At 55.7% G+C, this 57,671-nt stretch carries 51 protein-coding genes and 2 pseudogenes (1 of these 53 running past the window's edge); 37 read left to right on the top strand and 16 right to left on the bottom strand.

Annotated elements, in window-relative coordinates; all coding sequences use genetic code 11:
* A protein-coding gene (locus HBO23_RS28815) for a SulP family inorganic anion transporter (RefSeq protein ID WP_170040608.1) crosses the window boundary here: on the top strand, positions 1-1,182 show its 3' portion. Its footprint begins 387 nt before the window's first position; the window shows 1,182 of its 1,569 coding nt (coding positions 388-1,569); its start codon lies beyond the left edge, outside the window; its stop codon occupies positions 1,180-1,182.
* A 126-nt stretch (positions 1,183-1,308) separates the two neighbouring features.
* Here HBO23_RS28815 and aroE read toward each other — a convergent pair whose 3' ends face one another.
* Both aroE and hemF read right to left on the bottom strand, forming a co-directional pair.
* Positions 1,309-2,133, bottom strand: coding sequence for a shikimate dehydrogenase (aroE, locus tag HBO23_RS28810; RefSeq protein ID WP_170040607.1), 825 nt, complete (start codon positions 2,131-2,133; stop codon positions 1,309-1,311).
* Positions 2,133-3,065, bottom strand: a complete 933-nt coding sequence (gene hemF, locus HBO23_RS28805) for an oxygen-dependent coproporphyrinogen oxidase (protein ID WP_017135151.1) — start codon at positions 3,063-3,065, stop codon at positions 2,133-2,135. Before hemF ends, aroE begins: the two co-directional genes overlap by 1 nt.
* 159 nt (positions 3,066-3,224) lie before the next feature.
* Here hemF and HBO23_RS28800 point away from each other — a divergent pair, with 159 nt between their 5' ends.
* Positions 3,225-4,202 carry an NADPH:quinone reductase gene (locus HBO23_RS28800; protein WP_170040606.1) on the top strand — a complete coding sequence of 326 codons (978 nt, stop codon included), beginning with the start codon at positions 3,225-3,227 and terminating at the stop codon, positions 4,200-4,202.
* A gap of 114 nt (positions 4,203-4,316) precedes the next feature.
* Here the strand turns inward: HBO23_RS28800 and HBO23_RS28795 are convergent, their stop codons facing one another.
* Together HBO23_RS28795 and HBO23_RS28790 are read right to left on the bottom strand one after the other, a co-directional pair.
* Positions 4,317-4,874 (bottom strand): L-threonylcarbamoyladenylate synthase, encoded by a 558-nt coding sequence (locus HBO23_RS28795; protein WP_017135149.1) that lies wholly within the window; start codon positions 4,872-4,874, stop codon positions 4,317-4,319.
* 58 nt (positions 4,875-4,932) lie between these two features.
* Positions 4,933-5,355: pseudogene (locus HBO23_RS28790) on the bottom strand (DNA-processing protein DprA); the annotation flags it as partial.
* Between the two features lie 42 nt (positions 5,356-5,397).
* Here HBO23_RS28790 and HBO23_RS28785 point away from each other — a divergent pair.
* The 3 genes from HBO23_RS28785 to HBO23_RS28775 all read left to right on the top strand — a co-directional run bounded on the left by HBO23_RS28785 (position 5,398) and on the right by HBO23_RS28775 (position 9,680).
* Positions 5,398-7,068, top strand: a complete 1,671-nt coding sequence (locus HBO23_RS28785; protein WP_170040605.1) for a recombinase family protein — start codon at positions 5,398-5,400, stop codon at positions 7,066-7,068.
* Positions 7,069-7,398: 330 nt separating this feature from the next.
* Positions 7,399-8,145 carry a hypothetical protein gene (locus HBO23_RS28780; protein ID WP_170040604.1) on the top strand — a complete coding sequence of 249 codons (747 nt, stop codon included), beginning with the start codon at positions 7,399-7,401 and terminating at the stop codon, positions 8,143-8,145.
* Complete coding sequence (locus HBO23_RS28775) at positions 8,145-9,680, top strand: relaxase/mobilization nuclease domain-containing protein (protein WP_170040603.1); 1,536 nt, start codon at positions 8,145-8,147, stop codon at positions 9,678-9,680. Before HBO23_RS28780 ends, HBO23_RS28775 begins: the two co-directional genes overlap by 1 nt.
* Before the next feature lie 3 nt (positions 9,681-9,683).
* Here HBO23_RS28775 and HBO23_RS28770 read toward each other — a convergent pair whose 3' ends face one another.
* Positions 9,684-11,132 (bottom strand): replication endonuclease, encoded by a 1,449-nt coding sequence (locus HBO23_RS28770; RefSeq protein ID WP_170040602.1) that lies wholly within the window; start codon positions 11,130-11,132, stop codon positions 9,684-9,686.
* A 718-nt stretch (positions 11,133-11,850) separates the two neighbouring features.
* Here HBO23_RS28770 and HBO23_RS28765 point away from each other — a divergent pair.
* Entirely contained in the window at positions 11,851-12,429 is a 579-nt protein-coding gene (locus tag HBO23_RS28765; RefSeq protein ID WP_082118776.1) for a 3'-5' exonuclease, read from the top strand.
* A 20-nt stretch (positions 12,430-12,449) separates the two neighbouring features.
* Here the strand turns inward: HBO23_RS28765 and HBO23_RS28760 are convergent, their stop codons facing one another.
* From HBO23_RS28760 to HBO23_RS28750, 3 genes and pseudogenes are all read right to left on the bottom strand, one after another.
* Positions 12,450-12,839, bottom strand: coding sequence for a hypothetical protein (locus tag HBO23_RS28760; RefSeq protein ID WP_170040601.1), 390 nt, complete (start codon positions 12,837-12,839; stop codon positions 12,450-12,452).
* Positions 12,840-13,097: 258 nt separating this feature from the next.
* Positions 13,098-13,784: pseudogene (locus tag HBO23_RS28755) on the bottom strand (DNA-processing protein DprA); the annotation flags it as partial.
* Between the two features lie 63 nt (positions 13,785-13,847).
* Entirely contained in the window at positions 13,848-14,615 is a 768-nt protein-coding gene (locus tag HBO23_RS28750; protein ID WP_099550190.1) for a peptidoglycan-binding protein, read from the bottom strand.
* Between the two features lie 135 nt (positions 14,616-14,750).
* On the opposite strand from HBO23_RS28750, the gene def reads away from it, so the two are divergent.
* The 5 genes from def to HBO23_RS28725 all read left to right on the top strand — a co-directional run bounded on the left by def (position 14,751) and on the right by HBO23_RS28725 (position 19,435).
* Entirely contained in the window at positions 14,751-15,257 is a 507-nt protein-coding gene (gene def, locus HBO23_RS28745) for a peptide deformylase (protein WP_017135146.1), read from the top strand.
* Between the two features lie 69 nt (positions 15,258-15,326).
* Entirely contained in the window at positions 15,327-16,280 is a 954-nt protein-coding gene (gene fmt / locus HBO23_RS28740) for a methionyl-tRNA formyltransferase (RefSeq protein WP_017135145.1), read from the top strand.
* Complete coding sequence (gene rsmB, locus HBO23_RS28735; protein WP_169987931.1) at positions 16,277-17,587, top strand: 16S rRNA (cytosine(967)-C(5))-methyltransferase RsmB; 1,311 nt, start codon at positions 16,277-16,279, stop codon at positions 17,585-17,587. The genes fmt and rsmB overlap by 4 nt, the downstream gene beginning before the upstream one ends.
* A gap of 21 nt (positions 17,588-17,608) precedes the next feature.
* Positions 17,609-18,982 (top strand): Trk system potassium transporter TrkA, encoded by a 1,374-nt coding sequence (trkA, locus tag HBO23_RS28730; protein ID WP_017135143.1) that lies wholly within the window; start codon positions 17,609-17,611, stop codon positions 18,980-18,982.
* A gap of 141 nt (positions 18,983-19,123) precedes the next feature.
* On the top strand, positions 19,124-19,435 hold the full coding sequence (locus HBO23_RS28725) for a hypothetical protein (protein ID WP_017135142.1): 312 nt from the start codon (positions 19,124-19,126) through the stop codon (positions 19,433-19,435).
* 197 nt (positions 19,436-19,632) lie between these two features.
* Here HBO23_RS28725 and HBO23_RS28720 read toward each other — a convergent pair whose 3' ends face one another.
* Positions 19,633-20,520 (bottom strand): lysophospholipid acyltransferase, encoded by an 888-nt coding sequence (locus HBO23_RS28720; RefSeq protein ID WP_017135141.1) that lies wholly within the window; start codon positions 20,518-20,520, stop codon positions 19,633-19,635.
* Positions 20,521-20,560: 40 nt separating this feature from the next.
* The gene (gene tag, locus HBO23_RS28715; protein ID WP_017135140.1) at positions 20,561-21,118 is read right to left on the bottom strand and encodes a DNA-3-methyladenine glycosylase I; all 558 of its coding nucleotides are present in this window, start codon (positions 21,116-21,118) and stop codon (positions 20,561-20,563) included.
* 81 nt (positions 21,119-21,199) lie between these two features.
* Here tag and glyQ point away from each other — a divergent pair, with 81 nt between their 5' ends.
* The 4 genes from glyQ (at position 21,200) to HBO23_RS28695 (ending at position 25,596) form a co-directional block, all read left to right on the top strand.
* Positions 21,200-22,153 (top strand): glycine--tRNA ligase subunit alpha, encoded by a 954-nt coding sequence (glyQ, locus tag HBO23_RS28710; protein ID WP_003187265.1) that lies wholly within the window; start codon positions 21,200-21,202, stop codon positions 22,151-22,153.
* Positions 22,150-24,204, top strand: coding sequence for a glycine--tRNA ligase subunit beta (gene glyS, locus HBO23_RS28705; RefSeq protein ID WP_017135139.1), 2,055 nt, complete (start codon positions 22,150-22,152; stop codon positions 24,202-24,204). Before glyQ ends, glyS begins: the two co-directional genes overlap by 4 nt.
* Before the next feature lie 2 nt (positions 24,205-24,206).
* The gene (gene gmhB / locus HBO23_RS28700) at positions 24,207-24,743 is read left to right on the top strand and encodes a D-glycero-beta-D-manno-heptose 1,7-bisphosphate 7-phosphatase (RefSeq protein ID WP_017135138.1); all 537 of its coding nucleotides are present in this window, start codon (positions 24,207-24,209) and stop codon (positions 24,741-24,743) included.
* 82 nt (positions 24,744-24,825) lie between these two features.
* Positions 24,826-25,596 carry a lysophospholipid acyltransferase family protein gene (locus HBO23_RS28695; protein ID WP_017135137.1) on the top strand — a complete coding sequence of 257 codons (771 nt, stop codon included), beginning with the start codon at positions 24,826-24,828 and terminating at the stop codon, positions 25,594-25,596.
* A 181-nt stretch (positions 25,597-25,777) separates the two neighbouring features.
* On the opposite strand, the gene HBO23_RS28690 is transcribed toward HBO23_RS28695, so the two are convergent.
* Together HBO23_RS28690 and HBO23_RS28685 are read right to left on the bottom strand one after the other, a co-directional pair.
* Positions 25,778-28,057, bottom strand: coding sequence for a CHASE2 domain-containing protein (locus tag HBO23_RS28690; RefSeq protein WP_170040600.1), 2,280 nt, complete (start codon positions 28,055-28,057; stop codon positions 25,778-25,780).
* Positions 28,058-28,060: 3 nt separating this feature from the next.
* Positions 28,061-28,990: a FecR domain-containing protein gene (locus HBO23_RS28685; RefSeq protein WP_170040599.1), complete on the bottom strand. Its 930-nt coding sequence runs from the start codon at positions 28,988-28,990 to the stop codon at positions 28,061-28,063.
* A gap of 293 nt (positions 28,991-29,283) precedes the next feature.
* Between HBO23_RS28685 and HBO23_RS28680 the strand changes: the two genes are divergently transcribed.
* Positions 29,284-30,003: a response regulator transcription factor gene (locus tag HBO23_RS28680; protein ID WP_017135134.1), complete on the top strand. Its 720-nt coding sequence runs from the start codon at positions 29,284-29,286 to the stop codon at positions 30,001-30,003.
* Between the two features lie 104 nt (positions 30,004-30,107).
* Here the strand turns inward: HBO23_RS28680 and gyrB are convergent, their stop codons facing one another.
* The 4 genes from gyrB to dnaA are packed head-to-tail and all read right to left on the bottom strand — an operon-like array spanning position 30,108 to position 36,316.
* On the bottom strand, positions 30,108-32,525 hold the full coding sequence (gyrB, locus tag HBO23_RS28675; protein ID WP_017135133.1) for a DNA topoisomerase (ATP-hydrolyzing) subunit B: 2,418 nt from the start codon (positions 32,523-32,525) through the stop codon (positions 30,108-30,110).
* Positions 32,526-32,529: 4 nt separating this feature from the next.
* Positions 32,530-33,633: a DNA replication/repair protein RecF gene (gene recF / locus HBO23_RS28670; RefSeq protein ID WP_099488159.1), complete on the bottom strand. Its 1,104-nt coding sequence runs from the start codon at positions 33,631-33,633 to the stop codon at positions 32,530-32,532.
* Between the two features lie 20 nt (positions 33,634-33,653).
* Positions 33,654-34,757, bottom strand: coding sequence for a DNA polymerase III subunit beta (dnaN, locus tag HBO23_RS28665; RefSeq protein WP_017135131.1), 1,104 nt, complete (start codon positions 34,755-34,757; stop codon positions 33,654-33,656).
* 38 nt (positions 34,758-34,795) lie between these two features.
* Positions 34,796-36,316 carry a chromosomal replication initiator protein DnaA gene (gene dnaA / locus HBO23_RS28660; RefSeq protein WP_017135130.1) on the bottom strand — a complete coding sequence of 507 codons (1,521 nt, stop codon included), beginning with the start codon at positions 36,314-36,316 and terminating at the stop codon, positions 34,796-34,798.
* Between the two features lie 586 nt (positions 36,317-36,902).
* Between dnaA and rpmH the strand changes: the two genes are divergently transcribed.
* From rpmH to glmS, 21 genes are all read left to right on the top strand, one after another.
* The gene (gene rpmH / locus HBO23_RS28655; RefSeq protein WP_003213577.1) at positions 36,903-37,037 is read left to right on the top strand and encodes a 50S ribosomal protein L34; all 135 of its coding nucleotides are present in this window, start codon (positions 36,903-36,905) and stop codon (positions 37,035-37,037) included.
* A gap of 16 nt (positions 37,038-37,053) precedes the next feature.
* Positions 37,054-37,458: a ribonuclease P protein component gene (gene rnpA / locus HBO23_RS28650; RefSeq protein ID WP_026013533.1), complete on the top strand. Its 405-nt coding sequence runs from the start codon at positions 37,054-37,056 to the stop codon at positions 37,456-37,458.
* Positions 37,451-37,696, top strand: coding sequence for a membrane protein insertion efficiency factor YidD (yidD, locus tag HBO23_RS28645; protein WP_073636650.1), 246 nt, complete (start codon positions 37,451-37,453; stop codon positions 37,694-37,696). Before rnpA ends, yidD begins: the two co-directional genes overlap by 8 nt.
* 2 nt (positions 37,697-37,698) lie before the next feature.
* Positions 37,699-39,381 carry a membrane protein insertase YidC gene (yidC, locus tag HBO23_RS28640; protein WP_017135128.1) on the top strand — a complete coding sequence of 561 codons (1,683 nt, stop codon included), beginning with the start codon at positions 37,699-37,701 and terminating at the stop codon, positions 39,379-39,381.
* 79 nt (positions 39,382-39,460) lie between these two features.
* A complete protein-coding gene (gene mnmE, locus HBO23_RS28635; RefSeq protein ID WP_099550200.1) occupies positions 39,461-40,831 on the top strand; it encodes a tRNA uridine-5-carboxymethylaminomethyl(34) synthesis GTPase MnmE in 1,371 nt (456 codons plus the stop codon).
* Between the two features lie 553 nt (positions 40,832-41,384).
* A complete protein-coding gene (mnmG, locus tag HBO23_RS28630) occupies positions 41,385-43,277 on the top strand; it encodes a tRNA uridine-5-carboxymethylaminomethyl(34) synthesis enzyme MnmG (protein ID WP_099550201.1) in 1,893 nt (630 codons plus the stop codon).
* A complete protein-coding gene (rsmG, locus tag HBO23_RS28625) occupies positions 43,274-43,918 on the top strand; it encodes a 16S rRNA (guanine(527)-N(7))-methyltransferase RsmG (protein WP_017135125.1) in 645 nt (214 codons plus the stop codon). The genes mnmG and rsmG overlap by 4 nt, the downstream gene beginning before the upstream one ends.
* Before the next feature lie 18 nt (positions 43,919-43,936).
* Complete coding sequence (locus HBO23_RS28620) at positions 43,937-44,734, top strand: ParA family protein (RefSeq protein WP_092488138.1); 798 nt, start codon at positions 43,937-43,939, stop codon at positions 44,732-44,734.
* 9 nt (positions 44,735-44,743) lie between these two features.
* Positions 44,744-45,616 (top strand): ParB/RepB/Spo0J family partition protein, encoded by an 873-nt coding sequence (locus tag HBO23_RS28615; protein ID WP_017135124.1) that lies wholly within the window; start codon positions 44,744-44,746, stop codon positions 45,614-45,616.
* A 148-nt stretch (positions 45,617-45,764) separates the two neighbouring features.
* A complete protein-coding gene (locus tag HBO23_RS28610; RefSeq protein WP_010565865.1) occupies positions 45,765-46,172 on the top strand; it encodes a F0F1 ATP synthase subunit I in 408 nt (135 codons plus the stop codon).
* Positions 46,173-46,188: 16 nt separating this feature from the next.
* Positions 46,189-47,058 carry a F0F1 ATP synthase subunit A gene (gene atpB, locus HBO23_RS28605; RefSeq protein WP_017135123.1) on the top strand — a complete coding sequence of 290 codons (870 nt, stop codon included), beginning with the start codon at positions 46,189-46,191 and terminating at the stop codon, positions 47,056-47,058.
* Between the two features lie 133 nt (positions 47,059-47,191).
* Positions 47,192-47,449, top strand: a complete 258-nt coding sequence (gene atpE / locus HBO23_RS28600; protein WP_002555987.1) for a F0F1 ATP synthase subunit C — start codon at positions 47,192-47,194, stop codon at positions 47,447-47,449.
* 56 nt (positions 47,450-47,505) lie between these two features.
* The gene (locus tag HBO23_RS28595) at positions 47,506-47,976 is read left to right on the top strand and encodes a F0F1 ATP synthase subunit B (protein WP_017135122.1); all 471 of its coding nucleotides are present in this window, start codon (positions 47,506-47,508) and stop codon (positions 47,974-47,976) included.
* Between the two features lie 12 nt (positions 47,977-47,988).
* Positions 47,989-48,525: a F0F1 ATP synthase subunit delta gene (locus HBO23_RS28590; RefSeq protein ID WP_017135121.1), complete on the top strand. Its 537-nt coding sequence runs from the start codon at positions 47,989-47,991 to the stop codon at positions 48,523-48,525.
* 21 nt (positions 48,526-48,546) lie between these two features.
* Complete coding sequence (atpA, locus tag HBO23_RS28585) at positions 48,547-50,091, top strand: F0F1 ATP synthase subunit alpha (RefSeq protein WP_017135120.1); 1,545 nt, start codon at positions 48,547-48,549, stop codon at positions 50,089-50,091.
* A 50-nt stretch (positions 50,092-50,141) separates the two neighbouring features.
* On the top strand, positions 50,142-51,002 hold the full coding sequence (atpG, locus tag HBO23_RS28580) for a F0F1 ATP synthase subunit gamma (RefSeq protein ID WP_010207685.1): 861 nt from the start codon (positions 50,142-50,144) through the stop codon (positions 51,000-51,002).
* A 27-nt stretch (positions 51,003-51,029) separates the two neighbouring features.
* Positions 51,030-52,406: a F0F1 ATP synthase subunit beta gene (gene atpD / locus HBO23_RS28575; RefSeq protein WP_017135118.1), complete on the top strand. Its 1,377-nt coding sequence runs from the start codon at positions 51,030-51,032 to the stop codon at positions 52,404-52,406.
* A gap of 44 nt (positions 52,407-52,450) precedes the next feature.
* Positions 52,451-52,867 carry a F0F1 ATP synthase subunit epsilon gene (locus HBO23_RS28570; protein WP_017135117.1) on the top strand — a complete coding sequence of 139 codons (417 nt, stop codon included), beginning with the start codon at positions 52,451-52,453 and terminating at the stop codon, positions 52,865-52,867.
* 123 nt (positions 52,868-52,990) lie between these two features.
* Positions 52,991-54,358, top strand: coding sequence for a bifunctional UDP-N-acetylglucosamine diphosphorylase/glucosamine-1-phosphate N-acetyltransferase GlmU (gene glmU, locus HBO23_RS28565; protein WP_170040598.1), 1,368 nt, complete (start codon positions 52,991-52,993; stop codon positions 54,356-54,358).
* A 241-nt stretch (positions 54,359-54,599) separates the two neighbouring features.
* The gene (locus HBO23_RS28560; protein WP_099550203.1) at positions 54,600-55,367 is read left to right on the top strand and encodes a DeoR family transcriptional regulator; all 768 of its coding nucleotides are present in this window, start codon (positions 54,600-54,602) and stop codon (positions 55,365-55,367) included.
* A 10-nt stretch (positions 55,368-55,377) separates the two neighbouring features.
* Positions 55,378-57,210, top strand: a complete 1,833-nt coding sequence (gene glmS, locus HBO23_RS28555; protein ID WP_099550204.1) for a glutamine--fructose-6-phosphate transaminase (isomerizing) — start codon at positions 55,378-55,380, stop codon at positions 57,208-57,210.
* The last annotated feature ends 461 nt before the right edge of the window (positions 57,211-57,671 follow it).

Genomic DNA, 57,671 nt, shown 5'->3' with positions numbered 1-57,671 from the left:
GTGAATTTCGTCTCGCATTCGGTGGTGCTGGGTTTCACTCTGGGCGCTGCCGTGGTGATTGCCTTGGGGCAATTGCCCAACTTGCTGGGGCTGGATTTGCCCAGCCAGGCCACGGCGATCAATAGCTTGCTGGCACTGGTGGACCATGCCGGTGAATGGGACCACGCCTCACTGACGCTGGGCCTGGGCACCTTGCTGGTGGGCGCGCTGCTCAAATACCTGGTCCCGCGTTGGCCAACACTGTTGATTGCCCTGACACTTGGCAGCCTGGTGGCGTGGCTTTGGCCGGCGATGTTCGGGCATGTGGCGCGGGTGAGTTCGTTTATCGGCAAACTGCCACCGTTCAGCCCGCTGCCGATGGACCTGGATATACTTCTGCGCCTGCTGCCCAGCGCCGTGGCGGTGGGCATGCTTGGGCTGGTCACCAGCCTGTCGATTGCGCGCTCGTTGTCGGCGCGCTCGCAACAATTGCTCGACGCCAACCAGGAAGTCCGCGCGCAGGGTTTATCCAATATCGTCGGCGGCTTTTTTTCCGGGTACTTGTCGGCCGGCTCCTTCACCCGCTCCGGCCTCAGCTATGAAGCGGGTGCCTGCTCGCCGTTGGCGGGCGTGTTTTCCGCGCTCTGGGTGGCATTGTTTGCGTTATTTGGCGCGGCCTTGATCGCGCACATCCCGATCCCGAGCATGGCCGCAAGCATCCTGCTGATTTGCTGGGGCCTGGTGGATCATCGTGGCATTCGCGCGCTGTTCCGCGTCAGCCGCGCCGAGTTTGTGGTGATGAGCCTGACGTGCGTCGCGACCTTGCTGCTGGAGCTGCAAACGGCGATTTACGCGGGCGTGCTGGCATCGTTGTTTTTCTACCTCAAACGCACCTCACAGCCGCGGGTTCAGCAATGGCGCGACGGTGATGAGGATGTGTTGCGGGTAGGCGGTTCGATCTTCTTCGGCGCCAGCCATTACCTGCAAGTGCGGCTGCAAAGCCTGCAGGGCGAGCGGGTGGTGATCGAGGCGCAGCAAATTAACTTTATCGACTATTCCGGGGTGGAGATGCTGCACCAGGAGGCGCGGCGGTTGGCGGGTATGGGGCGTAGCCTGACGTTGCGCCGGGCCAGGCCGCAAGTCGTCGAGGAACTGAAAAAGCTGGAAGGGGCCGACAACTGCCCCATCCATTTCGAAGACTGAATGCGGTGAAAACTGTGGGAGCTGGCTTGCCTGCGATGGCGGTGGATCAGCCAGCCCAACTGTATCTGATCCACCGCCATCGCAGGCAAGCCAGCTCCCACATTTTGACCGTGTTCACTTTTAGATTTATGCCGCAGCCAACTGCCGTCGCAACTCAGCCAACACCGGCGCCGACTGCGGGCGCACGCCGCGCCACAGGAAGAAGGCTTCTGCGGCCTGCTCCACCAACATGCCCAAACCATCCATCGCCACCGCCGCGCCTTGCTCAGCAGCCCAGCGACAGAACGCTGATGGCTCCTTGGCGTACATCATGTCGTAGCAAAAGGTCTTGCCCGGTTCGATCAGGCTGCCGGCAATCGGCGGTACATCGCCTGACAGGCTGGCAGACGTGGCATTGATGATCACGTCCACCGGCTCACGCAGCCAATCGAAACCGCTGGCCGACACCGGCCCCAAATCGTCGAACAGCTCGGCAAGCAGTTCGGCTTTTTCAACGGTGCGGTTGGCGATGATCAGCGACGCAGGTTGCTCAGCCAGTAATGGCTCCAACGCCCCGCGTACGGCGCCACCGGCGCCCAGCAGCAGGATGCGTTTGCCTTGCAGGCTAAGCCCGGCGTTCACCGTGAGGTCGCGCACCAGGCCGGCGCCGTCGGTGTTGTCGCCCAACAAGCTGCCGTCGGCGAGCTTGCTCAGGGTGTTCACGGCGCCTGCGCGCTGGGCGCGTTCGGTCAAGCTGTTGGCCAGGCGGTAGGCTTCTTCCTTGAACGGCACGGTGACGTTGGCGCCACGGCCTTGTGCAAAGAACTCACGGGCACAGCCGGTGAAATCCTCCAGCGGCGCGAGCAGGGTGCTGTAGTCCAGTTGCTCACCGGTCTGCTCGGCGAACATGCGGTGAATCAACGGCGACTTGCTGTGGCCAATGGGGTTGCCGAACACCACATAACGGTCCATCAGACAGCCGCCTTGGGCGCAGCAAGGCCCAACCAGTCGCGGTCTTGCAGGTAGTAATCAGTGAGGCGCGCTTCTTCGCTGTCGGCTTCGGCTTTCCAGTCGTAGCTCCAGCGTACTTGCGGCGGCAGCGACATCAGGATCGACTCGGTACGCCCGCCCGATTGCAGGCCGAACAGGGTGCCCCGGTCGTAGACCAGGTTGAATTCGACGTAGCGGCCACGACGGAATTCCTGGAATTGGCGCTGCTGCTCGGTGTAAGCCATGGCCTTGCGACGCTGCACGATCGGCAGGTAGGCGTCGATGTAGGCATCGCCGATGGCACGGATGAAGGCGAAGCAGGTGTCGAAGCCCCACTCGTTCAAGTCATCGAAGAACAGGCCGCCGATGCCGCGCGGTTCGTTGCGGTGCTTGATATGGAAGTAGGTGTCGCACCAGGCCTTGTAGCGCGAATACACATCCGCGCCAAACGGCGCACAGGCCTGCTCGGCCACGCGATGCCAGTGGATGCAGTCTTCTTCATTGCCGTAGTAGGGCGTGAGGTCGAAGCCGCCACCGAACCACCACACCGGCTCTTCGCCGTCTTTTTCGGCGATGAAAAAGCGCACGTTGGCGTGGGACGTCGGCACATGCGGGTTGTGCGGGTGGATCACCAGCGACACGCCGAGGGCTTCAAAGCCACGCCCAGCCAGTTCCGGGCGATGCGCGCTGGCGGACGGTGGCAGGCCGCTGCCGAAGACGTGGGAAAAGTTGACGCCGCCTTTTTCGATCACCGAACCGTTTTCGATCACACGGGTGCGACCGCCGCCGCCGGCAGGCCGGGTCCAGGCGTCTTCGATAAAGCGAGTATCCGTCTCGAAGGTTTCCAGGGCGCTGCAAATGCGGTCTTGCAGGTCAAGCAGGTAGGCCTTTACAGCCTCGGTGCGGGTAGTCATGGCATCACCTTGAATCGGGCAAAGCTACGCGAGGCCATTGGGCGTCGGCGGCAAATGGGCGCACAGGATACCACTGCACCCGACCGCGCCGCAGTTGACGAAGATCAAGCTTAGGAGTGGGATAGGGGGCTACGCGATTCGACCTCAGGAGAAGTGCAGATGGCCAAACGTATCCAGTTCAGCGCCCATGGTGGCCCCGAAGTGCTTGAGTATGTGGACTACACCCCGGCAGAACCTGGGCCACAGCAGGTGCGTGTACGGAACGAGGCCATCGGCCTGAACTTCATCGACACCTATTTCCGCAGCGGCCTGTATGCGCCGCCAGCCTTGCCATCGGGCCTTGGCGCAGAAGGCGCTGGCGTGGTGGATGCGGTTGGCAGCGAGGTCACGCAGTTCAAGGTCGGTGACCGCGTGGCCTACGGCAGTGGCCCACTGGGTGCGTACAGCCAACTGCATGTGTTGCCTGCCGCCAACCTGGTGCACTTGCCGGACGCTATCAGCTTCGAACAGGCGGCTGGCGCGATGCTCAAGGGCCTGACCGTGCAGTACCTGCTGCGTCAGACCTACGAGTTGAAGGGTGGCGAAACCATTCTGTTCCACGCCGCTGCCGGTGGCGTGGGTTCGCTGGCCTGCCAATGGGCCAAGGCGCTGGGCGTGAAGCTGATCGGCACCGTGAGTTCGCCGGAAAAAGCCGCACTGGCCAAATCCCTCGGCGCCTGGGAAACCATCGACTACAGCAAGGAAAACGTCGCACAGCGCGTGCTGGAATTGACCGACGGCAAAAAAGTCCCGGTGGTGTACGACGGCGTTGGCAAAGATACCTGGCTGACCTCGCTGGACAGCGTGGCGCCACGGGGTTTAGTGGTGAGTTTCGGCAATGCGTCGGGCGCGGTGGATGGCGTGAACCTGGGGATTCTGGCGGCGAAGGGCTCGTTGTATGTCACTCGGCCGACACTGGCGACTTACGCCAGCAACCCGAAAGACTTGCAGGCGATGGCCGATGATCTGTTCGCAATGATCAAGAGCGGCAAGGTGCGTATTGATATCAACCAGCGGTTTGCGCTGGCGGATGCGGCGAAGGCGCAGACGGAGTTGTCGGGGCGCAGGACGACCGGGTCGACCATTTTGCTGCCATAAGTCTCTAAGATCTTCCGCGTTTGTAAGGGCCCCATCGCGGGCAAGCCCGCTCCCTCATTTGGAATGCATTCCCCTGTGGGAGCCGGGCTTGCCCGCGATGGCCGCGCCTCGGTCTCAAGACGGCCGCACTACCTCACCCGTCGCCAAATCACGAATCAGGCTCGGGTTCTTGCGCCCACCCAGGGCACCACCCAGCACCAAATCCACTTGGCCACGGAAATACTGCTCCACACGAATCCGCGTACGCGCCGCCGGGCGGCCTTGCGGGTTGGCTGAGGTAGAGATCAACGGCCCCACCTGCGCGCATAAATCCCTAACCAACGGATGATCACTGACCCGCAGCGCCACGGTGTCATGCACACCGGTCACCCATTCCGGCAACATGCCCTGATGCGGCACCAGCCAGGTATTCGGCCCCGGCCAGGTGCTGGCCATGCGGTCGATCCAGGTGTCCGGGAAGTCTTCAAACAGAAAATCGAACTGACGGATATTGTCCGCCACCAGGATCAGCCCCTTGTCGACCGAGCGATTCTTGATCGCCAGCAGCCGGTCCACCGCGTCTTCATTCCACGGGTCGCAGCCCAGGCCCCAGACCGCTTCGGTCGGATAGGCAATCACCGCGCCTGCGCGAATTTCTCGTGCGGCTTCCAGCACACGCCACCTGTTGACCATTGCTCACTCTCCGGACTAAAGCTGTGGGCAGTTTACCGATGTTCTTTGCAAAAACTAATTACATAAGCGGGCCGCGCGCAAGCCAGCGCCCGCTTTCGCAGATCACCTGGCCCTCAAGCTCAAGCTCGGTAAGCGCCGCCAGTGTGTGGGACAACGGCCGCCCGCTGGCAATCGCCAAGGCCTCGCTGGTGAGGGGCGCCGCGTGCAACAGCGCCACCAGCGGATGGGTGACCGGCATCGGCGCCGGGCGGGACAACGCCTGCCAACCGCGCAAGCCGTCCAGGATGTGCTCGATGGACTCCACCAGCGTCGCACCGTCGCGAATCAACTGATGGCAGCCCTTGGCGCCCGGATGATGAATGGAGCCCGGAATCGCATACACCTCACGCCCTTGCTCGGCGGCAAGCTTGGCGGTGATCAGCGAACCACTGGCCATGCTGGCTTCCACCACCAGCACCCCCAGCGACAGGCCGCTGATCATCTAGTGATATAATTTTCCGAGTGAATCTTGGGTGGTTAAAAAATGACCAAAGCATACGCATATATACGCTTTTCCCGCGCAATTCAGGCAACGGGCGACAGCGAAAATCGCCAGTTGACCGCCTTAGAACTCTTTGAGACGACCACGGGGACGAAGATCGTGGAGGTCGTATACGACAAGGGAAAATCGGCGTTCAGGGGCGACAACGCCCGGTCTGGCAATTTCAAAGAGATGTTAGACAGAATGCAGAGCGGCGCTATTCGCCGTGGCGATTATCTCGTTGTTGAAAGCATTGACCGTATCACTCGTCAACGTGTGCTTGACGGTGTAGAGCTTCTTCAAGGTATTTTGAAGAAAGGTATCAACATCTACACGACTGTGGACCAAAAAACGTACTCGTATAACGACCCATCCCGAGATTTTGAAAACCTGCTGATGATTAGCCTGATTGCCAAAAGGTCGAACGAGGAATCTGAAACAAAATCTGGTCGTTTATTATCAGCTTGGAAAGCACGTAAAACCAAAGCAGAAAATGGCGAAGTCATAATTAAAAAGGGCAAATCTATCCCTTACGGCTTGCGAGTCGAAAATAATAAATTCGTGATTCAAAAAGAAGAGCAAGAAGAAATTCAAAGGCTTTTTGAACTACTGCTCCAATTCGGCATTAATACAGCAATCATAAAGATTAACGAAACCTCGCTTAAAAAATGGAATAACGGAACACTTAACAAAATTATCAGAAATAAAACTGTAATTGGTTGTATGGCTACTCATCGCATTGAATACACCGCAGATGGCAAAGCAAAAAAAATATTGACTGGCTTTATCGAGAATTATTACCCGAACTTGATTGAGCCAGGGCTTTTCTATAAAGCCGTGGATGTGATGACAAATCGCAAGCAAAAAAATTGGAGTGGTAGAAGAACAGAACAGGATTTTAACATTTTCAAGCATTGTATTTTTTGCGCCGAATGCGGTGGTAAACTTTACTACGACCACCGTGGAAGCCGTTATAAAGGAAAGATTTATCCTTTCTTTAAATGTGATAATGCCAGAGTTCAAAAGCATATTTGCACCGCTGACAATATCAGGTTTGAATATGTGCTTGGCTCTCTATTAGAAAGCATAAAAATGATTAATCGAGTAGCCACGGAATTTAAGCGAGACTTTAAAGGGATTTCCACCCAAGCGAGATTTATCAATCCAAAAATCAACAGCCTGTTAAAACCTGATACCGAAAACAATAATTTGGTTCTTGAAGAGAAGCAAAAGCAGCTGATTTCAAGGCGGACTAAACTCGACAATATGAATTTCCAAATGGTTGAGGCTGATTACAATGTGCCTACCAAGTTCATTCAGGAAATATCTAACACCGAAAAAGAAATCGAAGCCCTCAATAAAGAAGTATTATTAATCCATAATGCAGCCAGTGATAAAGACACTATAAACATAGAAAGTGCTAAAACAGTGATTGATTTGTTTATGACTGATGAAGGTCGAGCAAAGCTAAACTATTTTTTCAAGACAAACGATATTATATTTCTTGTTAGACATTCAAAATCTACAAGGGAAACTGGCTTTTCTATGCGCCGAAAAAACGATGATGTTGATGAAAGGATTTGTAATAACGTGACAAAATTCCCGCTGAAAAATATTCTTGAAGAGTATGAAATTGGCGACTTGCAAACTATGTTTGACCTAACCGTTCACTAAAAACCCAGTCCAATAAAATCCTGAATTATAAATTCTGGATTTTATTGGACTTCCCTTTTAAATAATTTCCACCCGAAAAATTCAATCCTAAAATCAGACAACAGCGAAATCAAAAGAAGCAAGCAGAATAAAAAACCATCACGACTATCGTCGTTCGGTTATTTTATGCTCGCCCACTCCATTACCCACAAGGGGTAATTACGGGGACACGATACTCCCACAAGGGTCGTATCTAAAAGCACAGCAAAGCACACGGCTGATAAATCAGCGCAAAGGGCATCATTAGAAAAACAAAATGCTAAAATATGCTCATAACAAACAAAAACCCTAATGAGCAAATACAAAGCAAGTACCCGTTTAACTGAAATTAACGCCGAACAAATCGAACAGCTTCGAAGAGAATATAACCAATTATCCGTTTCGAAATTTTCACTTTCAGAAGCATTTAAACAATACGCCCTGCAAAATCGTAGCTATGTCGTGATAGCCAAAAATGGAAATTTTGAAGAGTTTTCAAAGTACAATCAGATGCTGGCAAATCTCTGCACTAATCTATCTCAATTCAAAAGTTCTGACCCTGAAATCAACAGGCGTATAAACAACACCCTTCGAAATTTAATAAAGATGAAGCTCGATGTTAGTCGTTTGCGATTCAAGACGCTTGAAATAAAAACATCCACAAAACCAGATTTTGCAGCGATTATAAATTCTTCGCTATTTGACGATAGTCATTCAGAAAGAAAGAAGCAATACACGATTAGCTTCACCGAAAAAGAATGTAGCGAGTATAAAGAGAAATTCCCAAAGCAAGACTTTTATAATTTGCTACGCAATTTCTTCGATGAGTTTTCTGTTTATGAGAAAGAGTTTACTAATCCATCTTTAAATCTCGCATTAGATAATAATCTTGTTAAATGCGGAGAAGCTGCAAATGCTTATGTGGTAGAGAAAAAGCATAGCGAGGCGATAATAAAAAACATTCTCGATTATCTTCAAGGGGCTCTTTCAGAAAAAATTCACCCCAATATAATCAAAGGGAGCGCTGACCTAATAGCATTTATAGATGGGGCTAAATAATGTTAATTAAAGAAGTGCCCCGCATTCAGCCCAACACCAAAAACCTGGCCAATTATGTATTAACGAAAGCCACTCGCATCAGTGGCAATATTCCCGTAAATATGGTTGATATTAATGAATCAGCAAAGTCTATCGAGTTAGATTTTAATAGTAGATTAACGGCAAAACAGAAAAGCAATGAAATGCACTACATCGTTTCGTTTGAAGAACAACATCAAGATATTTCAGATGATAAGTTAATAATGATTGGCAATGAGTTGGTAAAGCGCCACTTTGGTGATAATCGTAATTTTTTGCTTGCCGTTCATAGAGACACTAACAACCCACATCTTCACCTTGTGATGGAAAATAGAGATTTCGACCATAAGGCTTTTTTCAAGAAAGATAATTATCGAGCATTGGAAAATCTTGCCCAAAGGCTCGAAAAAAAATACTCACTCAAAAACGAGAAAATCGCTGAAAGCAGAAATGACCCAAACCCCGTTAGGCTTAATTATGCTTCTAAACAGTACGAAAGTCGTACTGGTCAAGAATCTGATGAAAAAAAATATAAGAACGAGTTGAAAGGCATTATTTCCTACGCCAAGACGCCGGAGGCGTTGTTTAAGGCGATGATTGATGAAGGGTTTACTATTCGTGCAAACAAGAGCAAAACCGACCCTAGCAAGCTATCGGGCTATTACATCACAAAAGGTTCAACATCTATAAAGCCAAGTTCAATCGGCTTTCAAATGAGCAAGCTGATTGAAAAATACAAATTTGATGAGAATGGCATTGCAGAGTTAATCTTACGTTTTGAGTCTCCGTTACCTCCCGACGAATCAGGCGAAATTTCTTCGAGTCCAGGTACAGACCCAAAACCACAACCTAACCGCCGTGAAAGCCTTTATACAAAATTTCAAACCGTGGATGGTGTGAACTACACAAGCAAAAATGAGAAGTACAAAGCCAGTTTTACAGTCAACGACAATAGTGTTTCTTTCACAAATCCAAATGAAATGAGTATCAAAGCAGGAATGCAGGCATTGATCGCAAAAGGTACTAAAGGACCGTTTTACCTCACCGGGTCGGAAGATTTTAAACGTAAAACTTGGCTTGTCTCCGCAATGATGGGTTTAGAAGTATCCAATTATCAACCAACTCAATCGGATTTATCTGCGCTTTTCGAGCGTGTAAAAGCCAATCAAGATAAATACCCAAAGACAAAAATCAAGCTTCTTGAACGTCATATTAACGAACTGAAAAAAGAAAATTTTGAAATCGATGATTTATTTAAAACGCCTGTTTCATTCTCTGATTTATTCCCAAACCATTCAGCATCAGAAAATATTGAAGCACCTGAAACTGAAAAGCCTGAAAAGCCTGAAAAGCCTGAAAAAGAAAAGCCCGCAACGTCTACTGATACGAAAACAAAATCAAAGGCAGAAAAAATATTCGACAATCAAGAGATTGATAGAAAACTGTTAGAAAAATTAACCCGCCAAGGGGAAATGGGGCTTGACCCACTGCAACCATTAAAAGTACATAAGCCCTAAATTTTAGGGTTTGTCTTTATAGATTATTGAACAATCTATCTTCGTCGCTAATTCTATATTAGACCCTATAACCCTCAACCCAACATTAAAGGTCATCATTTCTTCAAAATCGTATAGACGCTCAACAATTTTAAGCTCTGTTATCCATTCCAGACGTTCTTTTGCGACCTTACAAAAATCTAAAAATTTTAACTCTTTTCTAAGGGATGCTAATTTTCTAAAAACGGGGTGTTTAAGTTCAAGTTTTATTTGCCACTCTTCCATTTTTACGAAGCGATTAAATTTTCGCCAGACTGATATTGCTCGCTCAACTCCGAAAAACCCATAGCGTCTTATGCCCCAAATCATACAGCCCGCCTTTACTTTTAACGACTCACTATCGGGGTTTTGTATTGCTTTGATTAGATATTTCATTACATAAGTAGATGCAGATGCTTTTTTCTTACCGTGTTTTTTAGCTTGTTCAGCAGATATTATTTCAATGGTCGTTGATTTTTCTGAATGCTTGAAAATTCTATTGATATGAAGTATTAAATCATCGGCTTTTGTGGGACAAACAAATAATAATGCGTGCAAATGCGGGCACTGGTCTTTATGTAATTCTTTCGTCCAAAGACCAAAATCATTAATCTCGTAACGATTGCGAGCTTTGCTCAACTCATCTAATTTCTTGCTCAAATAATCAGATGCTTGGCGTGGAGTTGAACCATCCCACGTATTTTTTCCAAATTTTGGGTTTGCGTGAAATGAAGCTGGGCAAGTCGCAGTTAAAAATAAACATACATATTTTCTTTGTTCTGCAACAAGCTCCATATTTTTTACACACGAGTATAGTTCTGAAACACGTCGTTCAGGAGTCATTGCAACATCAGCTAATGGCTTTTGAGTCGAAACGTCATCGCCATATTGGATGTATGAATTAAGTAGATAATCTTTCTGACATTCATCTACAAAATTACGATAGTCCAGTGCGACTTTACTGCAATAACTATTATTAGAGCCAATCGCTTTTTCAGAAAGCTGTATCAGTTCATTTTCCCTAACTCTGATTTTTCTTATTATTCTTTTGTGTTTCTGAAAGCCGTTGAACCGTCTTTTTTCGTCGTTGCTGCACAAGTTCAAATCAAACTCATAAATCAAATTTTCATCTTCATAATATTTATCGAGCTTGTCTAATATCGTCCCGCTGGCTTTCAAGTCTCGAATTTTAATACCTTTGATTAGCTCGATATTCAGCAGTTCTTGACGAGTGATTTTACACATTGATAATTTAATTACTTGGTTTGTTAATTTCGTGCTTTTTGTTATATGCAAAAATAGTTTATTAATCACAATCGCAAGACAAACTGCGTCCCTATCCCATTGGCGAAAAGACGATAAGGACTCTGTATATCGTAACTTGTTTTTTTGAGTTGCTGTACACAACGCTTTCGTCCTTACAAGCACTTCCATCTCGTAGAAAGACGTACATACTTCTTGAAGATTAGATACAAGTTTGCTGCTGGCGTTAACCGGCTTTAAGCTTGAATTAAGTTCTTGCAGGGTTTTTTCGTGGTCGAAGCCGGATTTTTTGAAATTTGATATTTCATTAATTAGTTTTTTAGCTTCGAAATGAGAGTGTAACTTATTGAGAAAAGTTTCTTTATTTCGTTCTTTTTATATTGCGCGTTGGAAATAAAATGGTATGCTGTTATTGTAAATCATTGTTAAGTTGTTTGTTTGGTAGCTACATCTTAACATTTGTAAGAAAAACACAAGAGCTTCGGCTCTTTTTTTCTGACCTAAATTAAAACAACCGTTTTAATTAATACAACCCAAAAACTAAACAGTCGTTTGAATTAAATGATAAAACCCTTTTGTCATATGGCTTTTATCTATTTTGTGAGAGTTGTTTTAGAATTATCCAAGAAGGTCAAAAGCAAAAGCTATTAAAAGCGATTTGGCTATTCTCGCTTATTGATTCACTCATATGATTGACCCTACGGGTCAAAGTGAATTAATCGTGTCCAGACAGACGCCCGAGCCTATGCGGCTTTACGGGCGTGGTTCAATTATGCTTCGGTCATATATGACAGTAGCAAGAGAGTAAAAACCAAAAAGAAATTCCGCTATACATCAAAACGTTTAGACAAAAAATGATAAAATCAGAGCATAACAAATACTCAAAATTATGTCATTCAACAAAAAGCGTTTCTCAATAAAAGATTTAACTGCTCATAAAATAGAATGTAAAAAAGCAGCACAAAACTGGCTAGATAGCGATTGTCTAATACTTGATACAGAAACAACCGGGTTAGATGACAATGCAGAAATTATTGAAATAAGTATTATAGACAAAGATTTTAACGTTCTATTCAATACACTTGTAAAGCCTTCCTGCGAAATTTCAAAAGAGGCAACTGCAATTAACAACATTACTAACAAAGACGTTGAGTACGAACAAGCATTTGACGAAATCTATTCAAAACTTAAAGATGTTTTAGAAAATCGTCTTGTAGTAATGTACAACAGTAATTTTGACACAAGAATACTTAATCAAACAATCGAACTTTACGACTTGCAAAAAATTCCCTTTGAAAGAAAATGTGCAATGCTTTTGTTTTCGAGATTCATTGATGTAAAACGTTGGCAAAAACTTTCAACAGCAACTGAACACTTCAATATTAAATTCACAAATCAACATCAAGCATTGTCAGATTGCGAAGCAACTCTAAAACTAATCAAGTCAATAGCAGATTATACTGATTAAAAAAGCCCACAAGGGCTTTTTCAATAATAAGGATTTATGGGTAACGTGTATGTCTGTATAACAACGTCTCGACTCAAATAGGTTGGATTTCTCCAGAAACCCCCATCTAATTCTTTCCATCTTGTTTTAGATGCTTCACAACTACTCGTTTTAAAATTAAATGAATGTTTTGTTTGTAACAATGTACTTCCCTGCACAACCGTAGTGTCTTTATTTTCACAATCACGAGCAGCAGCTTGATAAGCTCTTTCTGATTCTCTTTTTTCTTTATCTGTCATTTTATCTTTTGCTGATATTTTTGTTTCAATAACAGTGCCAACTGGGACATTATCAGTATTTTCGAAATAGCCGATGTTTACAGCAATGCAAAGCGAAACAAGCACAAGAATAAATTTAAAAATGTCTTCCATATATATTATTGTCATTATATGCATTGAATAATAACATTTATATATTTGCTTCGGTCATATATGACAGTAGCAAAATCAAAAGCTATTAAAAGCGTTTGGCTATTCTCTCTTACTGATTCACCCATACCATTGACCCTACGGGTCAAGGTGGATTACTCACGCCCGGATACTGCGCCCGCGCCTATGCGGCGTTTCCGGGCGAGCCCTCGCTAATCAAAATCTGCCCGTGAACTTCCTCGGAAAAACCATTTACCTAATCATGATCCGGTTGCGCCGTGGAAAGTTGGCGGCCTGGGGCGCGGCGTCCAGCGGAAACTCGGAAACCACCGCGCTGCCCTGGGCAATCATCGCGGCGGCGAGCTGGCGGTGGCGTTGTGGATAAAAATTTTCGAGGCCGGTGCCGAGCACGCCGATTGTCTGCCCCCCGACATCTAATGCCGCTTGGTGCGCAGCACCGTCGATGCCCAAGGCCAAGCCACTGGTGATGACAAAACCGGCGCTTGCCAGGCTGCGCGAAAAGGCGGCGGCAGTGTCCATCCCAGGGCGTGATGCACGGCGACTGCCGACCATGGCCAACTGCGGCTTTTCGAGAATATTTGGCTCGCCGGCAACGAATAATAACGGCGGTGCATCGTCGATCTGCGCCAGTAACGCAGGGTACTCAGGCTGGTCCCACATCAGTAAATGCTGGGCCGGGCGCTCCAACCATGCGAGCGCATCACTGGCGCCATCTCGAATTTCAGGGCTGCGCCTGGCATCGGCGCTAATGGGTGGCAACCCGAGAGAACGCCAGGCACTCGCCGGGGCGCTGATGGCCTTGGAGGCAGAACCAAATGCGTCAATCAATACGCGAAAACGCTTGGGGCCCAGTTCCGGCAGCCTGTGCAAGCGTAGTCGGGCTTCCAGTTCTGCAGGGGAAATTTCAGGGCTGTTTGTCGGATACATTTGATCGTCCTTGATCTGAACAAGCTGTGGATAACTCTGTTGGTAACTTATTTAGCAGGCTATTTATTGCGTTTGTCGGGCAGTCTCGAATCGATCCATGACCGCGAGTGAACGCGAGGCTCTGAGCACCAGGCCATAACTGAGTTTTTCGTAGGTGCGAAACACCAGCAGCGTGCCAGCATCTTCATCGGGGAGTTGGGCCGGGGCGCCAGAGAGGCTGTCGCGTACGCTCACGCCGGCCTTGATCACCGTGAGCAGGTGGCCTTCGGCCAGACCGTCACGGCGGCCCTTGTTCAAGGTCACGGCATCCATTACGCCGATCTGGGTGACACCCTTGGGAATATCGATAATGTGCCCTTCGATGAAAGGCGCAGGCTCCCGGTTAGCCCATTCGACGGGCGGTTCGGCGCGCAGCAAGCGGTCGCCTGGGCGCACTTCCTGGGTCACCCTTTGCACGGCCAGGGTGCTTAGGTCGCCCGCCAATACAAAGCGTGCGCTGCCGATGTCGTCGGCATTGATGCCCAGCAGCTCCTGGGTTTGCGGGTCGGTGTAGGTTTTACCGCGACGAAAGATCCCATAGTCCGGCTGGGCCGGGTCCAGGTCACCGCGGGCATGCACGCGCTCACCGTTGGCGCCCAGGACTCGCCCCGCGTCGGCGGCAACAATGTAAGGGGCGTTGTCCAGGTCCTGGGGTGTATCGAAAATGCGGTTGTGCAACAAGAAGTGGCGGATGGCCTGTTGCGTCACCTGTTCCAGGCGCGGGCCGGGCTGGGAAACCAGGGCCATGGCGAGCGGCGCCCACAACAGCAAGACGAGTAGCGATTTCCTCATGGGGTCAATCTCCTTTATTATGTGCGTTCGCGTGAAATGCCACAGCCTTCGCGGCTTTCGAGCCTTTCACACCGGCGGTCTGGGTCCATCCCAACGCCGATTTGCCTCTACCTCACATGTGCAGCAATTACGCTTATGGCTATTTTGAACATCCTCGAATTTCCCGACTCGCGCCTGCGCACGATCGCCAAACCGGTGGCCGTAGTGGACGACAAGGTTCGTCAGTTGGTCGATGACATGTTTGAAACAATGTATGAAGCCCCGGGCATCGGCCTCGCCGCGACCCAGGTCAACGTGCATCAGCGCGTCGTGGTCATGGACCTGTCGGAAGATCGCAGCGAGCCGCGGGTGTTTATCAACCCCGAGTTCGAACCGCTGACCGAAGAGATGGGCGAATACCAGGAAGGCTGCCTGTCAGTGCCGGAGTTCTACGAGAACGTCGAACGCCCGCTGCGCGTGAAGATCAAGGCCCTGGACCGTGACGGCAAGCCCTACGAACTGATCGCCGAAGGCTTGCTGGCAGTGTGCATTCAGCATGAATGCGACCACCTCAACGGCAAGCTGTTTGTTGATTACCTGTCCACGCTTAAACGCGACCGGATCAAGAAGAAGCTGGAAAAAAAGCATCGCCAGCAAGCTTGATGCCCTTCTTCCAAAGGCTTGCTGCGGCAAGCCTTTTTCTTTTGTGACTGTTTTTAACCGAGAACTCCCATGACCGAGCCACTGCGCATTGTTTTTGCCGGCACTCCCGAATTCGCTGCCGAACACCTCAAGGCGCTGCTTGCCAGCCCTTATGACATCGTGGCGGTGTACACCCAGCCGGATCGCCCGGCCGGTCGCGGGCAAAAACTGATGCCAAGCCCGGTCAAGCAGTTGGCGCTTGAGCACAACATCCCTGTGCTGCAACCGCCAACCCTGCGCAATGCCGATGCCCAGGCGGAACTGGCGGCGTTGAAGCCCGACTTGTTGGTGGTTGTGGCTTACGGTTTGATCCTGCCCCAAGCCGTGCTGGATATCCCGCGCCTGGGCTGCATCAACAGCCACGCTTCGTTGCTGCCGCGTTGGCGCGGTGCGGCGCCGATCCAGCGCGCCGTCGAAGCCGGTGACCTTGAAAGCGGTGTGACCGTGATGCGCATGGAGGCGGGTCTGGATACCGGCCCGATGCTGCTCAAGGTTGCCACCCCAATCACGGCTGAAGACACGGGCGGCAGCCTGCACGACCGCTTGGCCGAACTTGGCCCGCCCGCCGTGATCCAGGCCATCGCTGGCCTGGCGGCCGGCACGCTGGAAGGCGAAGTACAGGACGACAGCCTCGCCACCTACGCACACAAACTGAATAAAGACGAAGCGCGTATCGACTGGAACCTCCCGGCCGTTGAGCTGGAACGCCTGGTGCGTGCCTTCAACCCGTGGCCGATCTGCCACAGCACCCTCAATGGCGAAGCGTTGAAAGTGCTGGCCGCCACCTTGGTGGATGGCAAAGGTGCTCCGGGTGAAATCATCGGCGCCAGCAAGGACGGCCTGTTGGTCGCCTGCGGTGAACAGGCGCTGTGCCTGACCCGCCTGCAATTGCCCGGCGGTAAGGCGCTTAATTTCAGCGACTTGTTCAACAGCCGTCGTGAGAAATTTGCCTTGGGCACGGTTCTCGGGGCGGTCGCTCAATGAACCCGCGTCTGGCCGCCGCCAAGGCGCTCGCTGCCGTACTCAACGGCAAGGCTTCGCTGAACAGTTCGTTGCCTACACAAATGGACAAGGTTGAAGACCGTGATCGCGGTTTCACCCAGGACCTGGCCTTTGGCACCGCCCGCTGGCAGCCGCGCTTGTCGGCCCTGGCGGCCAAGCTGCTGCAAAAGCCGTTCAAGGCCGCCGACGCCGATGTAGAGGCGCTGCTGCTGGTGGGCCTTTATCAGTTGCTCTACACCCGCGTGCCGGCTCACGCCGCCATCGGTGAAACCGTCGGCTGCGCCGACAAGCTGAAGAAGCCGTGGGCCAAGGCCTTGCTCAATGCCGTACTGCGTCGCGCCCAGCGTGAAAGCGAAGCGCTGCTGGCCGAGCTGGAACATGACCCGGTGGTGCGCACAGCGCACCCGCGCTGGCTGCAAAAATCCCTGAAAGCCTTCTGGCCCGAGCAATGGGAAGCCATTTGCGCCGCCAACAATGCGCACCCGCCGATGATTTTGCGGGTCAACCGTCGCCACCACAGCCGTGACGCCTACCTGCAATTGCTCACCGGTGCCGGCATCAGCGCCGCGCCGTGCGTGTACAGCGTCGACGGCATCGTGCTGGAAGCGGCCACCGACGTGCGCAGCCTGCCGGGCTTTGCCGAAGGCTGGATCAGCGTGCAGGACGAAGCCGCACAATTGGCCGCCGACCTGCTCGACCTGGCCCCAGGCCAACGCGTACTGGACGCCTGCTGCGCGCCGGGCGGTAAGACGTGTCACATTCTGGAAGTCGAAAAAGACCTGGCCGGTGTAGTCGCCGTCGACCTGGAAGCCAAGCGCCTTGTGCGCGTGCGTGAAAACCTTGCACGCCTGGGCCTGAGCGCCGAGCTGATCGCCGCCGACGGCCGCGACACCGCCACGTGGTGGGACGGCAAGCCGTTCCAGCGCATCCTGCTCGACGCGCCATGTTCCGCCACTGGCGTGATCCGCCGTCACCCGGATATCAAGCTCACCCGCCAACCCGACGACATCGCCGCCCTGGCCGTGCTGCAAGGCGAACTGCTCGATGCAATGTGGCCAACGCTGGAAGTCGGCGGCATCCTGCTCTACGCCACGTGCTCCACGCTGCCGACAGAAAATACCGAGGTGATCCAAGCCTTCCTCGCCCGTACCAGTGGCGCGCGGGAGCTGGACCTCGCCACGGCGGCCGGTATCAAGCAGCCCCATGGCCGCCAACTGCTCGCGCAGGAAGGCGGACACGATGGCTTCTATTACGCCAAACTGATCAAGATTGCTGCCGCGCGCGGCTAATGGGTTTAAGGGAGTGACCGGATGAAAATCATCATCCTTGGTGCAGGGCAGGTCGGCGGCACACTGGCCGAACATTTGGCCAGCGAAGCCAACGACATCACCGTGGTCGACACCGACAGCGAGCGCCTGCGCAACCTGGGCGACCGCCTGGACATCCGTACCGTGCAAGGCCGCGCGTCATTCCCGACGGTGCTGCGCCAGGCCGGTGCCGACGATGCCGATATGCTGGTGGCGGTGACCAACAGTGACGAGACCAACATGGTCGCCTGCCAAGTCGCCCATACCCTGTTTCATACGCCCACCAAGATCGCCCGCGTGCGCGAAGCCGCCTACCTGACCCGCGCCGGTCTGTTCGACAACGATGCGATTCCGGTGGACGTGCTGATCAGCCCCGAACAGGTGGTGACCCATTACATCAAGCGCCTGATCGAAATTCCCGGCGCCTTGCAGGTTATCGACTTTGCCGAAGGCAAGGCGCAACTGGTGGCGGTAAAGGCTTATTACGGCGGTCCGCTGGTGGGCCAGCAACTGCGTCAGCTGCGCGAACACATGCCGAATGTGGAAACCCGCGTGGCGGCGATTTTCCGTCGCGACCGGCCGATCCTGCCCCAGGGCGATACGGTGATCGAAGCGGACGACGAAGTGTTTTTCATCGCTGCCAAAGCGAATATTCGTGCAGTGATGAGCGAAATGCGTCGACTCGATGAGAGCTACAAACGCATCGTCATTGCCGGCGGCGGGCAGATCGGCGAGCGCTTGGCCGAGGCCATCGAGAGCCGCTACCAGGTCAAGATCATCGAGATGAACCCGACACGCTGCCGGCATTTGTCCGACACCCTCGACAGCACCGTGGTCCTGCAAGGCAGCGCCTCGGACCGTGACCTGCTGATGGAAGAAAACATCGCCGACGCCGATATCTTCCTGGCCCTGACCAACGACGACGAGGCCAACATCATGTCCTCGTTGCTGGCCAAGCGGCTGGGGGCGAAGAAGGTGATGACCATCATCAACAACCCGGCCTATGTCGACCTGATCCAGGGCGGCGACATCGACATCGCCATCAGCCCGCAGTTGGCCACCATCGGCACCTTGCTGGCCCACGTGCGCCGTGGCGATATCGTCAGCGTGCACTCCCTGCGCCGGGGCGCGGCGGAAGCCATCGAGGCGATTGCCCATGGTGATTCAAAGTCGAGCAAAGTGATCGGCAAGGCGATCCGCGATATCGGCCTGCCGCCGGGCACCACCATTGGTGCGATTATTCGTGATGAAGAAGTGATCATCGCCCATGACGACACGATGATCGCTACGGGTGACCATGTGATTCTGTTCCTTGTGGATAAAAAGCACATTCGCGATGTGGAGAAGCTGTTTCACGTGGGGCTGAGTTTTTTCTAGGCAGGAATATTTCATTGTGGCGAGGGAGCTTGCTCCCGCTCGAGTGCGAAGCGCTCGCAAAATGTTGGGGGACTGCTGCGCAATCCAACGGGAGCAAGCTCCCTCGCCACAACAGCCTTTTTTCGCTCAAGGTGATAATAAATGCTCGAATCCCTGGAAAAAATGCTCGCCAAGGGTGTGGATAATTCATTGCTGCGCTTTGGCTTGGGCAAGGGTTATCTGGACTTGAAGGACAACGCCAAGGCGGCCGAGCATTTGCAGAAATGCGTCGAGTTCGACCCGAAGTATTCGGCGGCGTGGAAGCTGTTGGGCAAGGCTCAGCAGGGTTTGGGTGATAGTGCCGCAGCACGGCTGGCGTGGGAAAAGGGCATAGAAGCAGCCCTGGCACATGGCGACAAACAGGCTGAAAAAGAGATGACGGTGTTCCTGAAGAAACTCGATCGCCTGGCCTGAATTGATCCCTGTGGGAGCTGGCTTGCCTGCGATAGCATCACCTCGGTATGGCTGAAAAACCGAGTTGCCTGCATTTATGATCGTTCCCACGCTCTGCGTGGGAATGCAGCCCTGGGCGCTCTGCGCCTGCCCTTAAAACCGTGACGCGGAGCGTCACAGGCGGCGTTCCCACGCGGAGCGTGGGAACGATCACGTGGTCAGTACCAGCGCTCTTCACCCGGCGGGCGTTTCTTGAAGCGCTTCATGCTCCACATGTACTGGCTCGGGTAGGCACCGACATAACGCTCCACCACCTTGCTCATCGCCGCGCAGGAGGTAGCCGTGTCGGTGCTGTACATATCTTCCGGCGCTGCTTCCAGAATCACTTTGTAACCCGAACCGTCCGGCAGCCTCAGGGCATGCAGGAACACGCCAACAGCCTTGTGGCCTGCGAGCATGTTCGGCACAAACTTGCTGGTCAGCGCCTGGGTGGCGAAAAACGGCACGAAGATGCCCGCAGATTCCGCCGGCTCCGGGTCAGCCGGAATACCCACCTGACCACCTTTGCGCACTTCCTTGATCACACTGAGGATGCCTTCCTTGGTGGACGCCGCCACGCGGTTACCCAACTGCACCCGCTGTTTTTGCAGCAACTCATCCACCGCCTTGAGCTTGGGCGGGCGGTAGAAAATGATCGGTTTGCACTGGTTGCAATAGAAGTGGTTCAACACTTCCCAGTTGCCCAGGTGGCTGGTGATGCCAACCACGCCTTTGCCTGAGGCCAATGCCTCATGCAGCACTTCCAGGCCTTCGACTTCGCGCACCAGGTCGATGGAACGCTGTGCCGGCCAGATCCAGGCGCAAGCGCTTTCGGTCAGCGACTTGCCGATGTCCATCAGGCTTTGGCCCACCAGACGCTCGCGGGCGGCCGGGTCCATGTCCGGGAAGCATTTAGAGAGGTTGATCCGCACCGTGTCGCGGGAGCGGTTGGGGGTTTTCCACATGATCCAGCCAATCGCCGTGCCGACGGCCTGGACAGCGCGCCAGGGCAGCAGGGCAAACAACCGAAGAGCGCCTACCAGCAAGGCGCCTTTAAACTTTTCCACAGGTCACTCCTGATCGTGTGTGGTGCGCAAAGCGGGCATTCTAACCGGCGTTGGCCAAGTCCGCGTAACGGTCGCAGTCCTGAGTGTGGTCCATGACCATGCCCGAGGCCTGCATGAACGCGTAGCAGATGGTCGGGCCGACGAAGGTGAAACCGGCTTTTTTCAACGCTTTACTCATGGCTTCAGCCTCGGGGGTAATCGCCGGGACTTGGCTGCGATCGGTAAAGTGATTGACCTTGGGCACGCCGCCAACAAAGGACCAGAGCAACCCCACCGGATCTTCCAGCGCCAGCCAGGCGGCGGCGTTGCGGCGGGTGGCGTTGAGCTTTAGGCGGTTACGCACGATGCCTGGGTCGAGCATCAGTGCTTCGATTTCAGCATCGGTCAGCCTGGCCAAACGCTGCGCATCAAAGCCGAACAAGACCTTTCGATAATGCTCGCGTTTGCGTAAAACGGTGATCCAGGACAGGCCCGCCTGGAACCCTTCGAGCAAAAGCAACTCGAACAAACCCTGCGCATCGCGCAGCGGCGTTCCCCACTCCTGATCGTGATAAGCCATGTACAGCGGATCTTCAGAACACCAAAAGCAGCGTGGCATAAGGCTCCAGGGAGTGGTGGCAGGGCCGAATCGGGTATACTCCCGCTCTTTAAATCGCAGCCCAAGTAACAGGTGAATTTCGTGAGCCAGCCTACGCCAGCCGTGCGTACCTTCCAAGACTTGATCCTCGCCCTCCAGCAATACTGGGCCGAGCAAGGTTGTGTGGTACTTCAGCCCTACGATATGGAAGTAGGCGCCGGCACTTTCCACACCGCTACATTCCTGCGGGCCATCGGCCCGGAAACCTGGAACGCCGCTTATGTGCAGCCCAGTCGTCGCCCGACTGACGGCCGCTACGGCGAAAACCCGAACCGTCTGCAGCACTACTACCAGTTCCAGGTGGTATTGAAGCCGAACCCGGATAACTTCCAGGAGCTGTACCTGGGCTCGCTGAAACATGTCGGCCTGGACCCACTGGTGCACGACATCCGTTTCGTCGAAGACAACTGGGAATCGCCAACTTTGGGCGCCTGGGGCCTGGGCTGGGAAGTCTGGCTCAATGGCATGGAAGTGACGCAGTTCACGTACTTCCAGCAAGCCGGCGGCATCGAGTGCTACCCGGTGACCGGCGAGATCACCTACGGTCTCGAGCGCCTGGCCATGTACCTGCAAGGCGTGGATTCGGTCTACGACCTGGTGTGGGCTGACGGCCCGTTCGGCAAAGTCACCTACGGCGACGTGTTCCACCAGAACGAAGTGGAGCAATCCACTTACAACTTCGAACACGCCAACGTCGACAAGCTGTTCGAACTGTTCGACTTCTATGAAAGCGAAGCCAAGCGCCTGATCGAACTCGACCAGCCGCTGCCGTTGCCGAGCTATGAAATGGTGTTGAAGGCGTCCCATACCTTCAACCTGCTGGACGCCCGCCGTGCCATCTCGGTGACCGCGCGCCAGCAATACATCCTGCGTGTACGCACCCTGGCGCGTTCCGTCGCCCAAGCCTACCTGTTGGCTCGCGCCAAGCTGGGCTTCCCGATGGCAACCCCGGACCTGCGTGATGAAGTGTTGGCTAAGCTGGAGGCTGCACAATGAGTGCTCAAGATTTCCTGGTTGAACTGGGCACCGAAGAGCTGCCACCCAAGGCACTGAACACCCTGGCCGATGCGTTCCTGGCCGGTATCGAAAAAGGCCTGCACAGCGCTGGCCTGAAGTTCGCCGCGAAAAAAGTCTACGCCGCGCCACGTCGCCTGGCGGTGTTGCTGACCGCGCTGGAAACCCAGCAGCCGGACCGCAGCATCAACCTCGACGGCCCACCGCGCCAGGCGGCTTTTGATGCTGAAGGCAATCCGACTCAAGCCGCCCTTGGTTTTGCCAAGAAGTGTGGCGTCGAGCTGAGCGAGATCGACCAGAGCGGCCCGAAACTGCGTTTCAGCCAGGTCATCACCGGCAAGCCAACGGCAAGCCTGTTGCCGACCATCGTTGAAGACTCCCTGAACGACTTGCCTATCCCCAAGCGCATGCGCTGGGGTGCTCGCAAGGAAGAGTTCGTGCGCCCAACTCAGTGGCTGGTGATGTTGCTCGGTGACCAAGTCATCGACTGCACGATCCTCGCCCAGAAGGCTGGCCGTGATTCCCGTGGTCACCGCTTCCACCATCCAGAAGCCGTGCGCATCACCTCGCCGGCCAACTACGCCGCCGACCTGCGTGCCGCTTACGTGCTGGCCGATGCCAACGAGCGCCGCGAGCTGATCAGCAAGCGCACCGAAGAGCTGGCCCGCCTGCAGGAAGGCACCGCCATCGTGCCGCCAAGCCTGCTCGACGAAGTGACCGCGCTGGTTGAATGGCCGGTGCCGCTGGTGTGCTCGTTCGAGGAGCGTTTCCTCGACGTGCCGCAAGAAGCGCTGATCACCACCATGCAGGACAACCAGAAGTATTTCTGCCTGCTGGATGTGGACGGTAAGCTGCTGCCGCGTTTTATCACCGTGGCCAACATCGAAAGCAAAGACCCGCAGCAGATCATCGCCGGTAACGAGAAAGTCGTGCGCCCGCGCCTGACTGACGCCGAGTTCTTCTTCAAGCAAGACAAGAAGCAGAAGCTAGAAGACTTCAACCTGCGCCTGCAAAACGTGGTGTTCCAGGAAAAACTCGGCAGCGTCTACGACAAGGCCGTGCGCGTTTCCAAGCTGGCTGCCTACATTGCCCCACGCATTGGCGGTGACGCTGCCTGGGCAGCCCGCGCTGGCTTGCTGTCCAAGTGCGACCTGGCCACCGAAATGGTCGGCGAGTTCCCGGAGATGCAAGGCGTCGCCGGTTACTACTACGCCCTCAACGACGGCGAACCGGACGATGTGGCCCTGGCTCTGAACGAGCAGTACATGCCGCGCGGCGCTGGCGCTGAGCTGCCGAGCACCCTGACCGGTGCGGCCGTGGCCATCGCCGACAAGCTGGACACCCTCGTCGGCATCTTCGGTATCGGCATGTTGCCTACCGGCAGCAAAGACCCGTATGCCCTGCGCCGTGCGGCCCTGGGCGTGCTGCGTATCCTGATCGACAAAAAGCTCGACCTCGACCTGACCCAGGCCGTGGTGTTTGCAGTCAGCCAGTTTGGCGCCAAGGTCAAGCAAGCCGGGTTGGCCGAGCAAGTGCTGGAGTTTGTGTTCGACCGCCTGCGTGCGCGTTATGAAGACGAAGGCGTGGACGTTTCCGTCTACCTGTCGGTACGTGCCCTGCAACCGGGCTCGGCGTTGGACTTCGATCAGCGCGTACAGGCCGTACAAGCCTTCCGCAAGCTGCCGGAAGCCGAGGCTCTGGCCGCCGTGAACAAGCGTGTGTCGAACCTGCTGAGCAAGGCCGACAACCTCGGCAATGCCGAAGTCGACCCTGGCCTGTTTGCCGATGCCAAGGAGTTCTCGCTGAACTCGGCCATCGCCAAAGCGGAAAACGCGGTGAAGCCGCTGCTCGCCGAACGCAATTACGCCGAAGCACTGGCACGCCTGGCCACCTTGCGTGAGCCGGTGGATGCGTTCTTTGAAGCGGTGATGATCAATGCCGAAGATGCTGGTGTGCGGAAAAACCGCTACGCCATGCTGGCACGCCTGCGCGGCTTGTTCATCAACATCGCTGACATTTCTGTACTGGGCTGACCATGTTGAAACTGCTGATTCTCGATCGGGACGGGGTGATCAATTACGACTCCGACGCTTACATCAAGTCGGTGGCGGAATGGATTCCACTGCCCGGCTCGATCGAGGCCATCGCGCAGTTGAGCAAAGCCGGCTGGACGGTGGCCATCGCCACCAACCAGTCCGGCATCGCCCGCGGTTATTACGACATCGCCACCCTGGACGCCATGCACGCGCGTTTGCGCGCGTTAGTGGCCGAGCAGGGCGGTGAGGTGGGGCTGGTGGTGTACTGCCCCCACGGGCCGGATGAGGGCTGCGAGTGCCGCAAACCCAAGCCTGGCATGTTGAAAACCATTGCAGAACATTACAAGGTGCCGTTAGCTGGGCTATGGTTCGTCGGGGACAGCCTCGGTGACCTGGAGGCGGCCAAAGCCGTCGACTCTCAGCCAGTTTTGGTTAAGACCGGGAAAGGCGAAAAGACCCAGGCGAAAAACCTGCCGGTGGGCACTCTGATTTTTGACGATCTGGCGGCGGTTGCCGCAGAACTTATTAACAACTAGCCGCCCTCGACTTCCTGAACAAGGATTGCTCGGGAGTGTGCTTTTAGCAGGCGGGCCATGTCCCGCAACGGTAAATGCTGCCATGTCGATTTTGCAGGCCATCAGAACCTTCTTCTTTTACCTGCTGCTGGGCACCAGTTCGTTTCTGTGGTGCACCCTGAGCTTTTTTATCGCGCCGTTCCTGCCGTTCAAGGCGCGTTATCGTTTTATCAACGTCTATTGGTGCCGCTGTGCGTTGTGGCTGACCAAGGTATTCCTGGGCATCCGTTTCGAGATCAAGGGCGCTGAAAACGTCCCGGACCAGCCCTGCGTGATTCTGTCGAATCACCAGAGCACGTGGGAAACGTTCTTCCTGTCCGCGTACTTCTCGCCTCTGAGCCAGGTGCTTAAGCGTGAGCTGCTGTACGTGCCGTTCTTCGGCTGGGCGATGGCCATGCTGCGGCCGATCGCCATCGACCGTGACAACCCCAAGGCGGCGCTCAAACACGTGGCCAAGAAGGGTGACGAGCTGCTCAAGGATGGTGTTTGGGTGCTGATCTTCCCGGAAGGTACGCGTGTGCCGTTTGGCACCGTGGGCAAGTTCTCACGCGGCGGTACTGCATTAGCGGTCAACGCCCATCTGCCGGTGCTGCCGATTGCGCACAACGCTGGCAAGTTCTGGCCGAAGACCGGTTGGGCCAAGCGTGAAGGCACTATCACTGTGGTCATTGGCGAGCCCATGTACGCCGAAGGTGAAGGGCCACGCGCCATTGCCGCACTCAATGACCGCGCACAGGCGTGGAATGAAGCGCAGCAACGGGCCATGGGTTCGCTGCCTCCAGAGCCGGTTGTAGTCGAGACACCAGCGATTTAGTGATCTGTGGATAACCTGTGTACGGTTTGTTGGCGAATTGGTGTTTTTTCCTCATAACAATCTGATTTACTTACATATTTCCAAAGCTCATAAAATCGCGAAAAACGTGCATAAGTTTTTCCCGCATAAAAAAACCGGTCCTTGTGACCGGTTTTTTATGCACCGTGAAAAAGTACGTTTTTCAATCCTCGAGTAACGGCAGTTGCAGGCTGAAAGTCGAACCCTTACCCACCTCGCTTTCACATTGAATGCGACCGCCATGGCGCTCCACTACAGCTTTGACCATGGTCAACCCCAACCCCAAACCTTCACTGCCTTGGGCCGAATCGAAGCGTCGATATTGGCTGAATAGCTCGGGCAAATCCTCTGGCGCAATACCGGGTCCTTGATCGCTGATGCGGCATTCCAGCCATCCTTGCGCGCTGCCGTGGCTCAAGGTGACGGTAGTACCGGAAGGGGAATACTTGATCGCATTCTCCAGCACGTTGAACAACGCTCGGGTCAGCAGCGATTGATCGGCGTACACCATGCCTTCATCGGCTTCGTCCAGATCATGAACCAGGTGGATGCCTTTAAGTTGGCCAATGACCGCCACTTGATCGAAAGCATCCATGACCAGCATGGCAAACAGCGTGGGCTGAAACTGGTAGCCATCGGCCTCAGCTTTGGCCAGTTGTACGAACGATTCAGTCAGGCTCAGCGCGCGCCTGACCTGTTGCTCGATCTGAGCAAACACCGGCGACTCACCGCCATGCACATCCAGCAGCGCCAGGATCGCCGAGTGTGGCGCACGCAGGTCATGGGACAGGAAGCGCAGCATGGTTTCGCGGTGCTGCTGCGCTTCGCGCTCTTTGCTCAAGTCTGTGAGGCTCATCAGCCAGCCGAGGGCGACGTCGCCTTCAGCCGGCAGCAAAGGGGCAAGTTCAATGCGCAGGCTGCGCTGATGGATGTCGCGAAACTCAACGAGTTCCAGCGCTGAGAGAGCAGGGCGCACGCCATTGTGCAGCGGCGGATAACCCAGGTCGCCGAGTTGTTCGAGGAGGTTTTGGTTGACTAACTCATTACTGAACACCTCACGTGCAATCCGGTTGGCCAGCAGGATGCTGCCTTTGGGGTCGGTAATCAGCGTGGCCACCGGCAGGCACTCCAGACCGTCGGCCATAAACCGCCGGGTATCGCGTGTACGGCTTACCGCTTGTTCCAGGGCAAAGATCCGCGCTTGCAGCACATCTCCCTTGCTCGCGGGCGCACGACGACGCTCGGGCAGTACTTTGGGTTCGTTATCCAGCCGCGCAAGCTCCCAGCCGAAGTAGGCCAGGATCACGCTGAGGCGCCGCCAATTCCATATCAGGTAGCTGAGCAGCAAACCAATCAGGCACGCGGCCGGTGACCACCAGTGGCCCTGGCGCAGCAACACCCACGCGCCGAGCAATGCGGTGGCCATGCAGCCCAGGGTCATCCAGAGCGCGTAGCGTGGGCGATACAACAACAGGCCCAGTAACAATGCCACCCAGGCAGTCGCCATCAAGGCCGACACCGCGCCGGGTAGATCAACGATGCTGCGCCCTTGCAGCAGGCCGTTGAGCACGTTGGCCTGGATCTCAACACCCGCCGTGGTGCCGACAGTCGAGGAGAGTGGGGTGACGAAACGATCGCCCATGCCGGACGCAGTGGCGCCTACCAGAATAAGCCGACCCCGCAGCCGTTCAGGGTCGACCTCACCGCGTATAACGCTGGCGTAGGAGACCGTAGGAAAGCGGGTGTCGGCAGCGATGAACGGGATCCGAATGGCGTGCTCCCGGTGCCAGGACGGGTTAATCGGTTGCTGGGGTTCTCCTGGCATCTCAGAGGCCTGGCCGCTCAATGCATAGGCCACCCACGCCAACTGCGGCGTGGTGTCACCGGGTGGGCCTTCACGCATAAACAGGCTGCGCACTACGCCGTCACTGTCGGCTTCAACATTGATATGCCCGAGACCTTTAGCACACTTGAGCAGCGGCAACATATGCGCGTCCGGCGTGCTGTAGTTCGCCGCTTCCTCACGCAGCAACGGCAGTACCACGTTGCCGGCGTTGCACACGGCGGCTGCTAGGCGTCGGTCGTTGGCAGGCACACCGGGCTCACTGAAGATCACATCGAAGAGGATGGCCGCTGGCTGCGCGGCGCTCAGGCGGTCGATCAGGTCGGCGTGCAAACTGCGCGGCCAGGGCCAGCGGCCCAACTCTTTCAGGCTAGGATCGTCAATGGTCACCAGCACGATGCGCGGGTCTACCGGCAACGGCGCCAGGCGCCTGAGGCTGTCATACAGCGGGTTGTTCAGCGCCAGGCCCGGGCTCAACGAGAGGTAGGCCGTCATTGGCAATAACAGCAAACCTATCCACAACCACTCGCGCACCAGGCCGTGGAACAAGCGCTGGGCATGAGTGGGCTGGCGTTTCTCGGCCTTGTGCCAAAGCATCATGGGTTAACCATCGCTGGCCTGTACCTGAGTGGCGGGTGGGTAATAGAAGATGTCATAGACCCCGGTTTCTCCCTCCAGGCCCTGCGCGTCGTAGGCGGACAAACGCACGTGGTAAAACGATGCTTTGAGCCCAGTGAAGCGCATTTTCGGCTCACTGGAAAAGTTTTCCTGCTTGATGTTCATAAAGGCTGAGTCGGTCGCGACTTGGGCGCGGTAGCGCTGTGCACCGGGTAATGGCCGCAGGTACAGGCTCCAGACTGGCGACTGACCTTTTTGGCCATCCTGGCCGATTAATACAGGCGCGGGCAAAAGCGCCACGGGCTTGAGTTCACCTTGTTGTCTGATCAGCAGACCTTGGCGTGCGTCCACCTTCACTTCGGCTGCGGCGCTGCCTGCTGCACGGTTAACCGCTACCTGGCCATTCAGCACCTCCAGCACGGATTGCTCGCCGTCATTGCGCACGCGAAAGTGCGTGCCACGCACGCCCAGAACGCCGACGGGCGTCACGATCTGAAAACGGTCGTAGTCACTGGCCCGTTTGATCACATAGGTCTCGACCTGGCCCTGTTCCAGAATGACCTGGGGAATCGCCTGTTTTTGCACCAGGTGCAGACGCACCTGTGAACTGGAGGGCAGCACCACACTGGAACCATCACCCAGGCGCAGGCTGACGAAAGCCGATGTCGAAGTCTTCACGCCTTCTTGCTCATCAATGCTCATCCCTTCCAGTAGATGCTGCGCCCCGCCTTTGGCATCGAGCTTCCAGGCTTCACCCGTCAAATGCTGCACAACTGCTGGCAACGGGTGCGCACGGCACAGGAACGGCTCGTCAATATAAGCAGGGCGATAGGGCGTTGCAGCCTGAGCTGTACTGATGACCAGGGCCAGTAACGCGGGTAGGGCACAGCATAATCGATAGGCAGAACAGGTCATGGAGCTCATCACCCGAGTAGTTTCAGACGGCATCTGACCTCAGCACATACAGGTCTACGGCAGCGCATGTGTCGGCTGATCCTTTTCCTCAAGGGTAGGAGCCGGTATCTTTCGCCTGGTAGGTACGCAAGACTTTAAACGGGTTTACGGCCCTTTGATATCAGCGTACCGATAGATCCTGTGAGCATTGAGTCTGGCCATAATTATTCAGATTCAACCACAGGCATCTGTGCATTACCTACGCGATTGAACAGACCGTCGGCTGTCGTATTTTTTGTAGAAAGGACCCACCCATGCGTGTCGCAATACTGGACGACGAACCCGCTGAATTGCGTCGGGTTGAACAGACGCTGCGACAGATCCCCAGCACCGCAGAGCAACCCTGGTCCCTGCATTTCTTCGAACGCGGTGAAGACCTGCTGCGCCAACTGCGCCGCGAAACCTTTGACCTGTTGATCCTCGACTGGCAACTGCCGGACATCACAGGCATCGCATTGTTGCGCTGGACCCGCGAGCACATGGACTCACCACCCGCCGTAATCATGTTGACCAGCCGCGATGCCGAGAGCGATATCGTCACCGCACTCAACAGCGGGGCGGATGATTACGTCAGCAAGCCGTTTCGGCCAAACGAACTCAAGGCTCGGGTCAACGCCGTGCTACGCCGCCATGGGCTGCAAAAGCCAGCGACTAATGAGGTGCAGAGTTTCAACGACCTGACCTTTGATGATGCCGAACTGACGGTGACGCGCGCGGGTAAGCCGATCAATCTCACTGAGCGTGAATACCGCCTGGCCAGTTGCTTGTTCGCCAATCTCGCTCGGCCACTGTCTCGGGAATACCTGTATGAGCGGTTTTGGAGCCATGAAGAAATGGTCTCCTCACGGCCACTGGATACACATATTTATCGGCTGCGTAACAAGCTGGGGTTGACCGCAGACCGGGGCTGGCAGCTACTGACCATCTACGGGTACGGCTATCGGTTGGAGAGTGTGGCGGCGGCCCAAGGTTAAAAACAGTGATGTTCCACGTGGAGCAATTGTAAAACGCTTAAGTTTCACCCAATAAAAAAGGCCAACGCTCAGCGTTGGCCTTTTTGTTTTAGCGGGCAGCCTGATCAGAAATCCAGGTTAGACACCGCCAAGGCGTTGCTCTCGATGAAGTCACGGCGAGGCTCGACCGCATCACCCATCAGGGTGTTGAAGATCTGGTCTGCGCCAATGGCGTCTTCGATGGTCACGCGTAGCATGCGACGCTGAGCAGGATCCATGGTGGTTTCCCACAGTTGATCCGGGTTCATCTCGCCCAGACCTTTGTATCGCTGGATGGTGTGGCGCTTGGTGCTTTCAGCCATCAACCAGTCCAGGGCTTCCTTGAACTCCTTGACCGCTTTCTTACGCTCGCCACGCTGGATGTAAGCACCGTCGTCCAACAGGGTGCTCAATTGCGCGCCGAGGGTAACCACGGTCTTGTAGTCGTTGCTGCCGAAGAAGTCGCGGTTGAAGGTGACGTAGTTCGACAGGCCGTGGGAGATCAGTTCAACCTCCGGCAGCCACACGTTACGTTCACGGTCTTCACGCAAGCTGGCTTTGTAAACCAGGCCAGACTTCTCGACGGTGCGCAGACGTACTTCGTACTGAGCCAGCCAATTCTGCATGTGGGCGTGATCGCCCAACTGCTCCAGGCTCACGGAAGGCAGGTAGATGAAGTGCTCGGTCAGCTCCTGAGGGTACAGGCGCGACAGACGCTTGAGGGTCTTCATTACCATGCGGAAGTCGTTAACCAAACGCTCCAGCGCCTCACCGGAAATGCCCGGGGCTTCGTCGTTCAAGTGCAGGCTGGCATCTTCCAGGGCCGACTGCGTCATGTACTCTTCCATGGCGTCGTCGTCTTTGATGTACTGCTCTTGCTTGCCCTTTTTCACTTTGTACAACGGCGGCTGAGCGATGTAGATGTAGCCACGCTCGATCAGCTCCGGCAACTGACGGAAGAAGAAGGTCAGCAGCAGGGTACGGATGTGCGAACCGTCGACGTCAGCATCGGTCATGATGATGATGTTGTGGTAACGCAGTTTGTCGATGTTGTACTCATCGCGGCCAATACCGCAGCCCAACGCCGTGATCAAGGTGCCGACTTCCTGAGAGGAAATCATCTTGTCGAAGCGGGCCTTCTCGACGTTGAGGATCTTACCCTTCAACGGCAGGATAGCCTGGGTGCGACGGTTACGACCCTGCTTGGCGGAACCGCCAGCAGAGTCACCTTCCACCAGGTACAGTTCGGAGAGGGCAGGGTCCTTCTCCTGGCAGTCAGCCAGTTTGCCCGGCAGGCCGGCGATATCCAACGCGCCTTTACGGCGGGTCATCTCACGGGCTTTACGCGCCGCTTCACGGGCACGCGCCGCGTCGATCATCTTGCCGACAACCAGCTTGGCTTCGTTCGGGTTTTCCAGCAGGAAGTCGGAGAAGTACTTGCCCATCTCCTGTTCCACTGCGGTCTTCACTTCGGAAGACACCAGCTTGTCTTTGGTCTGGGAGCTGAACTTTGGATCCGGCACTTTCACCGAGATAATCGCCGTCAGGCCTTCACGCGCATCGTCACCGGTAGTGGCCACTTTGTGCTTCTTGGCCAAGCCTTCCGCTTCGATGTAGGTGTTCAGGTTACGCGTCAGTGCGGAACGGAAACCCACCAGGTGAGTACCGCCGTCGCGCTGTGGAATGTTGTTGGTGAAGCACAACAGGTTCTCGTTGAAGCTGTCGTTCCACTGCAGGGCGATTTCAACGCCGATACCGTCTTCACGCTGGATGTTGAAGTGGAACACCTGGTTGACCGCAGTCTTGTTGGTGTTCAGGTACTCAACGAACGCACGCAAGCCGCCTTCGTACTTGAACAACTCTTCCTTGCCGCTGCGCTCGTCCTTGAGGACGATACCCACACCGGAGTTAAGGAACGACAGTTCACGAATACGCTTGGCCAGGATGTCCCAGCTGAAGTGGATATTCTTGAAGGTTTCTGCCGAAGGCTTGAAGTGGATCTGCGTACCGGTGGATTCACTGTCGCCAACGATTTTCATCGGTTCTTGTGGAACACCATGCACGTAGGTCTGTTCCCAGATCTTGCCGCTACGGCGAACAGTCAGGATAAGCTCTTCGGACAGAGCGTTCACCACCGACACACCTACACCGTGCAAACCGCCGGAAACTTTATAGGAGTTGTCGTCGAACTTACCGCCGGCGTGAAGCACGGTCATGATGACCTCTGCCGCCGATACGCCTTCTTCTTTGTGCACATCGACCGGAATACCGCGACCGTTGTCGCGCACGGTGATGGACTCATCCGGGTGGATGATAATGCTGATGTCGTCGCAGTGACCGGCCAAAGCTTCGTCGATGGAGTTGTCGACCACCTCGAACACCATGTGGTGCAGACCGCTACCATCATCGGTGTCGCCGATGTACATACCGGGACGTTTGCGTACGGCATCCAAACCTTTCAGCACTTTAATGCTGGTCGAGTCGTACGTGTTTTCTTCGCTCATGCCTTCACTCCCGATGGTCGTGGGTCTGGGTGATACGGCCCTGTTCCACGTGGAACAAAGCGACTGGCGTTTCCGTCTGCCAGCCTTCCCTCAATAATTCGTGGTCTACACAGGTGATAAACACCTGGCAGCGTAAGTCTTCCAACAAGCGGCATAACGCGCGGCGGTGCTGCTCGTCGAGTTCGGACGGCAAGTCATCCACCAGATAAATACACTGACCGCGCCGGGCTTGGCTAACCAAATGCCCTTGGGCAATACGCAGTGCACACACCACCAACTTTTGCTGACCGCGGGACAAAATATCCGCGGCATTGTGTGCGCCTAATCTAAGGCGCAAGTCAGCACGTTGTGGGCCTGCCTGGGTATGGCCAATTTGCTGATCCCGCTGCAAGGACGTGGCGAGCACTGCGCTCAGCTCACGTTCTTTATCCCAACCACGGTAGTAGCTCAGCGTCAGGCCCTCGAGATCCAACAACTCACTCAAGGTCTGCTCAAAGACTGGTTTCAAGGCTTTGATATAGGCGCGGCGGTATTCATCTATTTCGTCACTGGCCAGGCACAGTTCCCGGTCCCAGGCCGCTTGCGAAGCGGCGTCAAGTGTACCATGCCGCAGCCATGAGTTCCGCTGCCGCAGGGCCTTCTGCAGGCGCTGCCAAGTGGCCATGAAGCGCGGTTCCACGTGGAACACTCCCCAATCGAGGAACTGCCTGCGGATTTTCGGTGCACCTTCCAAAAGGCGAAAGCTGTCTGGGTTGATCAGCTGCAGCGGCAGGATTTCTGCCAACTGTGCAGCACTGCGAGCATTTTGCCCGTCAATGCGAATCTGGAAATCACCGCCGCGATCTCGAGATATCCCCAGGGCGCTGTGCCCACCTTCTGCCAGTTCAACCTGGCCAAACACGGTGCAAGCCAGTTGTTCGTATTGAATCACCGGCAACAAGCGAGCACTACGAAAGGAACGGGCAAGCCCAAGCAAATGGACGGCTTCCAGCACGCTGGTTTTGCCGCTGCCGTTGGCGCCGTAAAGGATATTGATGCGGGGGGAGGGGGAGAAGGTCACCGGGTGCAGATTGCGCACCGCGGTGACCGAGACGCGACTGAGGGACATCTAGCTTCTGCTGAGCATGATTACAGGCGCATCGGCATAACAACGTAAGCCGAGTCGTCGTTGTCGGATTCTTGCACCAGGGCACTGCTGTTGGAGTCCGACAGAATCAGGCGAACCTGCTCGGTGGTCATCACGCCCAGTACGTCCAGCAGGTAGCTCACGTTAAAGCCGATCTCCAGCGAGCCGCCATTGTAGTCAACGCCGACTTCTTCTTCCGCTTCTTCCTGCTCCGGGTTATTGGCCTGAATCTTCAGCTGACCGTTGGCCAGTTGCAGACGAATACCACGGTACTTTTCGTTAGACAGAATCGCGGTACGGCTGAACGCTTCACGCAGCGCCTGACGATCGCCGATTACCAGCTTGTCGCCACCTTTTGGCAGCACACGCTCGTAATCCGGGAATTTGCCGTCAACCAGCTTGGACGTGAAGGTGAATTCGCCGGTGGTGGCGCGGATGTGGTGCTGACCCAGGACGATGCTGACATTGCCATCCGGCTCGGTGAGCAGACGCGCCAGTTCCAGAATACCTTTACGCGGCACGATGACCTGGTGACGGTCCGGCTGGCCGATGTCAGCACGCATTGAGCACATGGCCAGGCGGTGACCGTCGGTAGCCACTGCACGGATAACGCCTTCAGCGACCTCCAGCAACATGCCGTTGAGGTAGTAACGCACGTCCTGCTGGGCCATGGCGAAGCTGGTGCGCTCGATCAAACGGCGCAGCTTGCTTTGGTCCAGGCTGCAGGTCAGCGAACCTGGGCCTTCTTCGACGGTAGGGAAGTCATTGGCTGGCAAGGTCGACAGCGTGAAACGGCTGCGACCGGCCTTGACCACCAACTTCTGCTCATCAACCTTGATGTCGATCAGCGCATCGTTGGGCAGGCTCTTGCAGATGTCCATCAGCTTACGTGCCGGCACAGTGATTTCGCCGGGCTCAGCCGGTTCTTCCAGCTGCACACGACCCACCAGTTCGACTTCCAGATCGGTACCGGTCAAGGACAATTGCTGGCCTTCGACCACCAGCAATACGTTGGAAAGCACCGGCAAGGTCTGTCGGCGCTCGACGACGCCTGCGACCAGTTGCAGGGGTTTCAACAGGGCTTCGCGTTGAATGGTGAAATGCATGGTCTAGTCCCTTGCCTTAATAAGCTGCGCTGGTGTCATCAGGTAGTCAGTGTACGCAGCAGGTTCTTGTAGTCCTCGCGAATATCCGCGTCGGATTCCTTAAGTTCATTGATCTTGCGGCACGCGTGCAAGACCGTGGTGTGGTCGCGACCGCCAAACACATCACCGATTTCCGGCAGGCTGTGGTTGGTCAGCTCTTTGGAGAGCGCCATCGCCACCTGACGTGGACGTGCCACCGAGCGCGAACGGCGCTTGGACAGCAGGTCTGAAATCTTGATCTTGTAGTACTCAGCCACGGTGCGCTGAATGTTATCCACACTCACCAGCTTGTCTTGCAGAGCCAACAGGTCTTTCAGGGATTCGCGAATCAACTCGATGGTGATGTCGCGGCCCATAAAGTGCGAGTGTGCAATGACCCGCTTGAGCGCGCCTTCCAGCTCACGCACGTTGGAACGAATGCGTTGGGCGATAAAGAAGGCTGCATCGTGGGGCAGGTCGACTTTTGCCTGGTCGGCCTTTTTCATCAGGATCGCCACACGGGTTTCCAGCTCCGGCGGTTCTACCGCAACGGTCAGGCCCCAGCCAAAGCGTGACTTCAAGCGTTCTTCCAGGCCTTCGATTTCCTTCGGGTAACGGTCACTGGTCAGGATGACCTGTTGGCCGCCTTCGAGAAGGGCGTTGAAGGTGTGGAAAAACTCTTCCTGGGAACGTTCCTTGCGAGCGAAAAATTGAATGTCATCGATCAGCAAAGCGTCCACAGAACGGTAGAAACGCTTAAATTCGTTGATTGCGTTGAGCTGCAAGGCCTTGACCATGTCAGCCACGAAGCGCTCCGAGTGCAGGTACACAACCTTGGCATTCGGGTTCTTCTTTAATAGATGGTTACCCACAGCATGCATCAAGTGGGTCTTACCCAAGCCAACGCCACCATAAAGGAAGAGCGGGTTGTAACCATGCTTGGGGTTATCGGCAACCTGCCAGGCGGCCGCGCGGGCCAACTGGTTGGATTTACCTTCGACGAAGTTCTCAAAGGTAAAGGTGCGGTTCAGGTAACTGGTGTGCTTGAGCGCGCCTTCCACCTGCACGGTGCGCTGCTCAGCGCGAACCGGTGCTTGTTGGGAGCTGGCGCCGGCCATCGGGTCAAAGCTGTCACGCGACGGTTCTTCATTTATAGGCGCGTTTTTCTGCGACGAGGATTTCGACGGCGCCTGGGCCACGGGCGCCGGAGAGTTATTAACAGGTGCCGGTGCTGCTTGGGCTTGCGACGCAGCAGCAGCCAGCGGCGCATTCGGCGCAGCGCGAGGTGCAGAGCTGCGTTTGCTGCCTATTAATAAGGAAAGCACGGGCGCGATGCCGTTGCCGTGTTCATCGAGCAATTCGAGAACGCGGCTCAGGTATTTTTCGTTGACCCAGTCGAGAACAAAACGATTCGGCGCGTAGACACGCAACTCGTCGCCTTCGGCTTCGACCTGTAGCGGACGGATCCAGGTGTTGAATTGCTGGGCAGGCAGCTCTTCGCGCAAAAGCTCCACGCACTGCTGCCAAAGTTCCACTGACACGGATATCCCCTAAGTTGAAAGCCGGTGAGGCAAAAACAGCCGCCATTGTAGCGGCCAGACGCCCACTTATCCACATGTAGGTTGCTCACAGAGCAGCCAAAATCAACGTGTTAAGTGCAAAAAAGCCGACCAATGGTCTGTGCATAAGCTCTGTGGATAAGCGCACCTAAGCTCGTTGCACAAGTGGGGTCGAAAGTCTGTGGGTAACTGGCCTGTGGATAACAACCCATTCCACCCACAGCTTATCCGACAGCGCAGCACAGGCAGAGCACCGTTTTCCCCCGTACTTGTCATTCTCTGTACAGCAGGTGGAATATGGCCTCAAGGCAGTTATCCACAGATGATCGCCTGCCTAGCTTTTATAAGCTTTACAGAAAAGCTTTAAATAACTTCCTTCTTTATTTTTATATCTATGGCATTGCTCGTGAAAGCCCGGCCGACAGAAAAGGACCGATTACCTGTAGAAGATCTAATTGAAGGAAAAGCTGGTTGGAAATTGACCTAGAGGCTTGCTTTCTCTAGAATCGCCGGTCTCTTAAAACGGGGGCCATTCCGGCCCGTTGTGGACGAACCAGGTAACAACGCCATGAAACGTACTTTCCAACCAAGCACCATCAAACGCGCCCGTACTCACGGCTTCCGTGCTCGCATGGCTACCAAGAACGGCCGTGCTGTCCTGTCGCGTCGCCGCGCCAAAGGTCGTGCGCGTCTGGCAGTTTGATAATCCGGTACTGGTGGTGAGTCAGGACTTCAGTCGGGAAAAGCGTCTGCTAACCCCCCGGCATTTCAAGGCAGTCTTTGACTCCCCCACCGGCAAGGTTCCGGGGAAAAATCTCCTGCTCCTTGCGCGTAACAACGATCTGGATCACCCCCGTCTCGGGTTGGTGATCGGCAAGAAGAGCGTAAAGCTCTCCGTTGAGCGCAATCGCCTCAAGCGTCTGATGCGCGAATCGTTTCGCCTCCACCAGGACACTCTGGTTGGTTGGGATATTGTTATCGTCGCGCGCAAAGGCTTGGGGGATGTAGAAAACCCCGAATTGATTCAGCATTTCGGCAAGCTCTGGAAACGTTTGGCGCGTACCAACAAGCCAGCACCAGCAGTCAGCACCGAAACTGTAGGGGTAGACAGCACCAATGCGTAAACTGGCACTCGTTCCGATCCAGTTTTACCGTTATGCCATTAGTCCTCTGATGGCCGACCACTGTCGTTTCTACCCCAGTTGTTCCTGCTACGCGTTAGAGGCCATAGAAAATCATGGTCTTCTGCGCGGTGGCTGGCTGGCCTTTCGTCGTTTAGGCCGCTGTCATCCGTGGAATCCCGGTGGTTTCGACCCGGTTCCACCTATCCCTACCTCCCGTTCTTCTTCGATGGCCGAGTAATCATGGATATTAAACGCACGATCCTGATCGTCGCCCTGGCAATCGTGTCCTACGTCATGGTTCTTAAGTGGAACCAGGACTACGGCCAGGCTGCCCTGCCGACTCAGAATGTTGCTACCAATCAGGCTGCGCCGGCTATTCCGGACACCCCGCTGGGTAACAATGCGTCCGCGAGTGCCGATGTTCCCAGCGCGAATGGCGAGACAAGCGCCCCTCTAGAAACGCCAGTGGTCACCAATAAAGACCTCATCCACGTGAAAACGGATGTGCTCGACCTGGCTATCGACCCACAAGGTGGTGATATCGCGCAGTTGAAACTGCCGCTGTATCCACGTCGCCAAGACCATCCAGATGTTCCGTTCCAACTGTTCGATAACGGTGGTGAACGTACTTATCTGGCGCAAAGCGGCCTGACCGGCACTGACGGTCCTGATGCTCGTGCTACCGGTCGTCCGGTTTATTCGACCGAACAGAAGACTTATCAACTGGCTGATGGCCAGAACCAGTTGAATGTCGACCTGAAATTCAGCCTCGACGGCGTCAACTACATCAAGCGTTTCAGCTTCACCCGTGGTTTGTACGACTTGAAGGTCACTTACCTGATCGACAACGAAAGCGCCAAGCCATGGACGGGCAACCTGTTTGCCCAGCTCAAGCGTGACAACAGCGCCGATCCTTCTTCCAGCACCGCCACCGGCACTGCGACTTACCTGGGCGCCGCCCTGTGGACAAGTAGCGAGCCGTACAAAAAAGTGTCGATGAAAGATATCGACAAGGGCGCGCTGAAAGAAACCGTCCAAGGTGGCTGGGTTGCCTGGTTGCAACACTACTTCGTGACCGCATGGATCCCGAACAAGGGTGAAGCCAACCTGGTTCAAACCCGCAAAGACAGCCAAGGCAACTACATCATTGGTTTTACTGGCCCGGCGTTGACCGTCGCTCCAGGTGCCAAGGCTGAAACCAGCACTACCCTGTACGCCGGCCCGAAAAGCCAGGCTGTGCTCAAAGAGTTGTCCCCAGGTCTGGAACTGACTGTGGATTACGGCATTCTGTGGTTCATTGCCCAGCCTATTTTCTGGCTGCTGCAACATATCCACAGCATTGTGGGTAACTGGGGCTTCTCGATCATCTTCCTGACCATGCTGATCAAAGGGATTTTCTTCCCTCTGTCGGCAGCCAGCTATAAGTCGATGGCGCGCATGCGTGCCGTTGCGCCGAAACTGGCCGCTCTGAAAGAGCAACATGGTGACGACCGGCAGAAAATGTCGCAGGCCATGATGGAGCTGTACAAGAAAGAGAAGATCAACCCGCTGGGTGGTTGCTTGCCGATTCTGGTGCAGATGCCGGTATTCCTGTCGCTGTACTGGGTTCTCCTGGAAAGCGTCGAAATGCGCCAGGCACCGTTCATTCTGTGGATAACTGACCTGTCGATTAAAGACCCGTTCTTTATTCTGCCGATCATCATGGGCGCGACCATGTTTATCCAGCAGCGTCTGAACCCGACTCCGCCGGACCCGATGCAGGCCAAGGTCATGAAGATGATGCCAATCATCTTCACCTTCTTCTTCCTGTGGTTCCCAGCCGGTCTGGTGCTGTACTGGGTGGTCAACAACGTGTTGTCGATCTCTCAACAGTGGTACATCACACGTAAAATCGAAGCGGCTACCAAAAAAGCTGCGGCGTAATTTACTCTGTGGATAACCACTCAAGACGCCCCCTAGTGGGGCGTTTTGCTTTCTGTCACTTTTGTTCTGGAACCTGCTGATGAGCGCTCCTCGTGAAACCATCGCTGCTGTCGCTACCGCTCAAGGTCGCGGCGGTGTTGGTATCGTTAGAATTTCCGGGCCGCTGGCCAGCGTGGCGGCCCAGGCCATCAGCGGCCGTGAGTTGAAACCCCGATATGCCCATTACGGGCCGTTCCTGGATGCTGATGAAACGGTATTGGATGAGGGGCTGGCTCTGTATTTCCCCGGCCCTAACTCGTTCACCGGCGAAGACGTGCTGGAACTGCAGGGCCATGGTGGCCCGGTAGTGCTGGATATGTTGCTGCAGCGTTGCCTGCAATTGGGCTGCCGTCTGGCGCGCCCAGGCGAATTCAGCGAGCGGGCATTCCTTAACGACAAACTGGACCTGGCCCAGGCCGAGGCGATTGCGGATTTGATCGAGGCCAGTTCTGCACAGGCGGCGCGCAATGCGTTGCGCTCACTGCAGGGCGCTTTTTCCCTGCGTGTGCATAACTTGACCGAACAGTTGATCAGTCTGCGCATCTACGTCGAGGCTGCGATTGACTTCCCAGAGGAAGAAATCGACTTCCTCGCTGATGGCCACGTCCTGGCGATGCTGGATAAAGTTCGCGACGAGTTATCCACCGTACTGCGCGAGGCCGGGCAGGGTGCTTTGCTGCGTGACGGCATGACGGTAGTGATTGCCGGGCGACCCAATGCCGGCAAGTCCAGCCTGCTCAATGCGCTGGCTGGCCGAGAAGCCGCGATCGTCACCGAGATTGCCGGCACCACCCGGGACATCTTGCGCGAACATATCCACATCGATGGTATGCCGCTGCACGTGGTCGACACCGCCGGCTTGCGCGATACCGAAGACCAGGTGGAAAAGATCGGCGTGGAACGGGCGCTCAAGGCGATCAGTGAAGCGGACCGCGTATTGCTGGTGGTGGATGCCACTGCGCCAGAGGCTGCGGATCCTTTTGCCCTGTGGCCGGAATTTCTCGAGCAACGGCCAGACCCGGCCAAAGTCACCTTGATCCGCAACAAGGCCGATTTGACTGGTGAAGCCATTGCCATGGAGACCAGCGATGATGGCCACGTGACCATCAGCCTGAGCGCAAAGTCAGCGGGCGATGGGTTGGAATTGCTGCGCGACCACCTCAAAGCCTGCATGGGCTATGAGCAGACCTCCGAAAGCAGCTTCAGCGCACGCCGCAGGCACCTGGAAGCGCTGCGCCATGCCAGCGCGGCGTTGGAGCACGGTCGGGCTCAGTTGACCTTGGCGGGGGCTGGCGAGCTGCTGGCTGAGGATTTACGCCAGGCGCAGCAGTTGTTGGGTGAGATTACCGGCGCTTTTAGCTCCGATGATCTGCTCGGAAGGATCTTTTCCAGCTTCTGCATCGGTAAATAACCCTTCGTTGTCCACAGGCAGGCCATTCGCGCCTGCCTGTTTCGCCCGCCTCAGGGCATTCAATTCCCATTTTTGACTCATTACCTAAAAGGCAGGTGGCTTTTGCGTGGGCGAGATTTGGCCATGCAAGCCATTTTCTGTGGATTAAGCCCTGTGAATAACCGCACCTGTGCCCAGTTGATAACAGGGCTTGAAACCTGAGCAAAACCCCCTCTGTGGATAACCACCCCTTTAATCCACAGGCTTAAAGCACTTATCCAAGGGCCTCATTGGCACATGACCACAGACTTTTGAATCTCTGTACACGACGTAAATAGAGGCTTGTAGAGATCTATCCACAGAAAGTAGGCTCAGTAGAAATAAACATAAAAACAAAGATCTTATAAATTTCTTCTTTTTTAATTTCTATTGTCTGTGATTCATCCACAGCTGGTTAAATTTTGTGCAAAGGGTTCTTTAGGAAGGGCTAAGTCCCTATACTTGCCGCCATAGCTCTAAAACTCTTTCAACAAACAATTCCTGATTACCTACATAAGCAGGCACGAGGTGCGTGGTGGATTTCCCTTCCCGTTTTGAAGTGATCGTCATCGGCGGCGGTCATGCCGGTACCGAGGCAGCACTGGCGTCAGCACGCATGGGCGTTAAAACCCTGTTGTTGACGCACAACGTGGAAACCCTCGGTGCCATGAGTTGCAACCCCGCCATCGGTGGGATCGGCAAAAGCCATCTGGTTAAAGAAATTGATGCCCTTGGCGGTGTCATGGCCATGGCTACCGACAAAGGTGGTATTCAATTTCGCGTGCTCAATAGCCGCAAAGGCCCGGCCGTACGCGCTACTCGGGCACAGGCCGACCGCATCCTGTACAAGGCTGCGGTACGTGAAACCCTGGAAAACCAGCCGAACCTGTGGATATTTCAACAGGCTGCCGATGATCTGATCGTCGAACAGGACGTGGTGAAGGGCGTTGTCACCCAGATGGGCCTGCGTTTCTTCGCAGAATCCGTGGTGTTGACCACCGGCACATTCCTGGGCGGACTTATCCACATCGGTATGCAGAACTATTCCGGCGGTCGCGCCGGTGATCCGCCATCGATTGCCCTGGCAAAACGCCTGCGCGAGTTACCACTGCGAGTCGGTCGCTTGAAAACAGGTACCCCGCCGCGTATCGACGGGCGTTCTGTGGATTTCTCGGTGATGACCGAACAAGCCGGTGATACACCAATCCCGGTCATGTCGTTCATGGGTTCCAAAGAGCAGCACCCGAAACAGGTGAGCTGCTGGATTACCCACACCAACGCCCGCACCCACGAGATCATTGCCGCGAACCTCGACCGTTCGCCGATGTATTCCGGGGTGATTGAAGGCATTGGCCCGCGTTATTGCCCTTCGATCGAAGACAAGATCCATCGCTTTGCCGACAAGGAAAGCCACCAGGTCTTCATCGAGCCCGAAGGCTTGACCACCCATGAGCTGTACCCGAACGGGATTTCCACGTCCTTGCCGTTCGACGTGCAAATTCAGATCGTGCAGTCGATTCGCGGTATGGAAAACGCCCACATCGTGCGTCCGGGCTACGCCATCGAGTACGACTACTTCGACCCGCGTGATCTGAAGTACAGCCTCGAAACCAAAGTCATCGCCGGTCTGTTTTTCGCTGGCCAAATCAATGGCACCACCGGTTACGAAGAAGCCGGCGCCCAAGGTTTGCTGGCCGGGACCAACGCAGCACTGCGCGCGCAGGGCAAAGACAGCTGGTGCCCGCGTCGCGATGAAGCGTACATCGGCGTATTGGTCGATGACCTGATTACCCTGGGCACCCAGGAACCGTATCGGATGTTCACGTCCCGGGCGGAATACCGTTTGATCCTGCGCGAAGACAACGCCGACCTGCGCCTGACCGAAAAAGGTCGCGAGCTGGGCCTGGTCGATGACGCGCGCTGGGCAGCCTTCTGCAAAAAACGCGAAAGCATCACGCTCGAAGAGCAACGTCTGAAAAGTACCTGGGTTCGCCCAGGCACCGAGCAGGGCGATGCGATTGCGGAAAAATTCGGTACGCCGCTGACCCACGAATACAACCTGCTGAACCTGCTGTCCCGTCCGGAAATCGACTACGCTGGCTTGGTCGAAGTGACAGGCCAGGGCGCAGAAGACCCACAGGTTGCCGAGCAGGTCGAGATCAAGACCAAATACGCCGGTTACATTGACCGCCAGCAGGATGAGATCGCTCGCCTGCGCGCCAGTGAAGACACCAAGCTGCCTGTGGATATCGATTACACCGGGATTTCGGGGTTGTCGAAAGAAATCCAAAGCAAGCTGGGGATAACTCGGCCGGAGACTCTTGGTCAGGCTTCACGTATTCCCGGCGTCACTCCGGCAGCGATTTCGCTGTTGATGATTCATTTGAAAAAACGCGGCGCGGGCCGTCAGTTGGAGCAAAGCGCTTGAGTTCGTTGGTCACCTCGCAACACGCCGAAGAATTATCCACAGGTGCGCGCCAGTTAGGCGTGGACCTGACCGCAGCCCAGCACGAATTACTGCTCGGTTACCTGGCCCTGTTGATCAAATGGAACAAGGCTTACAACCTGACTGCGGTGCGTAACCCCGACGAAATGGTTTCGCGTCATTTGCTCGACAGTTTGAGCGTGATGCCGTTTATCGAAAACGGCCGTTGGCTTGACGTGGGCAGTGGCGGTGGGATGCCAGGCATTCCGCTGGCGATCCTGTTTCCCGAGTCGCAAGTGACGTGCCTGGACAGCAACGGCAAGAAAACCCGCTTCCTGACCCAGGTAAAACTCGAGCTCAAGCTGGAAAACCTGCAAGTTATCCACAGTCGGGTCGAAGAGTTCACACCTGAACTGCCTTTCAATGGAATTGTTTCCCGGGCATTCAGCAGCATGGAGAACTTCAGCAATTGGACTCGCCACCTGGGCGACCGCGACACCCGCTGGCTGGCAATGAAGGGCGTTCATCCAAGCGACGAGCTGTTAGCATTGCCGACAGACTTCCACCTCGATAGCGAACACGCCTTGGCCGTACCCGGTTGCCAAGGCCAACGCCATCTGCTGATACTGCGCCGCACGGCATGATTGGGAACACAAGCAAGAATGGCTAAGGTATTCGCGATAGCGAACCAGAAAGGTGGCGTGGGCAAAACCACCACCTGCATCAACCTCGCAGCATCCCTGGTCGCCACCAAGCGTCGGGTGCTGTTGATCGATCTCGATCCACAGGGCAACGCCACCATGGGTAGCGGTGTGGATAAACACGGCCTGGAAAATTCGGTCTACGACTTGCTGATCGGCGAGTGTGACCTGGGCCAGGCCATGCACTACTCCGAGCACGGTGGTTATCAACTGCTGCCGGCCAACCGCGATTTGACCGCGGCGGAAGTGGTGCTGCTCGAAATGCAGATGAAAGAAAGCCGTCTGCGCAGCGCCTTGGCGCCGATCCGCGAGAATTACGATTACATTTTGATCGACTGCCCACCGTCGCTGTCGATGCTCACGCTCAACGCATTGGTTGCCGCCGATGGGGTGATTATCCCCATGCAGTGCGAGTATTACGCACTGGAAGGCTTGAGCGACCTTGTGGATAACATCAAGCGAATCGCTGAGCTGCTGAACCCGAACCTGCAGATCGAGGGTCTGCTGCGTACGATGTTCGATCCGCGCCTGAGCCTGATGAACGATGTGTCGGCACAGCTCAAGGAACACTTTGGTGATCAGTTGTACGACACCGTGATCCCACGCAACATCCGCCTGGCCGAAGCGCCAAGCTACGGCATGCCCGCGCTGGCGTACGACAAATCATCGCGTGGCGCCATTGCCTACCTGGCACTGGCCGGCGAGATGGTTCGCCGTCAACGCCGCAATTCACGCACCGCTGCAGCCCAGCCAACTTAAGGAATCCCCATGGCCGTCAAGAAACGAGGTCTCGGACGTGGACTGGATGCACTGTTGAGTGGTCCGACTGTCACTTCGCTTGAAGAACAAGCGGTACAGGCCGACGAGCGCGAGCTGCAACATTTGCCGCTGGACTTGATCCAGCGCGGCAAATACCAGCCACGCCGCGATATGGACCCTCAGGCGCTGGAAGAACTGGCCAACTCGATCAAGGCCCAGGGCGTGATGCAGCCGATTGTGGTGCGCCCGATCGGCGGCGGTCGGTTTGAAATCATCGCCGGCGAACGCCGCTGGCGCGCAAGCCAGCAGGCCGGAAAGGAAACTATCCCGGCGATGGTGCGCGATGTACCGGATGAAACCGCCATCGCCATGGCGTTGATCGAAAACATCCAGCGTGAAGACCTCAACCCGGTTGAAGAAGCGATCGCGTTGCAGCGTTTGCAGCAGGAATTCCAGCTGACCCAGCAACAAGTGGCCGACGCGGTGGGTAAATCCCGCGTCACGGTGTCCAACTTGCTGCGTCTGATCGCGTTGCCGGAAGTCATCAAGACCATGTTGTCCCACGGCGACCTGGAAATGGGTCATGCCCGTGCTTTGCTCGGTTTGCCGGAAAATCAACAGGTTGAAGGGGCGCGACACGTTGTCGCACGAGGGCTCACGGTGCGTCAGACTGAGGCGCTGGTTCGCCAGTGGCTGAGCGGCAAACCTGCACCGGTCGAAACCGCCAAACCTGATCCGGATATCGCACGCCTCGAGCAGCGCCTGGCCGAGCGGCTGGGCTCTGCGGTACAAATTCGCCACGGCAAGAAGGGCAAAGGGCAATTGGTTATCGGATATAACTCGCTTGACGAGCTTCAGGGCGTCCTTGCCCACATCCGCTGAAACATTTGCTTATGTAGCGCGCGATCGGAAAACACTACCCGACAGTTGAATAGGGGCTGAACCGCCCCTATACTCTGCGCGCATTTTGTCGGCACAAATTATGCCAAGTTATTGATTCTCGGCAGCCGACCATTGAGGAGCAAAAGTGATGGAAACCCGCACGCCAAACACGTTGCCGTTCCATCGCTTGGCCGTTTTCCCGGTTTTATTGGCTCAATTTGTCATTCTACTGATCGCCGCGTTGGCGCTTTGGTACTGGCATGGAGTCGTAGCCGGATATTCAGGACTCTGCGGAGGCCTGATAGCCTTGCTGCCCAATATGTATTTTGCTCACAGGGCCTTTCGGTTTTCCGGCGCCCGAGCAGCCCAGGCTATCGTCCGGTCATTTTATGCCGGCGAGGCGGGGAAACTGATTTTGACGGCAGTGCTGTTTGCACTGACCTTTGCAGGTGTGAAGCCATTGGCGCCGCTGGCTGTATTCGGCGTCTTCGTGTTGACCCAACTGGTCAGCTGGTTCGCTCCCCTGCTAATGAAAACAAGACTTTCGAAACCTTAGGGCGTTTGAGGCAACCATGGCAGAAACAACCGCTTCGGGCTATATCCAGCACCACTTGCAGAACCTGACCTTCGGTCAGCTTCCCAACGGCGGCTGGGGCTTCGCCCACACCGCAGCAGAAGCCAAAGAAATGGGTTTCTGGGCTTTCCACCTGGATACTCTGGGCTGGTCGGTCGCATTGGGTCTGATCTTCGTTCTGATTTTCCGCATGGCGGCAAAAAAGGCGACTTCCGGTCAGCCAGGTGCGTTGCAGAACTTCGTTGAAGTATTGGTCGAATTCGTCGATGGCAGCGTGAAAGACAGCTTCCATGGCCGTAGCCCGGTGATTGCACCGCTGGCACTGACCATCTTCGTCTGGGTGTTCCTGATGAACGCCGTCGACCTGATCCCGGTTGACTGGATTCCTCAGCTCGCCATGGCGATCAGCGGCGATCCGCATATTCCATTCCGTGCCGTATCGACCACTGACCCTAACGCTACCCTGGGCATGGCCTTGTCGGTATTCGCGTTGATCATTTTCTACAGCATCAAGATCAAGGGCATCGGCGGCTTCATCGGCGAACTGACCCTGCACCCGTTCGGCAGCAAGAACATTTTCGTTCAAGCCCTGCTGATCCCGGTGAACTTCCTGCTGGAATTCGTCACCCTGATCGCCAAGCCTATCTCCCTGGCTCTGCGACTGTTCGGCAACATGTATGCCGGCGAGCTGGTGTTCATTCTGATCGCTGTGATGTTCGGCAGTGGTCTGCTCTGGCTTAGCGGCCTGGGCATTGTTCTGCAGTGGGCGTGGGCTGTGTTCCACATCCTGATCATCACCCTGCAGGCCTTCATCTTCATGATGCTGACCATCGTCTACCTGTCGATGGCGCACGAAGAGAACCATTAAGACCGGTCTCGACTAGTCTGATGTCCTTCCCGGTGAAACGGGAAGGTGGCCCACCAGGGCTATGAAACGATTTGTTTTACCGCTTTAAAATCTAAAAAACCTAAACCATACGACGTAAAAGTCGGGAGGAAAGATGGAAACTGTAGTTGGTCTAACCGCTATCGCTGTTGCACTGTTGATCGGCCTGGGCGCCCTGGGTACTGCCATTGGTTTCGGCCTGCTGGGCGGCAAGTTCCTGGAAGGCGCAGCGCGTCAGCCAGAAATGGTCCCAATGCTGCAGGTTAAAATGTTCATCGTTGCCGGTCTGCTCGACGCCGTGACCATGATCGGTGTTGGTATCGCTCTGTTCTTCACCTTCGCGAACCCCTTCGTTGGTCAACTCGCCGGTTAATCACTCGTTTTTTCGAGTGATTGGTGTGTTGTGCAACGAACGAGCGAGGTATTGGCGTGAACATTAATGCAACCATTATTGGTCAGTCCTTAGCGTTCTTGATTTTTGTCGTTTTCTGCATGAAGTTCGTATGGCCTCCGGTCATCGCAGCTTTGCACGAACGTCAGAAGAAGATCGCGGATGGACTGGACGCTGCCACCCGTGCAGCTCGCGACCTGGAGTTGGCCCAAGAGAAAGCGGGCCATCAACTGCGCGATGCTAAGGCACAGGCAGCTGAAATCATTGAGCAAGCCAAGAAACGCGGTAATCAGATTGTTGAAGAGGCTGTTGAAAAAGCCCGTATCGACGCTGACCGTGTGAAGGTTCAGGCTCAGGCCGAGATCGAGCAGGAATTGAACAGTGTCAAAGATGCGCTGCGTGCCCAACTGGGTGCTCTGGCCGTCGGCGGTGCTGAGAAGATCCTGGGTGCCACAATCGATCAAAACGCGCACGCGGAGCTGGTTAACAAACTGGCTGCTGAAATCTAAGCGAGGGCGATCATGGCAGAATTGACCACGTTGGCCCGACCTTACGCTAAGGCAGCCTTCGAGCACGCCCAGGCCCACCAGCAGCTGGCCTCTTGGTCAGCCATGCTCGGCCTGGCTGCAGCAGTGTCGCAAGACGACACCATGCAGCGCGTGCTCAAGGCCCCGCGACTGACGAGCGCAGACAAGGCCGCCACTTTTATTGAAGTGTGCGGCGACAAGTTTGATGTGAAGGTACAGAACTTCATCCACGTCGTTGCCGAAAACGACCGTCTCCCGCTTTTGCCGGAGATCGCCGCTCTGTTCGACCTGTACAAGGCCGAAGAAGAGAAATCGGTAGACGTTGAAGTGACCAGTGCTTTTGCATTGAACCAAGAACAGCAAGACAAACTCGCCAAGGTTCTCAGTGCACGACTCAATCGGGAAGTGCGCCTGCAAGCTTCGGAGGACGCATCCCTGATTGGTGGTGTTGTTATCCGTGCCGGCGACCTGGTTATCGATGGCTCGATTCGCGGCAAAATCGCGAAACTTGCCGAAGCATTGAAATCTTGAGTTTGAAGGGGCAGCAGAGCAATGCAGCAACTCAATCCTTCCGAAATAAGTGAAATTATCAAGGGCCGCATCGACAAGCTCGATGTGACCTCCCAAGCCCGTAACGAAGGCACTGTCGTCAGCGTATCTGACGGCATCGTGCGGATTCACGGTCTGGCCGACGTCATGTACGGCGAGATGATCGAGTTTCCGGGCGGCGTCTACGGTATGGCCCTCAACCTGGAGCAAGACTCCGTAGGTGCCGTTGTATTGGGCGCGTACACCAGTCTGGCTGAAGGCATGAGCGCCAAGTGCACAGGCCGCATCCTGGAAGTTCCGGTTGGTAAGGAACTGCTGGGTCGCGTAGTCGACGCACTGGGTAACCCTGTTGACGGTAAAGGTCCACTGGGCAACACCGAGACCGACGCGGTCGAGAAAGTTGCTCCAGGCGTGATCTGGCGTAAGTCGGTAGACCAGCCTGTACAGACTGGCTACAAGGCTGTCGATGCCATGATCCCAGTCGGCCGTGGCCAGCGTGAGCTGATCATCGGTGACCGTCAGATCGGTAAAACCGCTCTTGCGATCGACGCGATCATCAACCAGAAAGACAGCGGCATTTTCTGCGTCTACGTAGCCATTGGTCAGAAGCAATCGACCATCGCCAACGTGGTTCGCAAGCTGGAAGAAAACGGCGCCCTGGCCAACACGATCATCGTGGCTGCCAGTGCTTCGGAATCTCCTGCGCTGCAATTCCTGGCACCGTACTCCGGTTGCACCATGGGTGAATTCTTCCGCGACCGCGGTGAAGACGCGCTGATCGTTTATGACGATCTGTCCAAGCAAGCAGTGGCTTACCGCCAGATTTCCCTGCTGCTGCGCCGTCCACCAGGCCGTGAAGCTTACCCAGGCGACGTGTTCTATCTCCACTCCCGTCTGCTGGAGCGCGCATCCCGCGTTTCGGAAGAATACGTAGAGAAGTTCACCAACGGCGCAGTGACCGGCAAAACCGGTTCCCTGACCGCACTGCCGATCATCGAAACCCAGGCTGGCGACGTTTCCGCGTTCGTTCCGACCAACGTGATTTCCATCACCGACGGTCAGATCTTCCTGGAATCGGCCATGTTCAACTCCGGGATCCGTCCTGCTGTGAACGCCGGTGTTTCGGTATCCCGTGTGGGTGGTGCCGCTCAGACCAAGATCATCAAGAAGCTCTCCGGTGGTATCCGTACCGCTCTGGCTCAGTACCGTGAACTGGCGGCATTCGCCCAGTTCGCTTCTGACCTGGACGAAGCGACCCGTAAGCAACTTGAGCATGGTCAGCGCGTTACCGAGCTGATGAAGCAGAAGCAATACGCCCCAATGTCGATCGCTGACATGGCGTTGTCGCTGTATGCCGCTGAGCGTGGGTTCCTGACTGACGTCGAAATCACCAAGGTCGGCAGCTTTGAACAAGCGCTGATTGCTTACTTCAACCGCGATCACGCCGACTTGTTGGCCAAGATCAACGTGAAGGGTGACTTCAATGACGAAATCGACGCTGGCATGAAAGCCGGTATCGAGAAGTTCAAGGCCACCCAAACCTGGTAAGCCGCAGCGGGAGCCGCAAGGCTCCCGCTTGCTAACCTGATAGGTGTTACATGGCAGGCGCAAAAGAGATTCGCAGTAAGATTGCGAGCATCAAAAGCACGCAAAAGATTACCAGCGCCATGGAAAAAGTGGCGGTCAGCAAAATGCGCAAGGCACAAATGCGCATGGCTGCTAGCCGTCCTTATGCGGAGCGTATCCGCCAGGTAATTGGGCATTTGGCTAACGCCAACCCGGAATACCGCCACCCGTTCATGATCGACCGCGAAGTTAAGCGTGTGGGTTATGTAGTAGTGAGCAGTGACCGTGGTTTGTGCGGTGGTCTGAATACCAACCTGTTCAAGGCCCTGGTCAAGGACATGGCGGTAAACCGCGAAAAGGGCGTCGAGATCGATCTGTGTGTAGTTGGTAGCAAGGGTGCGGCCTTTTTCCGCAACTTCGGCGGTAACGTCGTTGCAGCTATCAGCCACCTGGGTGAAGAGCCGTCGATCAATGATTTGATCGGCAGTGTGAAGGTGATGCTGGATGCGTACCTGGAAGGCCGGATTGACCGCCTGTCCGTGGTATCCAACAAGTTCATCAACACCATGACCCAGCAGCCAACCGTGGAGCAATTGATTCCACTGGTGGCGACTCCGGATCAGGAACTCAAGCACCACTGGGACTACCTCTACGAACCAGACGCCAAAGAGCTGCTTGACGGCTTGATGGTGCGCTACGTGGAGTCGCAGGTGTACCAGGCGGTGGTCGAGAACAACGCAGCTGAACAAGCGGCGCGGATGATCGCGATGAAAAACGCTACCGATAACGCCGGTGATCTGATCAGCGATTTGCAGCTGATCTACAACAAGGCGCGTCAGGCTGCGATCACCCAAGAGATCTCGGAAATCGTCGGCGGCGCTGCCGCGGTTTAACGGTTCAAATATTCAGAGGATCCAGCTATGAGTAGCGGACGTATCGTTCAAATCATCGGCGCCGTTATCGACGTGGAATTCCCACGCGACAGCGTACCGAGCATCTACAACGCGCTGAAAGTACAAGGCGCGGAAACCACTCTGGAAGTTCAGCAGCAGCTGGGCGACGGCGTGGTTCGTACCATTGCGATGGGTTCCACCGAAGGCTTGAAGCGCGGTCTGGACGTTGTCGACACTGGCGCTGCCATCTCCGTACCGGTCGGTAAAGCGACCCTGGGCCGGATCATGGACGTACTGGGCAACCCGATTGACGAAGCTGGCCCGATCGACACCGAAGAGCGCTGGGGCATTCACCGTCCAGCACCTTCGTTCGCCGAACAAGCTGGCGGCAACGATCTGCTCGAAACCGGTATCAAGGTTATCGACCTGGTTTGCCCGTTCGCCAAAGGCGGTAAAGTCGGTCTGTTCGGTGGTGCCGGTGTAGGCAAAACCGTAAACATGATGGAACTGATCCGTAACATCGCCATCGAGCACAGCGGTTATTCCGTGTTCGCCGGTGTGGGTGAGCGTACTCGTGAGGGTAACGACTTCTACCACGAGATGAAGGACTCCAACGTTCTGGACAAAGTGGCACTGGTTTACGGTCAGATGAACGAGCCGCCGGGTAACCGTCTGCGCGTAGCACTGACTGGCCTGACCATGGCCGAGAAGTTCCGTGACGAAGGTAACGACGTTCTGCTGTTCGTCGACAACATCTACCGTTACACCTTGGCCGGTACTGAAGTATCCGCACTGCTGGGCCGTATGCCTTCCGCAGTAGGTTACCAGCCGACCCTGGCCGAAGAGATGGGCGTTCTGCAAGAACGTATCACTTCGACCAAAGAAGGTTCGATCACCTCGATCCAAGCGGTATACGTACCTGCGGATGACTTGACTGACCCGTCGCCTGCGACCACCTTCGCCCACTTGGACGCCACCGTCGTTCTGTCCCGTGACATCGCTTCCCTGGGTATCTACCCAGCGGTCGATCCACTCGACTCGACTTCGCGCCAGCTGGACCCGAACGTGATCGGCCAGGAGCACTACGACACCGCTCGCGGCGTTCAGTACGTGCTGCAGCGTTACAAAGAACTGAAGGACATCATTGCGATCCTGGGTATGGACGAGCTGTCGGAAGCCGACAAGCAGTTGGTAAACCGTGCTCGTAAGATCCAGCGTTTCTTGTCGCAGCCGTTCTTCGTGGCTGAAGTCTTCACCGGTGCTTCGGGTAAATACGTTTCCCTGAAAGACACCATTGCTGGCTTCAAAGGCATCCTCAACGGTGACTACGACCACCTGCCAGAACAAGCGTTCTACATGGTCGGCGGCATCGAAGAAGCGATCGAGAAAGCCAAGAAACTGTAATCTCGGCGCCCGGAAACGGGCGCTCATCAGGTTGAGGCAATCAGATGGCTATGACAGTCCATTGCGATATCGTCAGCGCGGAAGGGGAAATCTTCTCCGGTCTGGTAGAAATGGTGATTGCACACGGCGATCTGGGTGATCTTGGTATCGCCATGGGTCACGCACCGTTGATCACCAGCTTGAAGCCAGGTCCGATCACTCTGACCAAGCAAGGCGGGGAACGTGAGGTGTTTTACATCTCCGGCGGTTTCCTCGAGGTTCAGCCGAACATGGTCAAGGTACTTGCCGACACCGTGCAACGTGCTGGCGACCTGGATGAAGCCTCCGCTCAGGAAGCCGTCAAGGCTGCCGAGAAGGCCCTGAACGAAAAGGGTGCGGACTTCGACTACAGCGCTGCTGCTGTACGTCTGGCCGAGGCTGCAGCCCAGCTGCGCACGCTCCAGCAGATCCGCAAGAAGTAAGCGGCCTAGCCGCAATACTTCTAGCGCGATTGATTAAAAAGGGTAGCCTCGGCTACCCTTTTTCTTTTTCAGCAAAACACTTCTCTGGTCTGAAGTCGGACCGCCCAGGATTGGTAGCCATTCATGTCTCTTGAAATCGTCATTCTCGCCGCAGGCCAGGGCACCCGCATGCGTTCGGCTCTGCCCAAGGTTCTGCATCCGGTCGCAGGCAATTCCATGCTCGGTCATGTTATCCATAGCGCCCGGCAACTGGACCCCCAGCGTATTCACGTGGTGATCGGCCACGGCGCCGACGTGGTGCGTGAACGCCTGGCCGCGGATGACCTGAATTTCGTGTTGCAGGACAAACAACTGGGCACCGGCCACGCGACTGCGCAGGCCGTACCGTTCATCAGCGGCGACACCGTACTGATCCTCTACGGCGACGTACCGCTGATCGAAGTCGAAACCCTGCAACGCCTGCTCAAGCAAGTGGTACCTGGCCAGGTGGGCCTGCTCACCGTTGAGCTGGATGACCCAACCGGCTACGGCCGCATCGTGCGCGATGCGAGCGGCAAGGTTGCGGCCATCGTCGAGCACAAAGACGCCAGCGAAGCCCAACGCGCGATAACTGAAGGCAACACCGGCATTCTCGCCGTGCCGGCCAACATGCTGGCGGACTGGATGAGCCGCTTGTCCAACAACAATGCCCAGGGCGAGTACTACCTCACCGACGTCATTGAGATGGCCGTCAGTGACGGCCTGCTGGTTGCCACCGAGCAGCCCCATGACCCGATGGAAGTGCAGGGCGCCAACGACCGCAAGCAGCTTGCCGAGCTTGAGCGCCACTACCAACTGCGTGAAGGTCGCCGCCTGATGGCCCAGGGCGTAACCCTGCGTGATCCGGCGCGTTTCGACGTGCGCGGTGAAGTCAGCGTGGGCCGCGACGTGCTGATCGACATCAACGTAATCCTCGAGGGTCGTGTGATCATCGAAGATAACGTGGTAATTGGCCCTAACTGCGTAATCAAGGACAGCACCTTGCGCAAAGGCGTGGTGGTCAAGGCCAACAGCCATCTTGAGGGTGCAGTGATGGGCGAGGGTAGTGATGCCGGTCCGTTTGCGCGCCTTCGTCCGGGCAGTGTGCTGGGTGCCCGTGCGCACGTCGGCAACTTCGTTGAACTCAAGAACGCGAAAATGGGCGACGACGCCAAGGCCGGTCACTTGGCCTACCTCGGCGATGCGGTGATCGGCGCGCGCAGCAACATCGGCGCCGGTGCGATCACCTGCAACTACGATGGCGCCAACAAGTACCAGACCACCATTGGTGAGGATGTATTTATCGGCTCCAACAACTCGCTGATTGCGCCGGTCACCATTGGGGATGGTTCAAACACTGCGGCAGGTTCGACCATCAACCAGGATGTGGATAAGTCCCAACTGGCTGTTGCCCGCGCCCGCCAGCGCAACATCGACGGCTGGAAACGCCCGGTCAAAATCAAAAAGACCTGAGTTATCCACAACCTCACCAGCTAATGCTATCTCCTGTGGGAGCTGGCTTGCCTGCGATAGCGGTCTGGCATTCACGATGAATGTTGCCTGACACTCCGCCATCGCAGGCAAGGCAGCTCCCACATTGGTTGAGTGGTGTTAGTAAAAATCAGCGTAAAAATTACAGCTTGCCGCTTGACGATCTTTCGCCAATAGGTTTTGATTGTCTTCGCTATCTTTCGAAACGAAACTTATAACTACCATGTCGAAACGAAATACACCCCAACGACGCCACAACATTCTGACCCTGCTCAATGAACAGGGCGAAGTCAGCGTGGACGAATTGGCCAAACGTTTCGAAACGTCGGAAGTGACCATCCGCAAGGACCTCGCCGCCCTCGAAAGCAATGGCCTGCTGCTGCGCCGCTACGGTGGCGCGATCACCATGCCCCAAGAGCTGGTCGGTGATGCCGCCCAGCCCATCTCGGCGTACAAGCGCGCCATCGCCCGGGCGGCCGTCATGCGCTTGCGTGAACACGCGCGCATCATCATCGACAGCGGCAGCACCACCGCCGCCATGATCCCGGAGCTCGGCCACCAGCCGGGCCTGGTGGTGATGACCAACTCCCTGCACGTGGCCCGCGCGCTGAGCGAGCTGGAACATGAGCCGGTGTTATTGATGACCGGCGGCACCTGGGACCCGCATTCGGATTCATTCCAGGGCCAGGTCGCCGAACAAGTGCTGCGTTCCTATGATTTTGATCAGTTGTTTATCGGCGCCGACGGCATCGATCTGGAACGTGGCACCACCACCTTCAACGAACTGCTGGGCCTGAGCCGTGTAATGGCCGACGTCGCCCGTGAAGTGGTGGTGATGGTCGAATCCGACAAGATCGGCCGCAAGATCCCCAACCTGGAGCTGCCCTGGAGCAGCGTCCATACCCTTATTACCGATGATCGCCTGCCGCTTGAGGCCCGCGACCAGATCCAAGCCCGCGGCATTACGCTGATATGCGCGGCAATCATCTAGGAGATACACCATGTGTGGAATTGTAGGCGCAGTCGCTGAACGCAACGTCACCGCCATCCTGCTTGAAGGCCTCAAACGTCTGGAATACCGCGGCTATGACAGCGCCGGTGTAGCCGTATTTACCAACGCCGGCAAGCTCGAGCGCATGCGCCGCCCAGGCAAAGTCAGCGAGCTGGAACAAGCTTTGCTCGGCGAGCCGCTGGTGGGTCGTCTGGGTATCGCCCACACCCGTTGGGCCACCCACGGTGCACCGTGCGAACGTAACGCTCACCCGCATTTCTCCGGCGACCTGGCCGTGGTGCACAACGGCATTATCGAAAACCACGAAGTGCTGCGCGAACAGCTCAAGGGCCTGGGCTACGAGTTCACCTCGGACACCGACACCGAAGTCATCGCCCATCTGCTCAACCACAAGCTCAAGGACCTCGGCGACCTGACTGTCGCGCTCAAAGCCACCGTCAAGGAACTGCACGGCGCCTACGGCCTGGCCGTGGTCTGCGCCAGCCAACCCGACCGCGTGGTGGCTGCGCGCAGTGGCAGCCCGTTGGTGATTGGCCTGGGCCTGGGCGAAAACTTCCTTGCCTCCGACCAACTGGCCCTGCGCCAAGTGACTGACCGCTTCATGTACCTGGAAGAAGGTGATATCGCCGATATTCGCCGTGAAAGTGTGCAGATCTGGGACGTCAACGGCGTGCCGGTCGAGCGCGAAGCTGTGCAATACCGCGACGGTGCCGAGGCCGCTGATAAAGGCGAATTCCGCCACTTCATGCTCAAGGAAATCCACGAGCAACCGTCTGTGGTGCAACGCACCCTGGAAGGCCGCCTGAGCCAGAACCAAGTGCTGGTCAACGCCTTCGGCCCACAAGCCGCCGAGCTGTTCGCCAAAGTGCGCAATGTGCAGATCGTCGCCTGCGGCACCAGCTACCACGCCGGTATGGTTGCCCGTTACTGGCTCGAAGAACTGGCCGGCATCCCGTGCCAGGTCGAAGTCGCCAGCGAGTTCCGCTACCGCAAGGTGGTGGTGCAGCCCGACACCCTGTTCGTGACCATCTCCCAGTCCGGCGAAACGGCTGACACCCTGGCCGCGCTGCGTAATGCCAAAGAACTCGGCTTCCTTGGCAGCCTGGCAATCTGCAACGTCAGCATCAGCTCGCTGGTGCGCGAGTCCGACCTGACCCTGTTGACCCAGGCCGGTCGCGAAATCGGCGTGGCGTCCACCAAAGCCTTTACCACCCAACTCGTTGGCCTGTTGCTGCTGACCCTGTCCCTGGGCCAGGTGCGCGGCACCCTCGCCGAAGGCGTCGAAGCCACATTGGTTGAAGAACTGCGCCGCCTGCCGGCCCGTCTGGGCGAAGCCCTGGCCATGGACAGCACCGTGGAAAAAGTCGCCGAACTGTTCGCCGACAAAAACCACACCCTGTTCCTCGGCCGTGGCGCGCAATACCCGGTAGCGATGGAAGGCTCGCTCAAGCTCAAGGAAATCTCGTACATCCACGCCGAAGCCTACCCGGCCGGCGAACTCAAACACGGCCCATTGGCCCTGGTGGATGACGACATGCCGGTGGTCACCGTCGCGCCGAACAACGAACTGCTGGAAAAGCTCAAATCCAACCTGCAGGAAGTACGCGCGCGTGGCGGTCAGTTGATCGTGTTTGCCGACGAAAAGGCTGGCATGACCAATGGCGAAGGCACCCACGTGATCAACATGCCGCACATCCACGACACCCTGTCGCCGATCCTCTACACCATCCCGTTGCAGCTGCTGTCGTATTACGTTGCTGTGCTCAAGGGCACTGACGTTGACCAGCCGCGTAACCTGGCGAAGTCGGTGACGGTGGAGTAAGCGCTGCTGGCGTATCGGAAGGGGCTGGTTTTTGACAAAATATTTTGACACTAGACAAAATATTCTGACACCAGACAAGATATTTTGACACAATGCCTAAAGCCCCTGATTTCAGGGGCTTTTTCTTTTTTATGTCCTCCACCGTATGTCCGATTTTGGGTTGTGATCTTGCTAGAGGCGTAGTCTGTTACAGGACTTAGACTTATTCACAGCGCTGATATTTTCCTAGGACTTTTTGTGCACATTCCATTTTTGAGGATATGTGGAGGCCGCAGAAGGCATGGGAGGTTGGCTTGCGTGGTCGTAGCTTCAAGACGCAGTCCGATATTGATCGGTGCGGATTTCGGAACACCGTGACCGGCCGTTTCGGTTGATCGTGACCGCTCATTTCGCTAACGCGTGACCGCTCATTTCGGTAGCAACGTGACCGATTCTCCGCCTGTTCCGAAACAGGTGGTCAC

The sequence above is a fragment of the Pseudomonas sp. WS 5532 genome (genome assembly GCF_012985445.1).
Lineage (GTDB): Bacteria > Pseudomonadota > Gammaproteobacteria > Pseudomonadales > Pseudomonadaceae > Aquipseudomonas > Aquipseudomonas edaphica.
Note: the sequence above shows the minus strand (reverse complement) of the source record. Positions and strands in the feature narration are given on the sequence as shown.

Excerpts from the sequence above, each read along its gene's own strand:
- aroE (WP_170040607.1), bottom strand. The coding sequence starts at position 2,133 with ATGGACCGTTATGTGGTGTTCGGCAACCCCATTGGCCACAGCAAGTCG.
- hemF (WP_017135151.1), bottom strand. The coding sequence starts at position 3,065 with ATGACTACCCGCACCGAGGCTGTAAAGGCCTACCTGCTTGACCTGCAA.
- HBO23_RS28800 (WP_170040606.1), top strand. The coding sequence starts at position 3,225 with ATGGCCAAACGTATCCAGTTCAGCGCCCATGGTGGCCCCGAAGTGCTT.
- HBO23_RS28795 (WP_017135149.1), bottom strand. The coding sequence starts at position 4,874 with ATGGTCAACAGGTGGCGTGTGCTGGAAGCCGCACGAGAAATTCGCGCA.
- HBO23_RS28785 (WP_170040605.1), top strand. The coding sequence starts at position 5,398 with ATGACCAAAGCATACGCATATATACGCTTTTCCCGCGCAATTCAGGCA.
- HBO23_RS28780 (WP_170040604.1), top strand. The coding sequence starts at position 7,399 with ATGAGCAAATACAAAGCAAGTACCCGTTTAACTGAAATTAACGCCGAA.
- HBO23_RS28775 (WP_170040603.1), top strand. The coding sequence starts at position 8,145 with ATGTTAATTAAAGAAGTGCCCCGCATTCAGCCCAACACCAAAAACCTG.
- HBO23_RS28770 (WP_170040602.1), bottom strand. The coding sequence starts at position 11,132 with ATGGAAGTGCTTGTAAGGACGAAAGCGTTGTGTACAGCAACTCAAAAA.
- HBO23_RS28765 (WP_082118776.1), top strand. The coding sequence starts at position 11,851 with ATGTCATTCAACAAAAAGCGTTTCTCAATAAAAGATTTAACTGCTCAT.
- HBO23_RS28760 (WP_170040601.1), bottom strand. The coding sequence starts at position 12,839 with ATGGAAGACATTTTTAAATTTATTCTTGTGCTTGTTTCGCTTTGCATT.
- HBO23_RS28750 (WP_099550190.1), bottom strand. The coding sequence starts at position 14,615 with ATGAGGAAATCGCTACTCGTCTTGCTGTTGTGGGCGCCGCTCGCCATG.
- def (WP_017135146.1), top strand. The coding sequence starts at position 14,751 with ATGGCTATTTTGAACATCCTCGAATTTCCCGACTCGCGCCTGCGCACG.
- fmt (WP_017135145.1), top strand. The coding sequence starts at position 15,327 with ATGACCGAGCCACTGCGCATTGTTTTTGCCGGCACTCCCGAATTCGCT.
- rsmB (WP_169987931.1), top strand. The coding sequence starts at position 16,277 with ATGAACCCGCGTCTGGCCGCCGCCAAGGCGCTCGCTGCCGTACTCAAC.
- trkA (WP_017135143.1), top strand. The coding sequence starts at position 17,609 with ATGAAAATCATCATCCTTGGTGCAGGGCAGGTCGGCGGCACACTGGCC.
- HBO23_RS28725 (WP_017135142.1), top strand. The coding sequence starts at position 19,124 with ATGCTCGAATCCCTGGAAAAAATGCTCGCCAAGGGTGTGGATAATTCA.
- tag (WP_017135140.1), bottom strand. The coding sequence starts at position 21,118 with ATGCCACGCTGCTTTTGGTGTTCTGAAGATCCGCTGTACATGGCTTAT.
- glyS (WP_017135139.1), top strand. The coding sequence starts at position 22,150 with ATGAGTGCTCAAGATTTCCTGGTTGAACTGGGCACCGAAGAGCTGCCA.
- gmhB (WP_017135138.1), top strand. The coding sequence starts at position 24,207 with ATGTTGAAACTGCTGATTCTCGATCGGGACGGGGTGATCAATTACGAC.
- HBO23_RS28695 (WP_017135137.1), top strand. The coding sequence starts at position 24,826 with ATGTCGATTTTGCAGGCCATCAGAACCTTCTTCTTTTACCTGCTGCTG.
- HBO23_RS28690 (WP_170040600.1), bottom strand. The coding sequence starts at position 28,057 with ATGATGCTTTGGCACAAGGCCGAGAAACGCCAGCCCACTCATGCCCAG.
- HBO23_RS28685 (WP_170040599.1), bottom strand. The coding sequence starts at position 28,990 with ATGACCTGTTCTGCCTATCGATTATGCTGTGCCCTACCCGCGTTACTG.
- HBO23_RS28680 (WP_017135134.1), top strand. The coding sequence starts at position 29,284 with ATGCGTGTCGCAATACTGGACGACGAACCCGCTGAATTGCGTCGGGTT.
- gyrB (WP_017135133.1), bottom strand. The coding sequence starts at position 32,525 with ATGAGCGAAGAAAACACGTACGACTCGACCAGCATTAAAGTGCTGAAA.
- recF (WP_099488159.1), bottom strand. The coding sequence starts at position 33,633 with ATGTCCCTCAGTCGCGTCTCGGTCACCGCGGTGCGCAATCTGCACCCG.
- dnaN (WP_017135131.1), bottom strand. The coding sequence starts at position 34,757 with ATGCATTTCACCATTCAACGCGAAGCCCTGTTGAAACCCCTGCAACTG.
- rpmH (WP_003213577.1), top strand. The coding sequence starts at position 36,903 with ATGAAACGTACTTTCCAACCAAGCACCATCAAACGCGCCCGTACTCAC.
- yidD (WP_073636650.1), top strand. The coding sequence starts at position 37,451 with ATGCGTAAACTGGCACTCGTTCCGATCCAGTTTTACCGTTATGCCATT.
- yidC (WP_017135128.1), top strand. The coding sequence starts at position 37,699 with ATGGATATTAAACGCACGATCCTGATCGTCGCCCTGGCAATCGTGTCC.
- mnmE (WP_099550200.1), top strand. The coding sequence starts at position 39,461 with ATGAGCGCTCCTCGTGAAACCATCGCTGCTGTCGCTACCGCTCAAGGT.
- HBO23_RS28620 (WP_092488138.1), top strand. The coding sequence starts at position 43,937 with ATGGCTAAGGTATTCGCGATAGCGAACCAGAAAGGTGGCGTGGGCAAA.
- HBO23_RS28615 (WP_017135124.1), top strand. The coding sequence starts at position 44,744 with ATGGCCGTCAAGAAACGAGGTCTCGGACGTGGACTGGATGCACTGTTG.
- HBO23_RS28610 (WP_010565865.1), top strand. The coding sequence starts at position 45,765 with ATGGAAACCCGCACGCCAAACACGTTGCCGTTCCATCGCTTGGCCGTT.
- atpB (WP_017135123.1), top strand. The coding sequence starts at position 46,189 with ATGGCAGAAACAACCGCTTCGGGCTATATCCAGCACCACTTGCAGAAC.
- atpE (WP_002555987.1), top strand. The coding sequence starts at position 47,192 with ATGGAAACTGTAGTTGGTCTAACCGCTATCGCTGTTGCACTGTTGATC.
- HBO23_RS28590 (WP_017135121.1), top strand. The coding sequence starts at position 47,989 with ATGGCAGAATTGACCACGTTGGCCCGACCTTACGCTAAGGCAGCCTTC.
- atpA (WP_017135120.1), top strand. The coding sequence starts at position 48,547 with ATGCAGCAACTCAATCCTTCCGAAATAAGTGAAATTATCAAGGGCCGC.
- atpG (WP_010207685.1), top strand. The coding sequence starts at position 50,142 with ATGGCAGGCGCAAAAGAGATTCGCAGTAAGATTGCGAGCATCAAAAGC.
- atpD (WP_017135118.1), top strand. The coding sequence starts at position 51,030 with ATGAGTAGCGGACGTATCGTTCAAATCATCGGCGCCGTTATCGACGTG.
- HBO23_RS28570 (WP_017135117.1), top strand. The coding sequence starts at position 52,451 with ATGGCTATGACAGTCCATTGCGATATCGTCAGCGCGGAAGGGGAAATC.
- glmU (WP_170040598.1), top strand. The coding sequence starts at position 52,991 with ATGTCTCTTGAAATCGTCATTCTCGCCGCAGGCCAGGGCACCCGCATG.
- HBO23_RS28560 (WP_099550203.1), top strand. The coding sequence starts at position 54,600 with ATGTCGAAACGAAATACACCCCAACGACGCCACAACATTCTGACCCTG.
- glmS (WP_099550204.1), top strand. The coding sequence starts at position 55,378 with ATGTGTGGAATTGTAGGCGCAGTCGCTGAACGCAACGTCACCGCCATC.